The sequence below is a fragment of the Desulfovibrio sp. 6_1_46AFAA genome, from assembly GCF_000224635.1.
GTDB classification, from domain to species: domain Bacteria; phylum Desulfobacterota; class Desulfovibrionia; order Desulfovibrionales; family Desulfovibrionaceae; genus Desulfovibrio; species Desulfovibrio fairfieldensis.
The window spans coordinates 288,137-341,750 of record NZ_JH114303.1 but is presented as its reverse complement, the minus strand read 5'-3'; the positions used below and the strand labels follow the sequence as shown (position 1 = coordinate 341,750).

Sequence of the window (53,614 nt, the reverse complement as noted above, 5' to 3'; positions counted from 1 at the left end):
GGAGGGGGTTATCCCAGACCGGACTTGAGCATGCTTTTGGGCTTGGCCTGCTTTTGCCCCTTGTCCGCCGTGCCGCCGGTACGGGCGGCGTTTTTGTGTCTGTTGCGGGGCGGAACGCTGGCGGTCCGCGTGCGCACGATAATGACTTCTCGGCATGAGGCCGTGACTACCAGCGCTTTTTCCGTGGTCGCGTCCGTGGTGCAGCTCACGCTTTCCAGCAGCATGTTGTCGTAGAGCCGCTTGCCGGTGACGATGGAAAACGGCTCGCGCTTGCGCATGAGTTCCAGCAGCCTGTCGTACATCTCCCGCGCCGCGCCGTCGCCGTCCGCGTCCGAGACGCCGGCGCGGACGGTCAGGGCGGCGGGCATGACATAGGCATGGTCGTTGATGTTGGCCCCCTGTTCCACGGGGTGCTCGGTGATGGTCAGCTTGTCCTCGTGCTGTTCCTCTACCACGACCGCGAATTGCAGACCGCCCAGATTCCGCCCGGTGATGACCGTGCCGCCCTCGCTCATCGCACCGCCCCCTGAGTGTGTCGCGCCAGATCGGCGGCGGTGCGGTCCTGAGTGCCGGCCACCCTGTTTGCCACCTGTTCCGGGCTTTGCGCGCCGTTGACCGTAATTTCCGTTTTTGACTCCACATTGACCTCGCTGCTTTTATGGCTGGCCGCCATAGCCGGCATGGGCCGGGGCGTCAGCGCCGGGCCGCCGGGTATTTCCATGTTCATGCCGCCCATGCCCATTTTGTCTTTCAGCCAGTCCGGCATCCAGTCGGTAAGTCCGCGCAGCTTTTGTTTGAGCCAGTCCACGGCCGGGGCAAAAAACGTCTTGATGCCAGCCACGGCCTCTTCCGCCCAGGCCGCGAAATCAGGAAAGGCCTCGGCCACGCCGTCCCATAGGTGCGCAAAGAAATCCTTGATGGGTTCCCAGTATTCAATGACCAGCGCGGCAAAAGTCAGGAGAACGCCCAGGGGGTTGGCCCGCAGGATGCCCCAGAGCACTTTAAAGGCCGTGGCCACGCCGCCGACAATGCCGGTCAGGGCCAGCAGCACGGATTTGACGGCCATGCTTATGCCTACGCCCCAGGCAATTGCCGCGAACAGTTTTTCATTTTCCCGGCAGAATGCGGCCACCTTGTCCATGGCGGCGCTCACGGCCTTGCGCACGCCCTCAATGCCTGCCGCCCACGGCCCCCAGTCAAAATAGCTTTCGCCGCCCTCCATATAGGTGAGATAGTCGTCCACCAGGGCAACGATGGCGGTCAACCCGGCCACGACCATGCCCAGGGGCGTGGCCAGAAAACCCGCGTTGAGCAGCTTCCAGGCGGCCAGGAAAAGCGCCAGCCCCTGCACTACCTTCTTCTGGCCGTCGTCCAGCTTGTCGTACCAGGCTACCAGAGCGGCGGCCCAGGTGACCACGCGGCGTACGAAAGCCCCCACAACACCGGCCACGCGCAGTACGACGTCAATAACCACTTCGAAAATCCGCTTGATTTTGGCGAAATTTTCCATGACTACCCGGCGCAAATGCTCAATATCGCCGCGCAGCCTGCCCAGAAACGCGCCGCTCACGGCTTTGGCCAGCAGGTCGCTCATGGTTTTCAGCTTGCCCAGCTCGGCCAGGAAGGCTTTGCTGTTTTCGACCGCGGCCTGTGCGTCGCGTCCGGCCACATCATACATGGCCGAGAACTCATCCTTGAGGGCGGTGACGTCTCGCGTCAGCATGGGCACCAGCGCGGGGTCGATGCCCATGCGTCTGGCATAGAGCCGGGCGGCCTGGTCGTTCATGCCGCGCATGCGCTCGCCCACGCGCTCAAGCAATACGCTGGTGTCCTTGATATACGGGTACTTGTCTTTCAGGCTGCCCAGCGCGGCGGCCACGGCCTCGGAGCTGGCCCCGGTCTGTTCCGCCACGTAGCCCAGTTCTTCCAGCTTCCGGATGGGCACGCCCAGGCTTTCCGCCTGCCTGGCCAGGATCACTTCGCTTTCGGCGACGCGCATGATGCCGGCAAAAGCCGCGCCGGCGGCCAGGGAGACGGCCGCGCCGAAACCGGCCACCTTGGCCAGTGCGCTTTTCAGGCTGCCTTCGTCAGCCTTGAAGCCCACGGAAGCCAGAAATTCGGCGATAGTGACGGCCATCAGGCATCCTTGTTTTTGAGCGCGTCCAGATAGCGGCGCTCATTTTCATCCTGCACGTCGCAGGCGTCGTTCATCAGGGCGACGTCCGCCAGATCCAGCGTGCCGTCCTTCAGGCTTTCGTAGCGGCACATGCCCCGCAGCACGGGGCGCAGCAGCCAGTCCTCGCCACCGGACAGGCTCACCCAGTCAACGCTTACGTCGTCTTTTCCGCTTCCCCCCCAGTCGTACCGGCAAACGCCGGGAGGGCGCGAAAAAAACCGGACAGACTGTCGCCGAGTACCTGCGCCGTCAGGGACAGCATAGTCAGCAGATCCAGATCCGCGAACATCAGCCGCCCGTTATTGCGCACCGGAGCCCAGCCCCCGCCGGGCTGGCGCATATCCACCACGTCCAGGGCGGCGTTGCAGACGTATTCCAGGCTTTCGTCCGGCAATTCGCCGATGGCCGCGCACAGCGGCTCCAGCAGCGTTTCCGGGCGGGCGGCGTCGTAGCCGTCAAACAGACTTTTCAGCCTGCCCAGCACGGGCGCGGCGCGCTTGAGCACATACATCTGGGCAAAAGCGTTGAGCCTGCCGATCTTGTAAACAACGCCCTGAATCTCGACTTCTTTCATGTCTCACCTCATTCCAGTTCCGGAGTGCCGGAGCCGATCTGCACCTCGATCTTGCCCGCGTGGAATGTCCACTGGAGCGTGCCGCCTTCTTTGGCGAAAACCTTGTCCGGGGCCTTGGCAAAGGCCACCTCCTGGCAGGTGGCGGTATCCCCGCGCGCCACGTCGCGCACGGTAATGGTGTTGCGCCCCCAGTTGACGCTGGACTGCGCCTGATAATTGTACAGATTCTGCAACAGGCGGTTCACCGGGCTGTTGCGCAGGAGATTGACCGTAATGGAGCCGGAAGCGTCGGCGGACAGGCTGTGCATGACGGCCCCGTCCGCGCCCACAAGCATGACGTTTTTGTCGCCCGTGGGGGCAATGGTCAGGCCTTCCTGGGCAATGCCCGCCCGGTCGCCGGAAAGGGGAAAGTTGCCGCCGGGGCCGCTGATGGCCGCATGAACGTCAAGAAAAGAATATGCGTATCCCATGCCGCTACCTGTTTACCTGTTGACATTAATGGCTACATCCACCGAATGGATGGCCCCGGCCAGCTTGACGGCGCACTGGACAGGCGGGGCCTTGCGTTGTTCCCGCTCGCTCTGGGCCTGCAATTCAACGGGCTCGGAGTAGACGTAATAGCCTTTGGGCAGATAGTCCCCGCGCTCCAGCTGGCCGAAGCCGTCGCCGTTCCAGGTGCCGGGAGCCACCAGGGCGTTGTTGACAGCCTGCTCCAGTACGTTCTCAATGCAGGTGATGAGCTGATGCACGCCGCTGTTGGTCTGGGGAATCTTGGTCTTGCTCTGATAGAGCAGATTCCACAGTTCGGTCTGGACGGCGTTTTGCAGCCAGTCCGTACCGTGGATCTCGTCAAACCAAGTGTCCCCGCTCATGACGCCCTCTTGTAAAATTGCCGTGTCGTTGTTGTAGGCCGCGAAGACATTGCAGCGCTTGGCGGCCAGGGTGTTGGCCTGGCTTTCGGTGAGCCCCTCGGCCTCCACGCTGGGCAACTGTTTGAACTTGAGTGTGATGGTGCTGCGGTTGGCCGAAAAGTTGACCGTAAACGCCCGTCCGATGGCGCTGATGGCCGCATACTTGTTGGCGCTGTAGCAGCAGAACAGGCGAGAGAGCTTGAGCGCCTTGCCCCGGCTGGCCAGATCGTCGGCATAGGCGGCGTCCATCACACGGGTGTCCGTAATGGTGGCCGCGTATATGCGGCTTTTGGACGCGGCCTGAATGTACTGGGCCACAACCAGATGGTCGTCCACGCCCAGGCCGTCGTCGGCCACGGCTAAGCCGTACCAGTCGCCCCGGTCGGCCAGTTCCACCACGCATTCCTTGATGGTTTCGGCGGGCAGGCCGTCTTGGGGGGCCAGGGCCGTGGCCGAGGTCAGCTTGAGCATGTCGGCAATGGCCGTGCCTTCGGCGGCGCCCGTGCAATAGGTCAGGCTGGCGCCCGGACCGGCGTCAAGCGTGGTCAGGGTGAAGCGCTCGCCGTCCCAGGCGCAGGCCACGCCGCTGGAGGCAACTTTGCCGCTGATGGCGGCAGCCACGGCATTGAGATTGGTGACCTCGGAAAAGTCCAGGCCGGTCACGGCGTGCGTCTCCCCGGACACATGCAGGGTCAGGCTGCCGTCGGCAATGGCGGTCCAGCGCGCGCGAGCCGCTTCCTCGGCGGTCAGGATGCCGCCGCGCAGCATGGCCGGGCAGGGCGTTTTGACCCAGCGCCCGATCTGGAGGATGGCCGGGCGCGGCGACTGGCTGAAAAACAGCTCGGCCGCCAGATATTCCGGGGCGTCAAGGCCGAAGTCGGACGCCACCCCGTCAATGCCCGTATAACTGCGGATGCGCTCGGCGGGAGGAATCACGTCAGACGCCCCGGCAATGAGCAGCACGCCGAAGTTGCGGCGGCTGGCGGCCAGAGGCTGCAAGTTGATGGTCACGTTGACCACGCGGTCAACCGAGAGGGCTTTTGTCGCCATGTCTGTCTCCTTTTACATTATCCGGTAAGGTTGTATTTTCGCGTCAGGCAAGGAAGACAAGTTCTTGCTGACGGGAGTGGACTCTTCTGGTCCTCGACCGGAAGCAAAAACGCGGTCTGACGCGGCATCACGCGAAAAGACGGCCTTACCGTGACCGGCCGCACAGGCCGCAGGCCCGCACGCTCCGCAAATCCCTGATGTCCGCACGGCCTTCGCCGCTTTCCAGCCTCGGCCCGCGCGTCAGCGTGACCTGAATGTCCTGGCGGCGTATCCAGCGGAAATTGACAAGTTCCGGAGCGGGAATAATGTCCCCGGCTTCCACAAAGGCCAGATTGGCGCTTTCGCGCAGCACGGCCCGGTTCTGTTCGATAAACAGCCCGTCCCGCAAGGCTCTGGCCAGGGCGCTGGCGCGCGGGCCGTAAAAACTGCACAGGACAATCAGGCGTTCATGCACTTCCAGTCGGGTTTCACCGCCCTCATGCCATGCCGTACCACCGGGCGCGCCCTGATTGATGACGCCGACCGCGCACCAGTCCCGTTCCGCCCCCGGCGTTTTGGGCGGTTCCGGCTGCCAGCGGGGACGGACGTCCTTTCCGGGCAGGCCGGTCAGGCCGCAGACCGCGTCGTGCAGGGCATCCTCCAGCCATGCCTCATCAGGCCCGGCCTGCGGGATAATCCAGCCCGCGCGGGTGCTGTCAGCCAAGGGGTCGCTCCCGTTGCGCCAGAGCGCGGGTGTAGCCCGGCCAGGTTTCCACGGCGGACACCGTGTAACGCCCGCCGCCGTATACAACGATATCGGCGGCAGTGCCTGCGTCCACGTTGCCCACGCGCAGAGGGGTGCGCGTGTAGATGCTCAGTGTTTCCCTGTCTCGCTCGCCCTCGGGCAGGCGCTCAAGCTCGCGCGGGCCGGCCGGTTGCACTACGCCGGTCATGGATTGCGCCTCTTCGGAATGCCCCGCCCGCCCCTTGTCGTCGACGGTTTCAGCCCGGCGAAGAACGGTAAAGGAGACGCAAAAGTCCGGACCATCCAATAAAAAAGATATATCCATCATGAAGCGCTCCCCGGCGTTACCAACGACTTGCCTTTTTTGCGGACAACGTAGGTATGACTTTTCATAAGCTGCGCCGTATCCAGCAGGGGGTTGAGTTTGCCCTTTTCCCTGCGGCTCTTGCCGCGCACGGCTTCGCCCCCCTTGTCCCTGATCACGTTGCCCTCGTCGTCTTTTTTCAGGGGAGAGGCATCCAGGGTGGCGTCCTTGAGAGGTGGCCAGTCGTTATTCTGGAACCGCGCCCGCACGGCGTTCTGCCCCAGCAGGCCGATTCGGTTCAGCGCCGCGTCCACGGCGGCTTCGTTGCCCTTCAGGGCCTGTTCGGCCGCCCCTTTGAGAAGGCCGGCAGCCTCGCCCTTGATATCCCCCACGCCCGGCAGAAGATGCGGCCGGGCCGGGATGCCCGCCGCCGGCGCGCCGTATTCATGCAGGTACGACAGCTCCGCGTTGTTGAGCCCGCCCTGGCGAGGGGCGGCGTTCTCCGCCGGAACTCCGATGAACACGTCCTTTTCGGTCAGGGCCTCCACCGCTTTGCGGATGGCTCCGCTCATGTCGGCCACCTGTCTGACGCTGAGAGTGGGCTTCATACGACACATCCTCCCGCGCCGATGATCCGCACGAGTTGCCAGAACTGCTGTCCGTACACGGTGCTGTTGTACTGCCCGGCATCGGTCAGGGCGCTGCCCTGGGCGGCGGCCCCGGCCCGCGTCACGGCATGGGACATGCCGCCCACGGTTTTGGTCTCCGCCGTCACCGGCCCGGCTGCGGCGTCAATGCCGCCGGTGCCGTCCCCGGCCTTGCCCGCTTCCAGCTCCAGCGTGAGCTGGTGGGCGGCGTACAGCCCCATGCCCTCGTCCAGCAGCTCGCCCCAGCGCGCGGCGGGCAGCAGTTTGCCCGCCACGGTCAGGTGAAAGCGCACGCGCGCGTCCGGCGCAAGCTCCGGCGTGAACTGCGGAAAGGCGGCGCGGAACGCGACGATATCCATGCTAGACGCCGTCCGCGTAGGCCACGGTTTCAGGGTATACAAACTCCATCTCGCCCAGGGCCGCGTAGTAGGTGGTGACCTGATAAAGCCCGCGGTACTCCACCGGCGTATGCTGGAGGGGCACCAGGGGATAGCGGACGTACTGGCGGTTTTTGGTGTAGGCCACCATCCGGTCCTTGCCGGACGCGCCCGCCCCTGTTAGGTGCTTGACCGGGGCGATTTCAAGCAGCCGCCCGTTGACGGTATTGCACAGGCACTGTTCGCGCACGTACTGCAAAATGCTCACGCTGCCGGCGTCGGTAATGGGCCGCGTCAGCTTGCTCATGGCCGCGGGCGGCACCAGCAGCCGGTCGGGCAATACGGCATAGCCGCTTTGCAGCCAGGCTTGTTCAAGGATAGCGTTGATGCTGTCAAGGATCTGCGTGGGCGTGGATGTGGCCCAGGTCTTGCCGACGGCCGCGGGCGTGATGTCCGGATTGTTGATGAGGCCCGTGGCCCCCACCATGCTGTCCCCCAGATAGACCATCTGGTCGATATCCATCTGGTTTTTGAGCGTCAGGCCGTCAAACTTCTGCTGGTCTATGGGGCGGCCCGTGCGCTGGGCGGCGGCCAGCTCCTGTACCGTGAAGCCGATCTCCTGGCCCCAGAGACGCAGGGGCTTGCTGGTCTTGTCGATGCTTACGGCCATGCCGGCAATGGCGGTGCTGTCCTTGCCCACCCAGTTGATGCCGTTGGCGTAGATGCCGCCGGCGGCGGCAAAGCTGCTGTTGGTAAAGCTGCTCATTTCGTCGCCCAGGGTCACGTCTTCACGCAGGTCCACATCCCGGCCCCAGGTGACCACGGCCAGGGGCGCGTGCAGTTCGGGGTCGAGGCGCTCAAGCTCCCCGACCAGGAAGGCCCCGGCGTCGCGAATGGTTTTGCTGTCAAGAATGAACATTGCCGCTCCTACAGATTAAAAGAGATTTCGACGTTGCCGCCGGCATCGGCCTCGCCCATGAAAAGGCAGCCGGCCACGGCCAGGGTTTTGCCTTCCACGGCGGCGGCCTCGATGTCGCCCACGGCCTTGCCCGCCTCGGCCGTATGGCGCGCATACACATGGCCGCCCTTGGCGGAAGTGCCCCGGGCCAGTTTGACGGTCATATAACCGCGCCGCAGCACATCCTGAATGTCGCCGGAGGCGGCGGCTTGAGACTGCGTGGGATACGGCCGCGCGATGAAGCCGTAAACAACGTCGTCAGCGGCTGCGAGCGGGGCCAGCTTGCCGGCGGCATCCAGCTTGACCGGCGAGCCGAAGGCCACTTCTGCGGCCATCAGGCCCGCCTCAAGGGTGGATTCGGCCTTGCGGCTGACATCGCCGGGAAAACCGGCGGGCATACGGGTCAGATAGGCGTTGCCCATCACTTGCCTCCTTTGTAGAATTCGGTGTTCAGCCTGTTGATGTCCGCCGGTGTAAAGGGTTTGCGCGCGCCGTTGCCGGGCCGGGAAAGGCTGTCGGTGGTGCGGCGGTTGTTGTTGGCGGCGGTCAGGGCCGACACGGCCATGAAGGCCGCCCGGATTTCGGCCGTACCGGCGCGGGCCAGAGTCTTGTTGCCCAGTATGCCGTCCACAACGCGCCGGGCGTCCGCGTCGCGGCAGGCCAGAGCCAGGGCGCTGCGCCGCACGGCGTCGGCGCTGTCGCCCCGGCGGCAGCCCAACAGGCCCATGCGCCGGGCGTCACGCACTGTATCCGCGTCGGCCAGGCGGCGCGGCCTGCGGTCCGTGGTTCTGTTCGGGGGTTCGTCCTCGTCATGCGCGGATTCTTCATCACGGGAAGGCGCATCCTCATCCTGCGCGGGTTCTTCATCGCAGGTCGGGCCGTCTTCATCCCGCGCCGGATCTTCGTCCGCATTCTGCCGGGGCTTGAGCGCCTCGACCAGGGTGCGCAGCATGAGCTTGATTTCCTCAAGGCTGGCGGCCAGATCGTCGTCCGTGGCCGTTACAGGCTGGCCTTCCCCCTCCTGCGCCGGAGGATTGTCCCCATCCCGCGCGCCCGCGGATTCTTCAGCCTCGGCGTCCTTCAGCAGGCGGCGCAGCCTGTCCGCCCAGCCCGGTTTTCCGTTCTTTTTCTCAGCCATAGGATTCTCCCTGTCCTTGATTTTACAGCGCGCCCCGGCCCGGCCGTGGTCCACCAGGGCGACATGGTTGCCCAGAATGTTGATCTGCCGCCCCACGCCGGGGCGGATGACCTCGAAATCCGCGTCATAGCCGCAGGAAAGCTCGCGCAGCCCGTCGTTCACGGCCTCAATGGCCTCGGCGTCCGTGATAAGGATGTCCGCCAGCATGAGGTCATCCGCCTCACTCCGCCCCGGGTCACCCCGGCGCACGTTAAACAGCAGGCCGCGCGCCAGTTCCGACCAGTTTTCCGGGCTGACGTCCTCGTCCGGGTGATCCAGAGTCAGCGGTTTGCCCTCAAAACTTGCCAGAGTGCGCGGGCAAAACACCTCGGACGCATCGCGGCGGATGAATACCCAGTCGCCGTCAAAGCCCTCGCAAATCTCGGGCGCGACTTCTTCCGGCAGGTAGCGCATGACACCCGTGCGGGCCACGGCCACGCCGGGGCAGAACAGATAGCCTTCGGGCGTCCGCTCGATATGTTCGGAGAGTTTGGCGGTGGTATGGATGCGCATGGACAGACCATGCGCGAAGGGGGCAAAAAAAAGTACCCTGAAATTGTTCAGGGTACTCTTTTTGAGTTGTGGAAGGCGGTACAGGGAAAGGAGGGCGGCCGCTGAATCAAATTTAAGGCGTTTACGGCCCGTTTACGGGGCGCGAAAACAGTTTTTCCGGGCGTGCGTGCGGGCCGGAAAAAATCGGGGCTCAGGCGGCGTTTTTGGAATATTTGCGAACCAGTTCCAGTTGGTCCTCCGGCAGACCGGCAAGCAAAATATCAGCGCCGCCGTCCGGCTTGTCCCAATAAAACTCCAGGGTATGAGGATCACCCTCCACAACGATCGTCGCTTCCGTGCCCACGGGAAAAGAAACTTTTTCGCCCCCCTCCGATATGCCGGAAACAGGGGCAAGAATCCTTACCACGTCAGGTTCATGAATTTCGGGCATTTCCCCTCTCTTGCTGTCAATCGTCGATATAGGCCGTGATCAGCTGCGGCCTGGTACTGCTTGCCATATTTTTTCTAACATACTGCCAAACGCTTTTGACCTCAATCGTTTTGCCGTTGGGGCCGGTTATGGGGACAAGGGCCACAAATTTTTCCGCGCCCTGGGGGGTAAATCCGTCACGCTTCGCCTTGACGGCGGGCAGACCGGCCAGCAGCTTTTCTTCCAGCTCGCACGCGTGCTCAGGCGTAAAGCCCAGAGCCGCCCTGAATTTGCGCGCCTTGTGCTTCCCCGAAGAGTGCTCGGGGTTCAGGGAATATCCGGAGATCTTGCCCACAGGAACAAAAGCCCGCTCCACATTATACAGCGGCGCGCCCGGCACATGCCGGACAACTTCGGCCCCGGCGCTCTTCTCCCATTGCGTGAGTAGGCGTTGTGTGCCGCCCGTCTTTTCCTGCGCCTGCGTGGGCAGGCTGACGGCAAAGGTTTTGCGGTTGCCGTCACCCCTGGGAATAACCGGCTCCGGGTAGCAGCGGCAATACGGGAACTCCCCGGCATGCCCGGTCATGCCGTCCAGAACGGGCGGCTCGGCCCAAGGCACGTACTTGCCCTCCTGCGCGCGGTGGCTGGGGCGGGTGGCCCCGTCGCGCACGCTGCGCCAGATATAGCCCTCGCTGCCTACGGCCCCGGCGCGCGCCCGGGTTGACGCCGTGGACGCCTTGCTGACTTCGGTGAGGGCGATGCAGCGGGCGCGGCTCATGGTCACGCTGCCGATGCCGACCAGTTCCCTGGCCATGTCCTCGGCGCGCATGCCGGTTATCAGCGCCTTGTGGGCCAGTTCTCCGGCGCGCTGGGCGGCCTCCAGCGGAAGTGTCCTGATCAGGCGTGTGTTTTCCTCAATCCTTGCGGCCACAACCTGCCCGATAGGGTCGCCCTCCAAAAACATGCGCATGTCCAGGCCCATGCGGGAGGAGATACGGCGAAACTGCTCAAGATTTCCGCGCGCCACGCCGTCGAGCATGTTGGCCGCGCTCTGGCGCGCCCAGGGCGTAATGGTTTCGGCGTAGGCCCGCAGAATGTCTTCCGCGTCTCGAGGGCGATGGCTGGTCAATACATGACTGACCCGCCCGGCCAGACTGCGCAACGTGCGTTCGTACACCCGTTCCGCCGCCCGGCTCGGCATAAACGCTCCGGCCTTGGTCGCGTCGCCCCAGGTCCAGGCGAGATCCGGCCAGGGGGCGGAAATCACATCTGTTCCCCCGCCTGCTCAGGCGGGATGCTGAAGCCCTTGCCGACGTCGCCCATGATTTTTTCCGCCTGCTCTTCGGTAAGGGGGAAGGCAGCCAGGAGCATCTGCACGGCGCTGCTGCGGGGCAAAAGCCCGGCGGCCACCTGGGAAACTATCTGCACCATTGAGGTGACCTGCGCGCCGTTGAGACTGATTTCCTGCGGCGTCGGCGTGTCCGCGCCCTCATGCGTCGGCATGCCCCCCCCGAGTTCCGGAATCTCCGGGGCCTGTTCCGCCTTTTGCGCCGCGTCGATATCCGCGTCGCTGATATTGGCAAAGCGTCCGGTCAGGCGCGCGCCGTCACGCAGGGCCGCGAGGGCCTGCGCGGGAGCGATGATGCCGCCCTGCGTCAGAGCCGCCACGGCCTGGGCGTCCGCCGTGGCGATTTGCGCCTTGTCCATCTCCGACGGCTGTAACAGGTTCTCGAACTCAAAGCTGAAGCCTTCCGGCAGCGGCTCACCCCACAGGCTGCGCGCCAGCACGGCAAAGATCACGTCCAGGGCCGGGCGCAAATCGTCATCCTGCAAGGTGGCGATGGTGTCGTAATAGGTGCGCAGATCGCTTTCGCCCGTGGAAAACCCCTTGGGGCTCTGCCCCAGCAGGCGCACCAGCGGAATGCCCGTGGCCCCGGCAATCTGTTCAGCAAAAGCCAGCATGGCGTCGTAAATGCCCGCGAACGTAAAACCGGCCGTTGTGAAAGAATCGTTTCTGTCCAGCAGGGTGATGCCTTCATTGCTTTGCATCCGCCGGATCATTTCAAACTGCCGCATAAGCGCCTGTTCGGCCTTGCCGCCCTGCGCCAGTATGGCCCGCAGGCCTTCCACGCTGATAACGCGCAGGAAAGATTTATAGAGCAGATTGGCGCTGCCCTGGGTGGCGCTGTCATAGGCCAGCATGCGGTCATAGGCCTGTTCCACCACGCTGGCCCCCCAGTAGTTTTCCGACAGGCGCTGCTGGTACGGCAGCTCCACGCCGACGAACCGCAAGGCCCGGCTGTGATGCACCAGCTGCCCCGAGAGGCCGCCCCGGCTGTTGATGGTGTAGTAGGCGGGATAACCCAGCATCGGGCCGATATCCTCAATCATTTCCGTGCCGGGCGTCACCTGCCAGCGGTCCAGCACATACAGCCCCCTGAAACTCCCCCGGGCGATGCCGTCCACGTCCAGAGGCTCGGCCAGATCGTCACCGTCGATCAGCAGCACGGCCAGCGCCCCGCCATACAGCCGTGCCCACTTGACGGCATCGGACAGGCGGCCGGGACAGCCCGTGCGCCGGTGCTCGCGCAGCAGCTCATCCGCCTTTCCGGCATCCTCCGCGCCCCATTGAGCGCGGATGTCTATGCCGCCGCGCACCATGTCTTCGGCCACCACGTTGACCATGCGGCCCACCAGCCAGCTTGTGCGGTACATATCCTCAAGCTGCCGCTGGTCGCGCGAAAGGTATTGCCCCTGCACATAGGCGCTTTGGGCCAGCATATTCTCCTGAACAAGCCCGAGCCGGGCGGAAAAATTCTGGAAACCATCCTTCCAGGACGCGCGCCCCCGCGCGTCCTGGAAGGGATGCGCCGTCGCTTGCCGCAAACGTGGTTGCGGCTTCGCTCCCGCGGCGCGGCCCGTCGCCATCCTGGCGGCGGCAATGGCCGTAGCGTGTCTACCCATCGGCTAATTTCTCCCATAGACTGAGGCCGTGGCTTTTGAGATAGCGCAGGGCCTGGGTTGTGGCGTCCACCTGGACTTTCCGGAATCGCCGCGCCGCAAGCGTGGTTGCGGCTTGCTCCGCTTCGCACTTCGCCGGTGCGGCGAAGGCGATCAGGCGAACGCTCTCAATCATCGGCCAACCTCTCCCAGATACTGAGGCCGTGGCTTTTGAGATAGCGCAGGGCCTGGGTTGTGGCGTCCACCTGATCGTCATGCGCCCCGGCCGGAAAAGCCGTCAGCTCTTCCTTGTAGTCCGCGAGCCAGGGCGCGCGCTCGGGCAGGCAGACGTTGCCCGCGCTGAACAGGGCCGTGACCGCATAGGCGCGGGCGGTCTTGGAGCCGTCCGGCTCCACCGGCACCAGGCCGGGCACATCATCGCGCAGGGCATCCATGACCGCCGGGCCGTTGGCCTTGTCTTCGATCAGCACCGCCGCGGTTTCCGGGTGCCGGGCGCACATGGACAACACGGCGGCCTTGCTGGCTGTAAAACCCATACGGGCGCGCGTCTGCTCCAGCAAATAGTAATTGACGCCCGCTCGACCCCAGAGCTGGCCCACCACAAAGTCGCTGCCGTCCGTGTCCTTGAAAGTCATGTCCCAGGACTGGATGACCTCGTCAAAGCGCTCCGGCAGCATGGCGGGCGTCCAGGTCTTGAACCATGCCTCGTCAAAGATGTTGCCGCCGTCGGCCACCGGGCTTTGCTGGTACAGGGCGCTCCACTGGGTGGGCGAGAGTGTCTCCTTGGTTTCCAGCAGCTTTTCCAGGGGATGCAGTTCGGGTACCAGAGCCCGGCCCAGATCATCAACGGCCGGAAATTTGAGATGCAGCGCGCGGGAATTCTTTTTGGTCACCACGCCGACCAGATCATCTGTGGCCCAGCTGGTGGCCATGATGATATGCCCGCTCCGTTTGGACAGACGCGTCAGGAAAACCGTATTGTACCAGCCCTCAATGCCGCGCTTGACCGCGGATGAACGGGCTTCTTCCTCGTTCTTGATAGGGTCGTCGATAATGCCGATATCCACGCTCTTGCCGGTCAGCGGTCCACCCACGCCCGCGCAGATATAGTAGCCGCGCCGCCCCACGATATCGAAGCGGTCGGAATTGCGCAGGGCAAGTCCCTCCATCGTCACGACGCGCTTGGGATTCAGGGAGGATTCCGGAAACAGCGTCGCGTACTCCTCGCCCAGCATAATGCGTTGCACGTCCCGGTTCATGTCCCGTGCCAGGTCTGCGGCATAGGAGCAGGCGGCGATGCGCAGGTCGGGATTGCGCCCCAAGGCGAAGGGCGGAAACATGCGGGACACCAGCTGGCTTTTGCCGTGCTGGGGCGGGGCCTGAAAAAGATTCACGGGGCGACGGCCCGAGAGCACGCCCTCCAGAAAGATATCCAGCGCCGCGCAGACGGCGCGTGAAAAGTCACTGTGAATATAGTCCGGCATGATGTAGGACACGAAATCCGCCATGTGCCGCCGGGCCTGCTCCGCCCGCAGTACGCGGCGTTGCTGCTCCCGTTTCAGGCGGGCCGCCAGATCATCGACCGGCTGTTTACGCATGAGGGCCGTCCGCCGTCAGCTCGGCCAGCTTTTGGGCCAGCTCCTCGTCGGAAAGTTCCTTCAGTTCCGCCGCGCTGCCCAGTTCCCTGATCCGCGTCCGGATCTGTTCCTGCATTTCCAGCCGGGCGGACGCGCGGATTTTCGCGGAAAAATCCTGCTCAAGCCGCATTGCCTGGGAAAGATCGCGCAGGGAGCGGGCCGTCTTCTGGACCTCGCCCAAGTCCACCTTGGCACCGGGGTTAACCGTCTGCATCACCACAAAACGGTTGATCAGGCCGCGCAGCATCTCAATGAGCTGGCGGCCCTGGTCGCCTTCCACACTTTCCGGACCGAGTTCCTGGGCCAGCATCCGGGCCATTTCGCGGTTCTCGCGCATGGCCCGCGCCACTTCCTTGAAATTGTTGGAGTAGCGCCAGATGGCCGCCCTGGACGGCGCTTCGCCGTCGCCACAATGGGAGGATATGAAGGCATGCAGCTCGTCCAAGGTCATGCGCCCGTCCATGAGCGCCTGATCCAGCTTTTTGCGTGTATCCGGCGGCAGGCGCAGCACCGTGCTTTTGCGGCCCATAGCGAGCTACTCCCCGCGCCGGGGCCGCTTGACGCCCGGAGCCGTGGCCAGCCCCCTGGCGGTTTCCTCACCCCTGGCCGTCAGCCGCAACAGCGGCACATCGCCCATGTATTCGATTTTGAGCAGGCCCAGCCTTTCAAGGTACGCCGCGTCCTCCAGCACCCGCGCGCGGGACACCCGGTGGGCCATCATGGCCAGAGCGTCCTGCATGAGGCTGACGCTCATCAGGCCGTCGTCTTCCTCGTCCAGGAAACGCAGAATAACCAGGCGGCGGTCCTCGGCGGCCTTTCTCTGGAATTCCTCGTTGTGGCTCATCAATTTTTCTCCATGTGATATTCTGTAAACATATCCACAGCCCGCTCCAGCCGGGCCGTGGCGTGGGAAAGGCCCTCCACCTGCGCCCGGATGCCCTTGAGATCGCCCTCCATTTCCTTGAGGGAGATGGCAAGGCCCCGCACCTCATCGGACGTGGGCAGAGCGTCCAGTTTGAAGTCGATCTGCTGCAAGGCTGTTGTCCGGCTGTACTGGCGGTCTTCAATGGCGTCCAGGCGGGCGCTGACGGCGGCCTGGCGTGTCTCGAAGTCCGACCTGGTCACAAAAACGCGCTTCAGGCTCCACCAGCCCCAAAGCACAAGACCGGTGGTGATAGCCTGCAAAATGCCGGGCAGATGATCCCAGACCAGCGCGGAAACAGATTCCGTCATGGCCTGGACTCCGGAGCCGGTTGCGCTTCATAACAATCCAGCGCGTCTTCCAGCCCGGCCAGATAGGCCCGCAGGCGCGTGTCACGCAGTTTGAGGCGGGCGTACCCCTCACGCGACTCCAGAAACTCCAGGCCGGAGAGCCTGGGCAAATCAGGCTTGGCGGGCCGGGCGCAGCGCGCGGGCCGGATCATGACCGGGACAGGTTCCGGCGTGGGCTCGGCTCGCCCGGCGCAGCCGACCAGAGCCGTTGCCACGCAGAAGGCTATGGCTATGGACAGCAGCACCCTATAGAGGCCGGTCAAGATCAGTAAGCAAAGCGCGGCGCGTCGCATCGTCCGGCACTCCTGTTTTTTCCGCGTCGCTGAGGTCACGGGTTCGCATTTCGGTCAGGATGGCCTGCCATTGGTCCGCGTCAGCCTGGGCCGCGCTTTCCCGGTCAAGGCAGGCCTGGGCCTGTCCGGCCAAGGCCGTCTGCCCGGCGCGGGCCTGGTCCGCCGTCAGTTTCCAGGCGGCGGCCTCCTTGCGGGCGGCGGCCAGATCCTTTTCCAGCAGAGCAATGCTGGATTTGGCCCGCTGGAGGCGCATGTGTTGCACGGCGAAAGCGCCGCCGATGACCAGTACGCCGATCAGCACCAGGACAAATACCCTCATCGCAACCCCTCCCCCTCGGAAGGATCATAGGAGGCCAGACCGCCGCGCCCCAGCTCAAAGCGCAGTTGCGCGGCCTTGGCTCCCTGGGAGCCCGCCACCAGCGTCACCATTTCCCAGCTGATGGGCACAAAGCGGCCCTCGATGAAGCAGAAGGCCACCCACATGCCCAGCACCACCACGCAGACCAGCAGGGTGGTAATCCGCATGCAGGACCAGCCCCCGTCCTGGCATTGCAGGGCGTCAGCCAGGGCCGCGCGGGCGCTCATAAATATGCCCCGGTGCGCATCTGGCGGGCCAGCTCATCGGCGCGTCGGCCGACCTGGTTGGCCCACAGGGAATTGAGCATGCCGTCGGCCACGCGGGCATAGGAGGCGTGATCCTCGCGGCAGCCGTTTGCCGCGTCAGCGGCATTACGGATGGCGACAGCATCGCTAATGGCCGCGCGCAGCATGGCCAGGGTGTTCTTGAAGCGGAGCAAACCGTCCACGCCCATGTTGAAGGCCATGTTCAGCAGGACCTCGGCGCGGGGGACTTCCCCGATCTCGGCCAGGCGCACGAATTCCGGGCAGCGGGCCGCCAGCTGCCGCTTGCAGGCGTTCACTTCCTCATGCAGGGCGGTCGCGGCCTCTTCTTCGTTCCAGCGCATGCCGCGCGCCCGCAGGGCGTTGCGCAAGAGCAGGCCCTTCAGGCGGCCGGAACGGGCGGCACATTCCAGATCGGGATACGGGATGTATTGCGGATGGGCCTGAAGGTTGGTGCCGTAGCCGATGGTGCAGGCCCTGGCCGTACAGAGATAAGGCACGGCTCGGAAGCCTTCCTGGCGCTTGAGCTGGGCAATCAGGGGCGTTGTGGGGATGCTGAAAAGAGCGGACATGAAAAACCCTCCTGCGGCTGGTATGCCGTGGGAGGGTCTGAAGAAATACCCTGAACAATTTCAGGGGAAAGTTTTTTAGAAAAGAGAAAGCTGTCGCGCCCTGGGCCTGGCTGTGGCGGCAAGATGCCGCACATAACGTTCCGTCAGGCCCAGTTGCAGGGCAATATCCCCCGGCGAACAGCCCATGTCAAGTAAGGCAAGCGCGTCCGTCTTTTTGGGGGCTTCCCTGCGTCCGTTGGGCACGGTGATGCTTGTGCCGCCGTAGGCCGCGCACAGGGAACGCAGGGCGGGCAGGCCGATGATGGGGGCTAATTCGGCTTCCGGAGCGGCGCGCACGGGAATGTAGAGTGAGACGCCGCCGCGCAGGCGCGTCAGCACGGAGGCCGCGTCAAAGCCGACAATATCGGCCAACTCCCCGTAGCTGATCCAGGTGGTGGACATCAGTAGGCCCTCCGTCCGTTTCTCCGGGCGTCGCGGGTCAGGGCGGCAATGACCCCGCGCAACTGCTCGGGCGTGGCGTGCTCAAAGCAGCGCGTGACGCCGCCGGACTGGCGTTTGAGGATGGCCACGGCATAGCCCCAGGGCACGTCCGTGCCCTCCGCGCGGCCCTTTTCGGTAAGCTGCGCCTCAATCTTTTTCATCAGGGGTTCCCGGCCCAGATTATCGTTATCATTGGTCAAGGTAGCCGGGGTCTCTCTTTTCCGGCTGACGCCCCGCCGGGCGTGGCCTTTGGAGGGTTTGAAGCCGTAGCCGACCAGGACCAGCACCAGGCGCTTGAGATCGGTCAGCCCCAGGTCGGCGGCGCTGGCCGCGCCGAAATGGCCGTCCAGCAGGGCGCGGTATTCCTCTTCCGTCAGGCCGAGCTGCTTCTTGGCCACATGGATTTTCGCCAGCAGGACTTTCCGCTGTTCGGCAGCCTCCGTGCCGCGTTTTCTTCCGGCCGGAGCGGGCTTGCGGCAGCCGTCAGCGGGCCGGGCCTGCTTGTCTGAGCCGTTCACGGCGAAAGCCGTGTTACGGAACAGGACAGCATCAATGGCCAGAGGCGGGTCAGGCTTCTGTTCCGGGGCAGGGCGCTCCAGATCTCTGCCGGTTGCGAAATTGATAACGCGGGCGGCCATCAGCGCCCCCGGGACCGGCGCACGCGGCCCGGCTGGGCGGCGGGCGGCAGCAGGCGCACATCCGCGCAGTTGGCGAAGAAGCGGCGCCCCTGCGCGCTGACCAAGACATACCACTGGCCGTCATCGGCCCGGATGGGCATTGAGTACGTCCAGCCCTCGGCCGTTTCGTAAACATCCTCTCCCCGCCGGATGTTTACGCATATGCGCGCATCGCAGGGCAGGTCCGGCGAGGGTGCGTCCAGCAGCGGCACGCCGCACAGGGCGTCGGCCAGCAGAGCGGACAGGGCCGCCCGGTCCACAAAGAGGGGATTGCCGTCATAGCCGTTGCGCCAGATCCGGTTGACGCGCACCCGGTACGCGCCTTCCGGTCCGCCGTAGATGGCGGCCGGGGAAAGCTGCACGCGCACGGCGCGGCCATGAATTTTCAATAGGCAGGAGGCGGTGATTTTGCGCTTGTCCATAGCTAACTCCCTATGGCGCTTATTGACTTTTGTGTGGACGTATTGAAAATTATATATAAATAGGGAGGGAGGGCATGGTCACGCGTCTTAAACGGATTATGGCCTGGATATTTATAGTACTTGGAGTATTGCTGGGGCTGATAAGTATCTTCCCGGCGGCAGGAACGCAGACAGGGGAAGGCGCTAAAGCTGTTCTGATCATCGGCATTCTGATGGTGGTGGCGGGTATTGCACTGTTGTGCGGGAAGGGAAAAAATGAATACTTCCCGGTAGCTGGGGTGAAAAAAGGTAAGCCCGCGCCATATTCCACGAAGAATTGTCCAGAATGTGATGCACGTTTGCCGTTGAAAGTTAATGTCTGCCCTGAATGCGGACAGAAACAGAAAGATAATAATTCCACCTGTTCCGGGGGTGTGAGCACCGCAGCCGAAGCCCGTTCTGTTTTTGCCCAAGAAAAGCGCAACGCCAAAAGCGTCGACAGCCCCGGCTACATTTGGCGGTCTATCGTTGATGGCACGGTATGCGAACGCTGCGCCAACAATAATGGGCATCGCTTTTCTTGGGACGAAGAGCCGCCAGGCGGCCATGCCGGGGCCAAAGCCCGTTGCCGTTGCTACCCGGAAACCATCATCCCTAAATAGTTTTTTTGCGCCCCGCCCTGTGCGGGGCTTTTTTTCATTGGCGACGTTTAGTTTGAAAATTTTTCTTGACGAAACATAAAAACATGTTTTTATGTTTTCCGAAGGAGGTGTGATGCAGAGAAAAAATGTGGCGTTCCCTGTCACAGAGGAAGAGCATGCGAAAATCAAGCAGCTGGCCGCGAAACAGCGCCGAACCATCAAGCAACTAATTCTTGATGCGCTTGATAAATTGTATCCGAACTGGAACAGGGAAGAAAAAGAAAACGGCTCCAAGTAGTACTGCGAATACCACTTGAAGCCTAACCGAAACACTACATCGGAGGTAGTGAAATGGCTGTAAACACAGTATCTGATCTTACGGTCTTTGACAAGGGAAAAGAGCTTAATTTCATTGAAGAAAACGGCGAAATCCTGTTCACCGCCGAAGAGGTGGGCAGGCATCTGGGCTATGGCAATCCTGCCGATTCCATCAATCTGCTTTTCCGTAAGAATCAAAGTGAATTGAAGCATTACGCAGTTGCGATCAAAACAATCGCAACTGACGGTAAGTCCTATGAAACACGCGCCTTTTCCGAAGAAGGCGTCTATATCCTCTCCATGCTGGCCCGCACCAATGAGGCCAAGAAATTCCGCGCCCGCGTGGCCCTGCTGCTGCGCCGTCTGCGGCGTGAACGGGCCGCGCAGGCTCTGGAACTGGCCCGACAGGCGGGCTATGCCCAAGGCCGGGACGAGGCCCTGGCCCTGCCCGCCGCCAAGCTGGAGCGGCAGGCGGCTTACCTCTCCGGCATGAAGGAGGGCAAGCGGCTGGCCGAACGGCGCGACGGCCTGCGCCTCGTCACCCGCGCCAAGGGGTATCTTGAAAAAGGCCTGACCAAGGCCGACGCGGCCCGCTGCCTGGGCATCAGCCGTCAGTACCTGCGCAAGCTCCTGCTCCGCGCCACGGCCCTGGGGGTGTAGCATGCGGTTCAGAGATAAAAACGACCACCCAGGAGATCGGATATCTGACGTCAGAAACACACTGATGTTTTTGTGCGATCTTCTTAACGCGCTGCCGCGCGACGAAACGCTGGAGCTTCCGCTTGACAGCCGTGAAGGCTTGGGAGCGATATTGTTCGCCTGCGCGGTGACATTGGATGACATAGAATAATCCTTCATCTAGGGGGCTTCGGCCCCCCTTTTTTATTGGCTGCTCGTCGCGGTAGCCGTTGGGCGGCAAAGCCCCCTTACGGATACCGACAGCAGAGATAGGCCGGAACCGCCACGCTCCGGCGACGCCCCTATTCCACGGGCGGACGGTTTCGCATTATGCCTCCTCCGGCAGTTTTTCCTTTGCGGTATCGATGAAAAACGCATCACGCTGCTGGCGCTTCACACCCACCAAGGCAAGACGCTCGTCCGGCCAGCCCAGCAGCACGTCCCTGGCCAGCTCCTCCTTGAGACGGATGCCGTCGGTCAGCCCCAGCTCGCGCAGTTTGTCCAGGCTCATGGCCTCAGTGACGCCGCGCTCCAGCACAATGGAGGGCGTGGAGAGCCGAAAGCCGATCTTGCCATAGCCCAGATCCAGGGTCCGGGCCTCACGGAAGAGCGTGCCCTTGTTCAGCTTGGCGAACACGCCCACGGCGTCGGCCAGCTCCTTGCGGCGCATCCGCAAGCCCTCCGCCCGCGCTTTGGCCGCAGCCTTTGCCGCGTCGATTTCCGCCTGCATGTCGGCCTCAATGGCCTGCACCTTGCGGTCCAGGGCGGCGATCTCGCCCACGGCCGCCGTGGCCTCCTCCAGACTGGCCACAATCAGGGGATCAGGTTTATGCCGCGCCATTACGCGCACCCGCCAGAGGCCTGCTCCGCGCTCAGCGGCGGGCGGTCCATCAGCCGGACCGCGCTGTCCGGGATCAGCCGTTTTTCCAGCTCCCTGGCTTGATCCGCCGCGGCGTCCAGATTCCGGCGACACCGGCGCACCAGGTCCGCGTTGTCCGGGTCCAGTCTGCCCATCACCTCGCCGAGAGCCGAGCGGATGCTTTGCAATTCCTCATGCAGCATGGTTTTTCTCCTTTGACAGATAGTGGCGGCAGCCGTTGCGGCAGGCCCGGTAAACAGCCACGGCCAGAGGGTTCACGGATGTAAACGGTTTCCGCTGTTCCTCGCGGCACTGCGCCGCGCTGATCAGCCCCAGGGCCGGACATTCCAGAATTTCGGCCATGAGCATGGCGCGCGTGCGCTGCTCCACAAAGCCGTAACTGGAATGGTGTTTATGATTGATGGCAAGACTCAGCAGGGCCGGGCTTGTCCTGAGCTTGGCCGCCGTTCCGCGCACGCCGTGCGCGTCGCAGGTTTCGGCCAGGCGCAGCACCCATTCGGGCAAATCCGCGCCCCAGGCCGCGCGGGCCTTGTCCACATTGCCTTGCCTCAGCATGACGCGCCTTCCGCGTCGTCCAGGGCGCTCTGGATGTCCTGCCCGACCACGATTTCGCCGGTATTGGCGTCAAAGAGTTGTTTGACGCTCAGGATCTGCGGGGCTTTGGCCCCGGTGTCGCGGATGAAGCGATAACGGGCCACATCGCCTTTTTCGCGGGGCAGAGGCGTGAGATAGCCGCCGCGCGCAAGCCACTGGCAGTATCTGAGCGCCGCGCCGGGCGCTATGGGCGCTTCCGGCAGGGCCGCATGCACCACCAGATCCCGCACGCTGAACACGCGCAGAATTTTCATGGACTTCCACATGCGGCTCTGCGCGCTTTCCCGCGGTATGCTACCGTCCCGGCGCACACGGGGCGCGTCCACGCCCAGATCGCGCTGCAGGCGGTATACCGTGAAGCAACCGGGCGAGGCGGGAGGCTTCGCGAAAAGGATGTCCGCACGGACCAGTCCCAGAAGATAATCCCTGATGTTGTAGGCATGGCGGTCCACTCCGGCGGCGCGTGCCAGTTCCGGCACAGTGAAGTGTTTCAGCTCGCGCATGGCCGCCCAGAGTTTTTCCCTGGTGGTCAGCCTGCCCGCAGGGACAAGACGGGCTTTCCGTCGGGCGCTCATCAGCGTGTCCTCACCGGGGCATCGCCCGTGTACAGGTCACGCTTGCCCCAGGCGGCCAGGCCGATTTCCTTGCGGCCCAGTTCCAGACCGGCCTGCTGCGCCCGCTCCAGATTGACGCAGATGCGCCGGGCCACGCCCTTGCTGCCCCCGTGGATATGTGCCAGCAGATCGTCCGCCACGGCCACGCGGTCGCAATAGAGGTCGCGCAGGGCGCGGGCGTCATCCATGTCAGCGTATTGCGCGGGCACCCATTCCAGTACTCGATTGTGGATGCGCTCCCAGCGGGACAGACTGGCGGGCAGATGTTCCTCGCCGATCAGCAGGATGGCCGCGCCGCTGGCCTCGTAAATATCCCGCACAATCTCAATGCTGCCCTTGGCCACCAGGTGATCGCATTCATCCACGATCAGCGGGCGGCGGCTGGCGGCGAGCTGCCCGGCAACCTGTTCTTCCATCTCGTAGATGGTTTTGGCGGGTACAATGCCCATGACCTTGAGAATGGACTGATACACGGCCTTGCGCGTCCATGAGGACTTGGCCTGCACGTAGTAGGCTTGCAGCTGCACGGTGGCGACGGTGGCCGCCGTGCTTTTGCCCAGGCCGGAAGGCCCGTACAGCACCACAATGCCGGGCAGATGCGCCGGGCGTTTCATGGCCCCGCTCAGCGCGCCCAGGGTCAGCCCCACGTTGGCCAGCGGCGCTTTGCCGGACAGATTGACATTCGTGGGTGTTGCAACCATTATAAAAACCTCCTTTGTACAGGGCGTGTCCGATGACGTGTGCGGGCGCGTCCTGTTTTATTATTCGTTGACGGCCTGGCGCAGAGGCTCCAGCATGGCGAAGCCCTTGCAGATGTTGCTGCCTGAAAAAATTTCCATCCATTCCCGCTGCCTGGGCGGGAGCTCCTCACCACGTTGCGCCCTTTCCCGCAGCTCGCAATAAAGTTCGTATTTCTTCTGTCGAGTGGCGGGCAGCCAGTCCGTAATTCTGTCTTCCTGGGCTATCGCCTCCTGCGCCAGGGCGCGCGCGGCATCGGCCGTGGCCCCGCCATGCACGGGCGCGACCCTGTTCACAATACTTGCGGCTTCGGCCGCCGAGGCGAGCGCCGGGCTCTCATGCGCCACAACCTCATGCCCGGCGGGCTCCGTATTGGCCTCAATGACTGCCGCGCGATCCCGGAACATATCCATAATGTCCTGATGCGCGTTTTTGGCGTTTGCGGCTTCGGCGGCCTTGTCCAGCCTGCGCTTTTCACCGAGCACATAGGCCCGCTGGCTGCGCCGCATGTCTCTGGCGAGCCCGGCACGCTCCTCGGCGGCCAGGCCGGTGATTTCCACGGCCTGACAAGCAAACTGAAGCACGTCGTTTTCGTCCTCTCTGAATATCCAGGCGCGCGTCCGGTCAGCGGGGTCAACGCGCACCTGTGCGCGCTGCCCGATATACGGGCCGAGGGCCGCGTGGGCGTAGCGCATGCGGTCCATACGGACGCCCTCCTTGGTAATCTTCCGCCAGCCGCAGTCCATGAGCAGCACGTCCAGAGCGCGCTCCTGCTCCGGCGTGATGCGCCGCACTTCGCCGTCCCACGCCTGGCGGACCTCCCAGGGGGTCATGCCCTTGAGCTTGCCCTTGAGGCCGCCGTGCGGCTTGTGGCGGTACACGTTGTCCGTCCACTCGTCGCAGAACTTTTGCAGATCTTCAGGACTGGCGGCCATGCTCAGTTCCTGCGGCTTGTTGCGGTTCATCAGGCGCTTGGCGAATGTTTCGCGCTCGCGGATTTCCTGGCGCGTCGCCACATTGTGGCCCAGGTAACAGGGGTAGATCGGCAGAAGGTGATGGGAAAAGGTGTGGAAGACGCGCTCAATGGCGGGTTTAAGCTCCGGCCTGAAAGGCGGCAGAATGGTGGGCATGATGCCCAAGCCAACGAAGACGCCCTGTATGTACGCGCCCACAAATTCCTTGCCGTTGTCTGTCACGGCCTCATCCGGCACACCCCAGTCCAGCAGGCAGCGCCGCGTCAGGTTCGCCACCGTCCGCCCCGTGCTGCGCTCGGCCACTTCCAGCTTGAGCTCGCGGCTGTAAACATTGATGATGCCCACAATGGTGTAGCGTTTGCCGTCGTTGAGCATCAGGTCCGCCGGAGTGCCGTCGTATTCCCAGCGTTGGTTATATTTTGTTATCAGCTCATAAGCGTCGCCCGCGGCCGACTGGAGTCTGCCGCGCCAGCGGTCTGGAGCCGTGATGAAAATCGCTACTGACTCGTTCTGTCGTTTCCATTCAGCCAGCCAGGCCTGGACCCGGCGCAGGGAGGGAATTTCGATCTGCGCGCCCTTGTGCGCCAGGGCCTGCATCTGTTCATGAATGACCCGCGCGCTGGCGTGCGGATTCCTTGCGAACATGCCCAGGATGATGTTTTCCACCATCTCCTGGCTGTCGATCACGCCCTTGCCCTTGCGGTGCCGCCCGTAATTTCCGGCCAGAGAGGCCGCGCCTTCCTTCCGCGCCCGTGAGTCCCAGCGCATCAGCGAGCTGCGGCAAACCTCCGGCAATGCCTCGCGCACCCAGGGCTCCACGCTGATTTCCCCGGCATTGTAGCGTTGCGCAAAGGCGTCCAGCGCCCGGGTATAGGCAAGGCGGGCGTTTACCGTAAACATCCGCGCCGCCAGCACCACCGCCGCGCGGGCCTCGGCGCGCTTTTTGGCCGCTCCGGCAAGAGAGAGTAAAGAGGGGGCCGCCCCTGCACCGCCTTTTTGGGCGTCAGGCGCTCCAGGGCGCTCGGCGGCTCGTGGCGATGCGGGGGTGGCTAAGCCGGAGGCCGTGGAGAGGCGGCACGGTTCCGGCTGATGTCGAGATGTGCAGACGTGCGCCGCCAGGGCCAGGCGCGTCGCCTCCGGCATGGAGGACACCAGCCACTCATGCCCGCCGCCGCGTCCCGCGCGCGGGCGCGACTGCCAGTCTTCGCGGTGGGCTTGGATTTGCACAGCCCTCTCAGTCATGCCACGTATTTCAGCAATTTCTCTGGCGGTATAAGCATTCTTCATGCCTTCATCTCCAAATTTTCCCCGGCTTCATGTGCCGCGCCGGGGTGCGTCCCGCCCGAGGTGTGAAGGGCGGAATTCGCTGTTGCTCTGCGCCCGACTAAGTGGCTGCGTCGGGGTCTACACGGGCGCGGTAGCCGTTGCCGCGCAGCGGCTTGCTTGAGCCGTTCACGGTGAAGCCGTGTTACGGATCAAGACAGCATCGCTACGGATAGCGACAGCCTGCTGCGGTAGCCATGCGGGATTGGCCCGCTTTAATGTTTCCGGCCCCTCTGGTAGGGTTGTGGGAGCCTTCGTACACACTCCGTCCCGGAGCCGCTCCGGGAAAGCCAAGGGAGCCGGAAATATGAGCATTGATATGGTGCTGACTGTAAAAATACTTGAGTATCTTTCCTCCATGTCGCCTTGTACGCTTTCTTCGAGCGATTTTTCGGCTCTACAAAAACTGGCTGATGGTGATGAACTGAAATTGGCCCGTCATCTTCGCTACCTTGAGGGCCACGGCTTTATTGAAAAAGGGAGTGTTGTCTTTTCCGCGAGTTTTCCCATGATTAACGTGGCAAGCCTTTGTATTACCCAGTCCGGCGAAGATTATTTGATGTCAGAAGGTGGATTGACCGCATATAAAAATACCATCACGGTACGTTTTCATGCTGAGGCCATAGCGCTCATTGAGAGGGCAATCCTCAACTCTGATCTAGCCCCTCAAGAAAAGACATCGTATTTATCACGCATTCGAGAGCTTCCTTTTTCCGCCACAGAACATTTGCTGAAACGATTACTGGACTTGGGGCTGAGGCATGTGCCGGACGTAGTTCAACTGGTACAAAAGTTTCTTCTATAGTGTTGCGGGGCTTGGACGCCCGCTCTGCGAACTCGACCCTTTGCTCTTCCGTCAGCCCTTTTATGGGGATCAGTTCTTCCTCATGGGGCAGCCGGCTCCTATTGGTGAAGCGACACCAACCGAGCCCCTCTCCGAGCTGTATCCAAAAGTCGGGACGGTCATGGTTCAGGTAGATGATCATCCCCCTTTCTTTGATGATGGCCGCACGAATAGACACTTCTTCAACCTTCATGCTACGCCGCCTCCTTCCCGGCCATCCGCCGGGGGTCGAAAAGATACTTCTCCGGCACGCCCATATCCCGCAGGGCGTCCAGAATGCGCGGGCTGTGGCTCTTTCCCGTAATCGTCCGGCTCATGGCCGCGGTGGATATGCCCAGCTCCCGCGCCAATCCTGCGGAACTGGTCCCGCGCCGGGCCAGGGCCTCATGGATGCGCCAGCTGTAAAAGCAGCGGCGCTCGCCGCATGTGGCGCGGGTAATGGTGCTTCCGGCAACGTTATTCATTACAGACTGGCCTCCAATGCCTTCTTGCGCTTGCGCGCGGCTCGCATCTCCGCGTCCAGCTTGCCCAGATCCCTGAAACGCCGATCTTCCTCGGTCATCAGATCCAGCCCCACGCTTCTGAGCATGGCCCTCAACGGGGCCGGGTCCTCCGTGGCCAGATAAAAGGCCAGTACGGCCAGGATGGACGGAGGGTGGCTTTCATCCGAGGGCGACAACCACTTGTCCAGGGTGTCTTTGCTGATGGACCGGACATTGCCCGCCGTCAGCCGTATCCCGCTGGCTCCGGCCACCGCGTTGAGCCTGTCGGGCAGCGCCTTCCGGCAGCCGTCTCCCTCCGGCGCGCCCGCCACCGCGCGCATGGCCGCCTTGATGGCGGGCATGGCGCCGGCAAGCGGGGCGCAGTGATCAAAGAGGGAGGCTTGACGCATAAGGTTTCCTTTGCCGTGTCCAAATCTGACGTAGGCGTGGACGTTGACCTTGGTGCGGGGCGGCTGGTAGGATTAACTTGCTGAGTGAATTACTAACCGCCCGCAAGAGTGTTTTACGTTTTTAAATGAAAAATTTCAACCGAAAATTTATTTCGGGGTTAAATATTTTCATTTTTAATGTAATTCATTTTATTTATTAGTTTTATTTGCGTCGGGCGTTTCGGAGTTTATTTCGGAGTTCGACGTGGAAAGATCGAAACCGTTTGATGTTATCTACGAGAGGTTGCTCGAAGCATCAGGCGCAAAGACTGATTCAGAGCTTGCGCGCGTCTTGGGGATCAGCCCGCAGTCAGTAAATGGAGCTAGGGAGAGGGGCAACGTGCCACCGGCCTGGATTCAATCTTACGCTGAAATCTCAGGTGTAAGTAGCGACTGGCTGTTTTTTGGGCGCGGCCCCATGCGCCCCAGCGAACCCGTTGCTCAGTCAATACCCTCTGTCCATCCGGCGGTTCCGCCTGCCCCGGAACCCGTGCCACAGGTGGCTTGCCCACGTTGCGCCAAGCTGGAGGCCGAATTGGATATTGAGCGCCAGGAACGGCGCGATCTTGCTGCGGAAAACCGCCAGCTCTGGAAAAAAAACGCAGAACTGCGCGAGCGCCTGGCCCGTTATGAAGAACGCGCCATTAAACCGGACATGGAAGAACCTGATCCGGGTGATCGCCCTCTTGCTTGAACGCAAAAAATAAGCCCCGCCCGTGCCACTTCTGACACAAAGCGGGGCTTTCCCCGTGTTTCAAACTAAACGGCGCAACGCCCGTTTTGATTCAAACTAAGCGTCGCGCGGCACTTTCTCGCCTCTGAGCATTTTTCAGGCTATTGACATCCACAAACCCGCGCCCATCAAGCCTTCCCGTTTCCCTATCTTTCCCTATCTTTCACAAAATTTCGGTATTCCCGTGTTTCAGACTATCTGTCGCCGCACACGCGGACAGGATATTTTTTGTAGACATCCGCGTTTTTCGCGGGGAATCCGCAGGCCCCGCTTCAGCCCTGAAAGAAAGGCGGTCAGCTTACAGAGCTGACCGCCTTGAATTTTGGTGCGCCCGGCGAGATTCGAACTCACGGCCTTTGGCTCCGGAGGCCAACGCTCTATCCAACTGAGCTACGAGCGCACAGGATATTCTTGATATGCTTTGTATCCGGCTCTGTCAAGGCATGCCCGCCGGTCAGGCAGGGCAGACGCATCTAAAAAGCCTTTATTCCCCGATAGATCGGGGAACGAACAAAAAGAGGCGAAGCTACCTTTACTCCGCCGGAGCGAAGCGCAGGCGGATGGCTGGTGCCGGGGGAATCCTAAAAAATAAGATTTTTGCGTGCCGGCAAGGAAAATGGCGCTTTTTGCGCGGAAACCGACCGGAAGGCGGCCCAAAGGGCCGTGCCCGTTGGCGAGCTGGGCGAGCCTTACGGGCATCGAGAGCAGAGCGTACTCAAGTACATGAGCAGCAAAAAGCGCCAGATGACGCAGCCAGCACACAAAAGGCTGGTTTTGACGGATCATCACGGCAAATAAAAGGCCTGCAAAGCCTGGAATTAGATGCGTCTGCCCTGGCCGGTCAGGGCAGCCCACGCCGGACATCGCGGGCCGCATTTGCCAGCCCGCCGCTTTTATGGGAAAAAACGGATTAGAGTAATTCACGGTTGAAAAGAGTGAATTGCTCCGGCGGCCGCGTGAGTGGACTCCGCGTCCGTTAGCCCAAAAGCGTTTACGGGCATCGACAGCCGCGCTAAACCGCGTTTTAGCATTGCTGTCGGTATCCCTACGGCTCCAAGGCCCGCCAACGGCTGCCGCTTCCGCGGCACGCGGGCGGCGTAGAGTTTGCGCTGTAATGAACGGCAAGGAGAACAAAAGCATGCGCGACATTCTGGTGGGCGTCAGCGGGGCCAGCGGCATGCCTCTGGCTTTGTGCGTGTTGCGCGCTCTGGCCGCCATGCCCGGCGTGCGGACCCATTGCGTTGTCTCAGAGGGCGCGCATGCGGTTCTGCGGGCCGAGTGCGGGGCAGGGCCGGAACTGCTGACCGCCTGTGCCGACTATGTTTATGAGCCGGACAATCTGGCCGCCGGTCCGGCCAGCGGTTCCTGGTGGCACGGCGCGGAACCCGCCGCCATGCTCGTCGTGCCCTGTTCCATGGGCACGCTGGGCGCGCTGGCCTCCGGCGCCACCCGCAATCTGCTTCAGCGCGCGGGCGACGTGGCCCTCAAGGAAGGCCTGCGCCTGGTGCTGGTGACGCGTGAAAGTCCGCTTTCCGCCGTGCATCTGCGCAATATGCTGACCCTACGCGAGGCCGGGGCCGTGATCATGCCCTTTTCCCCTGGTTTTTACCTGCGTCCGCAAAGCCTGGAGGATCTGCTTCTTCAGACCAGCGGGCGGATTTTCGATCAACTGGGCCTGGCGCACTCTCTGGGGCGCTGGGCTGACGCATAATATTACGAGGCAAAACTATGAGCGAGATTACCTGGTACGGCCATTCGGCCTTCAAGATCAGCGCCCCGCAGGCGCATGTGGTTATTGATCCCTTTTTTACGCCCGCTTCCGGAGTGAACGCGGAAAGTCTGGGCCCTGTGGACATGGTGCTGGTCACCCACGACCACGGAGACCATGTGGGCGATTCCGTGAACATCTGCCGCAAAACCGGGGCCATGCTCGGGGCCATCGTGGGCACGGCGGACAAGCTGATGGGGGCGGGCGTGCCCCAGGCCCAGATCCTCAACGGCATCGGCTTCAACATGGGCGGCACCATGGAATGCAAGGGCATCAGGGCCACCATGACCCAGGCCTTCCATTCCAGCGATTCCGGAGCCCCCGCGGGCTACATTATTGAGATGCCCGACGGCCTTGTCGTCTACCACGCGGGCGACACCTGCATTTTCAGCGGCATGGAACTCTGGGGACAACTCTACCATATTGATGTGGCCCTGCTGCCCATCGGCGGCGTGTTCACCATGGACGCCCGCCAGGCGGCCATGGCCTGTAAACTGCTGGGTTGCAAGTCCGTCATTCCCATGCACTGGGGGACCTTCCCGGTGCTGGCCCAGAGCGCCGCGGACTTCCAGGCCCGGCTGGCCGAGGTCTGCCCCGCCTGCGACTGTATTGCCATGCGCCCTGGACAGAGCCTCTCGTTTGTGTAGGCGGTGAGTTTGGAACTCATCGGGCGTCAGTTGTGAATGAGAAAAAGCAAAGGACCGACAGATGTCGGTCCTTTGCTTTTTCAGACGCTTAAGGAAGCACTGATTAATGAAAATTTTTGTTCTCTGCCAAGGGCGGCGAACTGCGGGCGGAGGGCAAAAAGATCATTAATCAGCGCTTCCTTAATACACGACGCTGTAGGACATCACCTCGGGCCGGTGGAAAAAAAACTCCACCCGTCGGTTGACGGCCCGGCTTTCCTCGTCGATGCCGGGCTTGAGCGGGCGCGTGTCGCCGTAGGCCACGCCGCGCAGGCGGGTGGGCTTGACGCCGTGGTCGGCCAGATAGTGCAGCACCGCCGCGGCTCGGGCGCCGGAGAGCTCCCAGGCCGAGGCATAGGGCGGCCTGGCCTCGGTACTGTCGGCATGGCCGCGCACCACCAAGTAGAGATTGTATTCCTTCAGAATCTGCAAGACGCTGCCCAGCACTTTTTCGCCTTCAGGCAGAAAATCCACGGAACCGGCCTTGAACATCACGTCGGAATTGACACGCAGCTGCACACCTACGTCGTCGGCGCTGATGCCCGAGGAACTCTGCGGCACGGCATCGGCCATGAGCATCTGTTTGATTTTCTGGGCAATGGCGTAGTGGGATTTTTCCACTTCATTGATCTTGAGATCCCTGGTGTCGATTTTATCGGTGTTCTGGATAAAGGGGTTGTTGGACACCGGCGAGGTGGAGCTGGAATCAAAGTTGCGCTCGCCGCTGAAATAGGCGGCAAGGCCGGCCCTGGTCTCCGGGGGCACCATGTTGAGCACCCAGAGCAGAAGAAAGAAGGCCATCATGGCCGTCACAAAGTCGGCGTACGCGACTTTCCAGGCGCTGCTCATAGTTTTTCCTCACGATAAAAAGCAAAAGCCGGGACGCGCCCGGCTGTGGACTCGGCTCCCGCCGACGGCGAGAAGAGCGGCCGGGCTCGGGGCTAGCCGTTTTTGAGCTTTTCTTCCATTTCCGCGAACGTGGGCCGGAACGGATAGGGAATGGTCCGGCGGCCGTATTCCACGGCGATCAGGGGGGTGGACCCGCGAATGGCGGCGGCCACGGCCTCCTTGATGGAATGATAATAAAAATGTTCCTCGGAGACAAAGTTTTCCAGCTTGGCGCCCATGGGGCCGAACAGGCCGTAACAACAGAGAATGCCGAAAAACGTGCCCACCAGGGCCGCGCCGATGTAGTGGCCCAGCACTTCCGGGGGCTCGTTGATCTTGCCCATGGCCAGCACCACGCCCAGCACGCAGGCCACGATGCCCATGCCCGGCATGGATTCGGCCATGTGGCTCACGGCATGGGCCGGCAGGATGCCTTCCTCGCGCATGGTGGCGATGTCCACGTCCATGAGGCTGTCGATGTCCGCCGGGTCGCCGGTGGTCAGGTAGACGCGCAGGGTGTCGCCGATGAAGTTGACGATCCTGGTGTCCTTGGACACGTTGGGGTATTTGCTGAAAATGGGACTGGCTTCCGGCTTTTCCACGTCGCTTTCAATACTGATGACGCCTTCGCGGTGCATCTTGGAAAACAGCGCGTAAAGCAGGGCCAGGGTTTCCAGATAGCGCGATTTGCTGGAGCCGGGGTCCGCGAACAGATGCTTCAGGCTTTTGACGATCAGGCTGAAAGTGTACTTGGTCTGGGAACCAAAGAACGCGCCCAGACCGCACCCCAGAATAATGATGAATTCCGCAGGCTGGAAAAGTACGCCCCATTCGCCGTGGGCCAGGGTGTAGCCGGTAAACACCGAGGCCGCAACGATGGCAAGACCTATTAATAAGTACATACTTTGCCGCCTGTACGCTCAATCCATGACTGTCGTCCGTCCGCGTCGGCATCCGTCGCCAACGGGACTGGGCCTGCCCTCGGTGGGCCGCTTCTCGTGCCTGATTGCGAAAAAACGTGGTTTTTCGCTGACTCCGGCGGCTATGCCGCCGCAAAACCCTAACGGGTTTTGTGTGTCTAATTTTTCCAATGAGACATTAGCATTCTCAACGGTCGGCTAAAAAAAATCTTTAGCCTCGGGCCGGGAAAAGGCAAACCCGGCTTTCCCGGAGCGGGGCCCGAAGTTCCGCGCTCGCTCCCGCAGGCCGCACGCCGCTATTTGCCGAAAAGCCCGCGCATCAGCCCGCCCGCGCCCTCAAGGCCTTTTTTCATCACGCCGCCCGCACCCTCCGCGCCGTTCCGGGTCGCGCCTCCAGCCGCCTTGCCGCCGTCCAGCAACGCGCCAGGCAGTTTTCTCGCCATATCCAGGGCGAATTTGGGGTCGACGCCGTAGGAAATATTGCCGAAGGGCCCCTTGGCCACCACGGGAATGGTCATGCCCAGGGTTTTGATGTCCGCCGTGGCGTCCAGGTATTCGCGCGGCAGGCTGGCCAGGGCCCGGCCCGAGGCGTTGAGCCCGGCGGAGCTGACCGTGATGGGCTGGGCCGTCATTTCGCCGTTGCGGGCCGTGAAAGGCACGCGCACCAGATCAAAGCGGTCGGGCACCGCGCCTTTTTTGCCGGTCAGGCCCGGCACGTTCTGAGGCAGGGCGGACATGGCCTCGAGATGCATGTTGCGCACTTCCAGCACGCCCCGGCCGTTGAGCCCGGCCAGCATGGCCTTGGTGTCCGCGCCGCGCATGCTCAGGTCCGCGTCCAGCGCTGCGACGCCGTCCACCGGACGGCCCTTGCCCAGAGCTTCCAGCAGGCCGCCCACATTGACGCCCGCGGCCGTAGCCTTGAGACTGTATGCCTTGCTCGGCAGATCGGCAACGGCCGACCCCTTGATGCTGCCGCCGCTGCCCAGGGCGCAGCTCAAGGAGGTGACGGTGTAGCGGCCTTTTTCACCCTTGAGAATAAAGGCGATGTCCGTGACGCTCAGTTTGCCCTGGCGCACTCCGGCCAGAGCCGCGCGCAGATTCACGCCGGGCCGGTTTTGCGCGGATTGCACGGATCGGGCGGACTGCGCGGAACTCCCGGACGACGCTCCGCCCTGGGCCTTGCCTTCAGCCGCTTTGCGGGACGGCGCGGCGGATGTGCCGTTTTGGGGCAGGGGCAGGTACTTGTCCAGATTGATCATACCGGTCTGGATGCCGCCGGATATGGCCAAGGGTGTGCCCAGGGCCAGGCTCAGGTCTCCGCGCACCGGAATATCGTCCAGCTGCATGACGATCTGGCGCAGATGCAGGGTGTCGTCCGCGTATTCCAGAACGCTTTTGAAGCTCAGCACGTCGTTGTCCGAGGGCTTGAGCGTCTGCCCGGTCAGGGCGGCCAGCTTGCGCGGCGAACCTTCCAGGCTCACGGTGCCCTTGAAGGCCTGGGGCGTCAGGGTGGCCTCGCCGCCGAGGGTCAGGCGGGCCTGGGGCGTGCTCAGTCGGGCCGTGGCCAGGCGCAGGCTTTGGGTCTGGAGATTGAGCGCCCCCTCGCAGACCAGTTGCGCGGGCCCGGCCTCCTTGGGCAACAGGCCGCCCAGAGGCGTGACGGTCAGGGAAATCTGGCGGAAGGTCAGATGCGGCGCGTAATAGCGCAGCTTGGCGTCCAGAGCCAGATTGCCGGCCAGGATGGCCTTTTGGTCCTCTTTGAGATCAAAGGAAAAATCGCACTGCATGCCGGCTTCTTCGCGACGGCGCAGATTTTCCACGGAAAGATTGAGGTCCTTGATCTCCAGATGAACGCCCCGGGCGTCCACATAGCGCACTTCGCCCTGGCGCACTACCAAGCGCATCAGTTCCACGGGCAGCTCATCGGAAGGCGCGACGGCTCCGGCCTGGGCGCCGGAAACGGGGGGAGCGGCGGGAGCGGCCGCCGGCGCATCTTGTCCGGACACGGCCTTGCCCTCGCGCACTTCCAGCACGGGATTGTCCAGGCGCACCTCGCGCACCACCAGGTTGCCGGAGAGCAGCGGGGCCAGTTCCAGCTCCACCATGCCGCTTTTGACGGACACGGCAAGGCCCTGGCCGTCCTTGATCTCGCCCCAACCGGCCTGCCCGAATTTCACGCCGGGCGGCAGCAGGGACAGGCTCGGCGCGCTGGCGAAGACCAGAGGTTTGCCGGTGGCCTTGGCCGTGGCGTCGGCGATCTGATTGACCACGAATTGCGTGTCGATGCGGCCGAGCAGGATGGCCCCGGCCACGCCCAGCACGATCACGATGCCCAGAATCCAGAGCAGAACACGTTTCATGCGGCCTCCGTGCAGAGGTTGCGATCTGTTCTTACGACTTTCCTTATATAAAGGATGCGGCAAGAGCCTGCAAGTTTTCTTGCTCCCGCCCGCGCATGCGGGTAAGGAAAGAGGCATGCGACCCTCTTTTTGCGCGCCGGATGCGGCTCCGGCACCCGTCTCGGCCAAAGCCGCCGTGCCGGCCCTGATGTTCCAGGGCACCTGCTCCAACGCGGGCAAAAGCCTGCTCGCCGCCGCCGTCTGCCGCCTGCTGGCCCGCCGTGGGCTGAGAGTGGCGCCCTTCAAGGCCCAGAACATGGCCCTCAATTCCTTTGTGACCGAACAGGGCGAGGAAATGGGCCGGGCCCAGGCCCTGCAGGCCGTGGCCTGCGGCCTGCCCGCCGACGTGCGCATGAATCCGGTGCTGCTCAAACCCACTTCCCATGTGGGTTCCCAGGTCATTGTGCTAGGCCGTCCCGTGGGCCAGATGCGGGTGGGCGCGTATCTGCGTTACAAGCCCGAGGCCTGGAAGGCCGTGCGCCGCGCCTACCGCGAGCTGTCCTCGGGCATGGACGTCATGGTTCTGGAGGGCGCGGGCAGCCCGGCGGAAATCAATCTCAGGGCTCACGACATCGTGAACATGCGCATGGCCCGCCATGCCGAGGCGCGTGTGCTGCTGGTGGCGGACATCGACCGGGGCGGGGCCTTTGCCTCCCTGGTGGGCACCATGAGCCTGCTGGGCCGGGCCGACCGGGCGCGCGTGGCCGGGTATGTGCTGAACAAGTTCCGGGGCGACGCCTCCCTGCTGGACCCGGCCCTGGAGGCGGTGAGCCGCCGGACGCGCCGTCCTTTTCTGGGCGTGGTGCCCATGCTCGAGGATCTGCGCCTGCCGGAGGAGGATTCCGTCAGCTTCAAGCTGGGGATCACGCCGGGCCTGGACGCGGCGGACGGGGACAGGCCCGCTGCGCCGGGCTGCCTGGATATCGCCCTGGTGGACCTGCCCCATATCAGCAACTTCACCGACCTGGACGCCCTGCGGGCCGAGGCGGACGTGCGCCTGCGCATTGTGCGGCACGCCGACGAGCTGGGCGCGCCGGATGCCGTGATTCTGCCGGGCAGCAAGAACAGCATTGCGGACATGCGTTTTCTGCGCCGGGCGGGCTTGGCGGAGGCTCTGCGCGGCTATGCGGAGCCTTGCCGGAGCCGGGGGGCGCTGGTCGGCATTTGCGGCGGCCTGCAGATGCTGGGGCAAAATATTGCCGACCCGCTGGGCCTGGAGGAGGGCGGCCTGGAGCCGGGCCTGAGCCTGTTGCCGCTGAGCACGGAACTGGGCGGCGCGAAACTGTTGCGCCGGACTGCCGGCCGGGCTCTGGCCGCGCTGGCCGGAGAGGAGCTGGTGGTGCGGGGCTATGAAATCCACCACGGGCGCAGCGTCCCGGCGGAAGAGCGTCCCGGCGGAGCGGGCGGGATGCCGCTGACGCCGGTCATGACGGACGAGGCCGGGCGGACGCTGGGCTGGGGCCTGCCCGGCGCCGACGGCACGGTGCGGGTCTGGGGCACCTACCTGCACGGGGTTTTCGATGCGGACGCCTTCCGCCATGCTTTTCTGAACCGGCTGCGCCGGGAGCGGGGCCTTGCGCCGCGCACCGGGGTCGCCTACAGCCTGGGGCCGGAGCTGGACCGCCTGGCCGACGCGGTGGAGGCGAATCTGGATATGGCGGCCATTTACGCCATGCTGGGGCTGTAGCCGCGCACCGCCGTGAGCTCCGGCGGAAGCCCGGCCTGCCGCGGTCCCGGAGCAAATAAACGCTGATGACGCTGACCCGCCGCAAGGATTTGCTTGCAAATCCTTGCGGCGGGGTGCTCTAATGGCGTTCAGCAGGGCGTTCGTGTTTGTCTCAGATACCGGGGGCCTGTAATGGGCGGAGACAGCGTATGAGAATTTCCCCCGGCGGCATGGCCGGTTTGCCCCTGATCGCGGCCGCGGCCTTTTTCATGCAGGCTCTGGATGCCACTATCCTGAACACCGCCTTGCCGGCCATTGCCGAAAGCCTCGGCGAGTCGCCCCTGGCCATGCAGATGACCGTGGTCGGCTACACCCTGACCGTGGCCCTGTTGATCCCCGCGAGCGGCTGGTTCGCGGACCGCTTCGGCACCCGCAACGTCTTTCTGTTCGCGGTGGCCCTCTTCGTGTTGGGGTCCCTTTCCTGCGCCCTGTCCGGCAGCCTGCGCATGCTGGTGCTTTCGCGCGTGATCCAGGGCATCGGCGGGGCCATGATGATGCCCGTGGCCCGGCTGGCCGTGTTGCGGGCCTTTCCGCGCGAGAAGCTGGTGGCCGTGCTCAACTTCATCAGCATTCCGGGACTGGTGGGGCCGGTGGTCGGACCGCTGCTGGGCGGCGCTCTGGTGACTTATGCCGGGTGGCACTGGATTTTTCTGATCAACATCCCGGTGGGCCTGGCGGGCATGCTTTATGCCTGGCGGATTATGCCCCAGTTCACAGGGCCGCACGGGCCGTTTGATTTCACGGGGTTCGCTTTTTTCGGTCTCGGGCTGGCCCTGTTTTCCGGCGGCCTGGAGCTTTTCGGTGGCCGCGCGGAGTCAAAAGGCCTGGCTCCCTTTCTGCTGCTCGCCGGTGTGGCGCTTCTGACGCTGTACGCCCGGCACGCCAGGCGCAACCAGGCTCCCCTGATCCGCCTGGGCGTTTTTCGCATCCACACCTTCCGCGTGGGCATCGCGGGCAATGTGGTTTCCAGGCTGGGCACGGGCTGCATGCCCTATCTCATGCCGCTCATGCTCCAGGTGGGGCTGGGCCACCCGGCTCTGACCGCCGGTATGATGATGGCCCCCATGGCCCTGGGCTCCCTCACGGCCAAAACGTTTGCCGTGCGCGTGCTGCGCCGCTTCGGCTACCGCAACACCCTGGTGGGGGTCACCGCCTGCATCGGCCTGATGATCGCCCAGTTCTCACTCCAGACCCCCTCGCTGCCCCTCTGGATGCTGATCCTGCCCATGATCCTGCTGGGCATGGCCATGTCCACGCAGTTCACGGCCATGAACAGCATTACCCTGGGGGATCTCGCCCAGGAACATGTCAGTACCGGCAACAGCCTGCTCGCCGTCACCCAGCAGCTTTCGATCAGCTTCGGCGTGGCCAGCAGCACGGCGGTGCTGCGCTTGTTCAACGCCCTTGCGCCGGGGTCGCTGCTGGACCATTTTCATGAAACCTTTCTCACGGTCGGCGGCGTCACCCTGCTGGCCTCCCTGGTTTTTCTGTTCCTGCGCCGCGGCGACGGCGACGCGCTGCTTCCCGGCCGGGGGGAGCGCCGCGCATCCTCCGGGAAGCAGCGTTCTTCGCGGTAAAGGCGGTGCTGATATCGAGAGGTTGAAAAAAGGAGTCCGCAAGTCCGAAGAAGCCGGGAGGCGGCCGGAGCCGGGCAACGCTGAAAAAAAGCCGAATCGCGCAACGGGTCCGCCGCTATTTTTTGCAGGGTTCTTTCGCGTGCGTATTTCCTCGCCACTGGCTGAGCAGCACCCCGGCGATGACCAGGACCGAGGCCAGGTACTGCGAGGGCAGAAAGACCTCGTGCAGCAGGCTCACGCCGAACAGCAGGGTAAAGACCGGGATCAGGTTGGTATAGGCCGCGGCCTGCCCGGCGCAGAGCCGGTTGACCCCGAAATTGTACAACCCGTAGCCGCCGAAGGTCACGCAGCCGCCGAGATAGAGCACGCTGGCCCAGGGAGCCCAGGCGGGCAGTTCCAGGCCCAGGGAAATGGGGCGGCTCGTTTCCGGCAGAAAAAGCAGCAGCAGGCAGAAGAAAAGCATGCCCAGGCCGGATTGCGCGGCGGTGATCTGCATGGGATTGTAGAGCGGGGAAAGCCGCCGGGCGATGACTGTGTAAAAGGCGGCGCAGAGCATGGCCAGAGCTTCCAGGGCATTGCCCAGCATGGGGTCGGCCGCGTTGTCCGCGGGCGCGGCGGCCAGGGAAAGCCAGACCACGCCGCCCACGGCCAGGGCAAAGCCCAGCCAGACCCGTCCGCTTATCCGTTCGCCCAGGGCGACCCAGGCCACGCCGGCCACGATCAGAGGCAGAAGAGAGACCACCATGCCCGCCTGGGAGGCTGTGGTCAGCCGCAGGGCGTGGGTTTCGAACAGAAAATAGCAGCAGGGTTCGCAGAAGCCCATCAGCAGCAGGGCCCCCAGGTGGCCGTGGCGGCGTAGGTCCCGGAACAGGCGGGGCCAGAGGGGGGCGAAGACCAGGCTTGCCACCAGCATGCGTCCGGCCATGGCCTGCAGGGGCGTGAGGCCGGAAAGCGCGATGCGCAGCGCCACGTAGGAAGTGCTCCAGACGCACATGGCCGTGAGCAGGGCCAGGTGGGGGACAAGGCGGGAAAAGGGGCGTGGGGCGGAAGCTGCCATGGCGTCACCGCGCCCGGCGTCGCGCCGGGCTGCCATCGCCGCGTCCGGCAATGGGTTGGAAGATGATTTTTCCGGCAGCCTATGGTACTACGGCAACAACATCAAGAAGGCCGCCGAGGCCGCGCCCCTGAGGTGCGTGGGAGTGAAGGCATGACGATCCGGGCCATTATTAAAACCTCCAACCTGGTGCAACTGGGTCTGGTGCTCCTGCTGGGGGTCTGTTTTTTCTGGCTCGGACGCGACTTGCGGGAAGTCAACGGCCTGCTGCACAATTTCTATCGCATAGACGCGCTGCTCAGCGAGCTGGGGGTCGGCGCGGCCGACAAATACCGTCTGGCCCTGGACTACGTCAGCGCGCCCAATGAGAGTCGGCTGGAGGAATGGCAGACTCTTCTCCTGGCCGAGCGCGGCGCTGTCGGGCGTCCGTCGGGCTCATTTCTCAAAGGGGAGGGCGGGCGTTCCCTGCAGGAGATCGCGAACAGCCTTGATCTGGACAAAGAGGAAAGAAGCCTGCTCCAGTTCTGCCTGGAGCAGAACGAGCTGCTGAATCGCCTGACCGAAATCGCCGTGATGCGGGCGCGCGGCCTGTACCCCGACGCGCAGGGCGGATTTTCCATTCAGGGCGACCGCCAACCCAAACAGGCCCTGCAATGGGTCTACGACACCAAGCTGGCGCGCATTCCGGACAAAATCAGCAATGCCGGGCGGCAGTTGCGCGCCCACCTCTATCAGGATTTTCTGGCGCATATGTCCGCGCAGAAGCGTTCCCTGTGGTGGATGCTCGGCTTGGCTATCGTCGGCCTGGTCCTGCTGGCGGTCAATGTGGCGGTCGGCATGCTTGTTTTCCACAAGCGGGTGGCCCGGCCCCTGGGCCTGGTGGGCCGTTATGCCGAGGACGTGGCCGCGGGCAACGATCCCGCGCCCCTGCGTCTGAAATACGGCGACGAGCTGGCGGGCATGTTCGACTCCCTGCAAAAGATGAAGGGCGCGCTGCTTCTGCGCATCCAGGAGTTGAAGACGGCGGAGGCGGCGGCGCACGCCAGCCGGAAACAGGCCCTGCAGGCCAGGGCCCAGGCGCTTTCCTCCCTGCGGATAGCCCAGAAGGCCTCCGGCGTGCAGGAGGATTTTCTGCGCCGGATCAGCCACGAAGTCCGCACGCCCATGAACGCCATCATCGGCATGAGTTATCTCTGCCTGCAGACCGAGTTGAGTCCCGGCCAGCGCAAGTATCTCTCCCAGATCAACAAATCCGGCAGCGTGCTGCTGGACATGTTCAACCGCATTCTGGACTTCGCCAGCGTGGACGAAGGCAGCCTGCGGCCGGAACTCACGCTTTTTCCCCTGGGCCGTTTTCTGGACCTGCTGCGCCAGAGCGTGGCCGCCCAGGCCGCCGAAAAAAAATTGTCCCTGGCGCTGCATGCGGCGCCGGGCCTGCCCGCGCGCCTGCTCGGCGACGAGCGGCATCTGGAGGAAGTGCTGCGCATCCTCTTGGACAATGCCGTGCAGTACACGGCGGAAGGCGGGGTGGAGCTGAGCGTGGCCCCGCTGCCGGACGCGGCCGCGGGCAAAACGCGCCTGCGTTTCTGCGTGGCGGACAGCGGGCCCGGCATCAGCGGGGAAAACCAGGCCAAATTGTTCGAGCCCTTTGTGCCCGGTGACATGTCCATGACCCGTTCCGGCAGCGGCCTGGGACTGGGCTTGGCGCTGGCCCGCCACCTGGTCAAGCTGATGGGCGGCGAGATCACGGTGGACAGCGCGCCGGGCCGAGGCAGCCGCTTGAGCTTTGACCTGGAGTTCGATCTGCCGCCGGATGTGGGAGAGGATGATCCCCTGCCTGTTCCGGACGGCGGGGAGCGGGACGCGGGAGCCGTGCCGCCGGTGCTGGTGGTGGACGACAACGAGATCAACCGCCAGATCGCCAAGGAATTGCTGGAACAGGCCGGGATTGCGGTGACCGTGGTCGGGAACGGGCGCGAAGCCGTGGAATACGTGCGGCGGCAGCCCGTGTCCCTGGTGCTCATGGACGTGCAGATGCCGGTTATGGACGGCCTTGAAGCCACCTGCCGGATCCGTGAACTGGGCCGCTCCCCGGAGGAACTGCCCATTCTGGCCATGACGGCCCATGCCGACAAGGGCTCGCGCATGGACGGCAAGAGCGTGGGCATGAACGACTATCTGACCAAACCCGTGAATCCGGCGGAACTGTATGCGGCCCTTGAGGAGTGGCTGCCCGGCGGGCTGGCCCGCAATCCCGTGCGGGAGGCCGCCGGGCGCACGTCGGAGGAGGCGGGCGTCGCGGCGACGCCCGCGCCTGTCCCCGACGGGGACAGGCAGGCCGTCAACATCAAGGCGGGCCTGGCCACGGTGGGCGGCAATGAAAAGCTGTACAACGAGCTGCTGCTCCGTTTTGTGGAGCACTACGGCCAAAGCGCCCCGCAGTTGCGCGATCTGCTGGCCCGCTATGACTATCGCGGCGCGGCGCGCCTGGCGCACACGGTCAAGGGCGTGGCCGCCAACCTGGGCGTGGAGCGGGTCACGGAACTGACCAGGCAAATGGAGGCCTCCCTGCCCGGCGTGCCGCCCGACGAAGACCTGCTGCGCCGTTTTGAAGCGGCCATGGACGAGGCCCTGGGGAGCATCCGTTTGCTCCAGAGCCACAGCCGCCTAGCCGCCACGGCGGGCGACCTGCGTCTGGCCGAAGAGCACAAGCGTGCGTTGCTGCGCCTGCTTGAGGAATTGCCGCAGCGCATGGAAACGGACTGGGGCGGCGTGGAAAGCGCGCTGGAAGCCTTCATCCCCCTGGTGGAAGGCACGCCCTACGCCGAAGACCTGGCCGGGGTGCTGGCGGCGGTCAATGATTTCAACCCGGCGGACCTGGCCGATCGTGTCGAGCGGCTGCGCCGACACCTACGCGGAGAGGAAGATGAAAGTCGTCTTCTGCATTGACGACAATCCGCGCTATCTGCTGCTGCTCAAGGTGGCCGTGCGTTCCCTGCGCGCCCTGCACGGGCCCGACGCGCCTTGTCTCTGCGTCTATGCCGGGGACAAGCCGGAGGTGCTTGAAGGCGTGACCCGCGAGGGCATCCCGCTGGCGCGCTACCAGCCCCGCCTCAGCCGCGACCTGTTGCCGCCGGAAACCCATGCCAACATCGGCTGCTTTCTGAAACTGGAGCTGGCCCTGGTGCCGGAACTGGCCGGGGATGAAGCCGTGCTGTACTGCGACGCGGACATGCTGTTCCAGCGTCCCCTGGACGCGCTTTTCAACGGCCCGCTGCCGTTGTACATGGGCATGGCCCGCGAAAAAACGGCCCCGTTTTACCATGAGTATGAAAGCCTTGCCTATGAGTTCCGGGAACAGCGCTATACCGTGCCCATGCCTTTTCCCATCTGGACGTTTTCCAGCGGCGTGGTGCTGTTCAACCTGGCGCGTCTGCGGCGGCGCGACCTGATCGGGCATTTTCTGGCTTTTTCCCTTCAGAATGTGGGCCGCATCGGCAACCTGGACCAGTCCCTGCTGAACTATTTTTTCGGCAAGCGCGTCACCCGCCTGGAGGACCGCTGGAATTGCCCGCCCTATCAGGCCGACTGCCTGGACGCGGGGCATATCGTGCATTTCCACGGCCCCAAGCCCTGGGATGTCCGCAGCGCCTGGGCCGAGGATCTGCGCGTCAACCATTTTGAAGCCATGCGCCGCGTCTGGCTGGGCTATCTCAGCGAGGCGGAGCGCGCGCAGGCCGAAGCCTGGGGTTAAAGCAGCAGGCCTCAAGTATTTTTCACAGCAGCCGATAAGGATTGTCGGCGAGTCAGCTCAAGCAAGAGCACCGGGGCGGACAAACGGACAAGGTGAGGGCGGCCATGCCGCCGCGATCCGGACCGCTCCGCTGTACCGCACATGACAGGCGGCGTGTCCCGGACAGCCCCTGAGGAGGTTTTGCCATGAGTCAGATTATAGAAGATATGAAAAGCCAGGGACACGACGAGCACGACGGCGACCTGATCCAGCTGGTCACTTTCCGCATCGGCGAAGAGGAATTCGGCGTGGATATCCTGGCCGTGCAGGAAATCATCCGCCTGATGCAGATTACCATGGTGCCGCGCGCTCCGGCCTTCATCGAGGGCGTCATCAACCTGCGCGGCAAGGTCATCCCGGTCATCAGCATGCGCACGCGCTTCAACATGCCCGTCCTTGAGCACGACAGCAACACCCGCATCGTGGTCATGGAACTGGGGCAGAAGATCGTGGGCTTCCTGGTGGACGGTGTTTCCGAGGTGCTGCGCATTCCGGCGGGCACGGTCGAGGACCCGCCGCCGGTGGTGGCGGGCATCGGTTCCGAATATATCCGGGGCATCGGCAAGCTGGACGACCGCCTGCTCATTCTGCTGGATCTGGACAATCTGCTCAGCGATATTGATCTCAGCGCGACGTAGGGCGGGTTCGGGGCGGGGCGTGTGACGCGCCTCCGGTGATGGATTTTTTTGGGGGGCTTGCTGCCCAAGCGGTATGCATAGTGCCCTTCGGACACGGCTTTTTTCGCCTGAACGGCGGTGGGCCGCCTGCGCGGTCCCCTGCCGCGCGCCGCGCAGGCGGCCCAAACGCCGGGAGGCGTAAGGCCTCTGTGCCCGCAGGGCAGCGAGAAACGTCATCTGTGCGACAAGCCCCCCCAAAAAAAATCCCCACCCGCATCCTAGTGTCTGATTGCAAAAATTGAGAGCATAACTATGCCCACAATTTTCGCAGGATCGTCCACGAAAAAACATGGTTTTTCGCGGGCTCATGGCGGCTTCACCGCCGTAAAACCCTACGGGTTTTATGTGTCTAATTTTTTAAATTAGACACCAGGCGGGGAATCCTTGACTGCCGCCCTGAAATATGTTGCCCTCCCCACAGGTGCCTAAGAACACCTTCCGTAGACGGTTTCCCACCCCGACAGCTTGTGGGTTTTCTTGCGTCTTGCCTCCGGCAGGGCGTGCCTTCCCGCATTATCGTTCCGGGTGTGGGCGAAATACAAGACCGGCTTGCCGGGAAATAGTCCGCTGCTCTACGGCAGTTCTTAGCACCCGGAGCTTTTCATTCTGAAGGCTCCAATAAGAAAGCCGTAGAGGTGCCTGATGTCCGATCCTTCTCTGAACGCTCAGCGTTCACAGCCCCGACCCATCCCGCCCGCCGCTTCTCCAGATTTTTCCCATTGCGCCGCATTGGCCGAAACGCTGCAACAGACGGCGCGGGCCTTGCTGGCCTTCGCGGCCGGAAAAGAGCCGGAACCGGGGGAATGCGCCGTGCCGGATGCTTCTCCCGTCAATCCCGGCGCCCCGGCCAAAGAGGTGCCGCATGAATTGCGCTGCTACCGCGTGCCGTCGTATATGCTGAAATATGAAGAGGAGATGCTTGACGCGCACAGGGCAAAGGATCTGTCCGGGCTGCTCGGCAAGGTGTATGACAATCTCTATGTCACGGCATATCTCATGGAACATTTCGGCGAAGCGGAAGATCTCGACGGCTTCACCATCCACTTGATCGGCAGCAGCCTGCAATCTTCGCTGCATGTGCTGAGCAAGGTTTGCTCCGTGTTCGCGGATTTCAGGCCTGCGAATCCGCCGGAAACAGCCCCGGCGCTGTAAGAGGGAAAATGGACCGGGGCGGTGGCCTTTGCCGCCGCCGTCCCGCTCCGGCGCTTGCTCCGGGCGGCGATAGGGGCTATTATAAAAATTCTCCGGGCGCATGCCGCGTCCGGAGAATTTTTGCAATCCGCGGAGGGGCCCATGGCCTTGCGTCTTTCGCGTTCCATTGTGGGTGAAGCCGAGGCCCGCGCCGTCAGCCGGGTCATTCTGGAAGACGGCTATCTGGGCATAGGCAATGAGACCCGTTTGTTTGAAGAGGAGCTCGCCGCGTATCTCGGCGTGACCCCGCAACAGGTCATCACCACGAATACGGGCACGGCGGCCCTGCACCTGGCCGTGGATGCCGTGGCTTCCCAGTGCCGCGTCACGGGCGGCAAGGCTGAAGTGCTGGTGCCCTCGTTGACCTTTGTGGCCTCCTTCCAGGCCGTCACGGCGGCGGGCTGCGTGCCCGTGGCCTGCGACGTGCTGCCCGAAACCGGCACCCTGGATCTTAACGACGCGGAAAAGCGCCTCACCCCCCGCACCATCGCCGTCATGCCCGTGGACTACGCCAGCAACCCCTGGCATCTGGACGAGGTCTACGACTTTGCCCGGCGCAAGGGTCTGCGCGTGGTGGAGGACGCGGCCCACGCCTTCGGCTGCCGCCATCACGGGCGCAGGATCGGCTCGTTCGGGGACATGGTCTGCTTCAGCTTTGACGGCATCAAAAATATCACCTCCGGCGAGGGCGGCTGCCTGGTGGCCTTTGACGCCGAGGCCGCGCGCCTGGCTTCGGACGCGCGCCTGCTTTCGGTGGAAAATGACGCCCAGAAGCGCTTTGCCGGTATCCGTTCCTGGGACCCGGACGTCAAACGCCAGGGTTGGCGCTACCACATGAGCAATCTCATGGCCGCCATCGGCAGGGTGCAGCTTTCCCGCCTGGACGGCGAATTCATTCCGGTCCGGCGGGCATTGGCCGCCATCTATGCCGAGCGCCTGGCGGACCTGCCCGGCCTGGCCCTGCTGCGCACCGACCCGGAAGATTTCATCGTGCCGCACATTATGCCCGCGCGCATCCTGAACGGCCGCAAGGACGCGGTCAAGGACGCCCTGGCCCGGGAGGGCATTCCCACTGGCGTGCATTACAAGCCCAACCATCTGCTGAGCTTTTTCGGCGCCGGGGCCGTGCGCCTGCCGGTCACCGAGCAATTGTACGCGGAACTGGTGACCCTGCCCCTGCATCCGGGCCTGAGCCGGGAGGATGTGGAAAAAGTCTGCGCGGCCCTGTCCCGCGCCGTGGCGGCCTAGAGCGTTTTGATATTGAAAATATCTCAACGCCCTAGGCGGATTTTCATGGAAAATCCGCACCGCGAAAGTATCGCAAGGCGAATTTACTTCGCCGTTAAGCGATAATTTCAAGCGCAAAATACTCTAAGGGCGCGCCGCCGTCTCACAGGAGTTTGCCATGCTGTCCCGTCCCGCGCCCCTGCTGGCCCTGGTGGTTCCCTGCTATAATGAGGAAGAAACCCTGCCGCGCACGCTGAACGCCCTGGCGGAGTTGCTGGAGCGCTGCAAGGCCGAGGGCCTGATCCGGCCGGAAAGCTACGCCCTGTATGTGGACGACGGCAGCCGCGACCGCACCTGGCAACTGCTGGAAGAACGCCACCGGCACGATTCCTTCTGCCGGGGCATCAGCTTCGCGGCCAACGCCGGGCACCAGAACGCGGTCTGGGCCGGTATGGACACGGCCCGCCAGTGGGGCGCGGACTGCATCATCAGCCTGGACGCCGATCTGCAGGACGACATCGGGGTCATCCCGGAAATGCTGGCCCGCTATGCCGAAGGCTGCGACATTGTGTACGGCGTGCGCAAAGACCGCAGTTCCGACACCTCCTTCAAGCGAGGCACCGCGCACTTTTTCTACCGCTTCATGAACTGGCTGAACGTGCGCCTGATCCCGGACCACGCGGATTACCGCCTGGTGGCCCGGCCCGTGCTGGAAGTTCTGCCGTGCTACGGGGAGCAGACCCTGTTTCTGCGCGGGCTTTTTCCCGGTCTGGGCTTCAAGAGCGGCAAGGTCTACTACGCGCGCCTGTCGCGCCAGGCCGGAGAGAGCAAGTACCCTCTGCTGAAAATGCTTTCCTTCGCCTGGAAGGGCATCACCTCCTGCAGCGCCGCGCCCTTGCGCCTGGCGGGCTTCATGAGCCTGCTCTGCATGCTGGCGGCCCTGGCCTACAGTTTGGTTTCGCTGTTCCGGTACATGGAAGGCACGGTCATTCCGGGCTGGACCTCGCTGATCATCGTGGTTCTGCTGCTGGGCTCGGTGCAGTTGTTCTGCCTCTCCGTCATGGGCGAGTATATCGCCAAGATTTTCACGGAAGTGCGGCGGCGGCCCCGCTATATTGTGGAGAAAACCTTGTGACCGGCTTTGTGCCCACCTGGGAGGACCTGCGGCGCTTCGTGCAAAGCCTGTTGGCCCGGCGCTGGGTACGCTTCGGCCTGATGGGCGGCCTGGCGACCCTCTGCTATGCCCTGCTGGGGCTGCTGTTCGTGAACGTCTGGGCTTTGCCCCTGCTGGTGGGCAACGGTCTGGCCTATCTGATCAGCTTTTTTGTCTCCTACCTGGGCCAGAGCCTCTGGACATTCCAGGCCAGGGGCGGCCACCGGGCCATGCTGCCGCGCTTTGCCGCCACCCAGGCCGTGGGCCTGGGGCTCAACTCCTGCATTGTCTGGCTGCTCGTCCGCCTGGGCCTGGCCTACGAGTTTGCCATGCCCGTGGCCGTGGTGCTGGTTCCGGTCTTTGTCTATCTGCTCTGCAAATACTGGGTCTTCCGCCGGGCGCGGGAGCTGGCCGAACCTGACGCAACAACTCCGGAGGCAAAGAAGCCGTGAGCGCTCCCGCCGTATCCGTGATCATGAACTGCCTGAACAGCGCCCGCGATCTGCGCGCGGCTCTGGGCAGCCTTATGGCCCAGACCTTTGGGGATTTTGAAGTCATCTTCTGGGACAACGGCTCCACGGACGACAGCCCGGCCATTGCCCAAAGCTACGGCCCCAAGCTGCGTTATTTTCGCGGCAAAACCACCGTGCCCCTGGGCGCGGCGCGCAACCTGGCCCTGATGCGGGCGCGCGGCCGCTACCTGGCTTTTCTGGATTGCGACGATCTCTGGCGGCCGCGCAAGCTGGAAACGCAGGTGGCCCTGTTCGAGGCCGATCCCCGGGTGGGCCTGGTCTGCACGGATACGGAAATTTTTGACGGCAAGCGCGTGCTCAAGCGCCTTTTCGCCGAGGCCCGGCCCGCGCGCGGCATGGTTTTCGGCGAGCTTATGGAGCGGCAGTGGATTTCCATGTCCTCGGCCGTGATCCGGCGTGAAGCCCTGGCCGGGCTGGCCGCGGACCCCGGCGCGTGGGACGGCGGCTGGTTTGACGAAAGCCTCAATGTCTGCGAGGAGGCCGACGTCTTTTATCGCATCGCCCATGACTGGGAGCTGGATTTCGTGGACGAGCCCCTGACCCTCTGGCGGGTGCACGGGGCCAACACCACCTTCCGCAAGTTCGGCCAATTCGCGGACGAAACCCTGCGCATTCTGGATAAACACCGCCGCCTCTATCCCGGCTATGACGCGGAGCACGCCGATCTGGCGGCCCTGCTGACCCGGCGGGCGGCCTTTCAGAAGGCCGTGGCCCTCTGGCGCGAGGGGCGCAATGCCGAGGCCCGCGCCTGCATCGCGCCCTGGCGGGACAGCTCGCGCAAGCATCGCCTGTTCTGGTGGGCCAGCTTTCTGCCCGGTTCTCTCTTCGACCTGGCGGCGAGGGCCTATTTCGCCCTGCCCTCCGGTCTGCGGCGCTGAAGGCGCTTCGCGCCTTTCCGTGTCCCGCGCGTTTTAGCCATACCTCTTTTTTGTGTAATATCGCTTCCTTATTTGATGCGGCCCCGATAAACCTGTTGATTTATCCCACCGTTAGGATAGGGTTGAAACAGTGGGACGGCTGTACGGTCCCATCGTGCGGCGGCTTGCCTGACAAGCCGGGTTTGACCCCATGCCGCACACGGTTGAGCCTTTCAACGTTGAAAGGCTCCAGAGACAAAAAGAGCGCGGCCATGAACGCCATTCGTCGGTTCTGCCTTTTCTGCGGAATATGCATGGGGATCGTTACGGTCTTCCTGCTGACCTGTGGACGGAACGCTCCGGCCCGGTCCCTGGAGTTCGTAACGTCGCCGTTCATGACCTCCAGCGTTTTTCGAGCTCTTCCCGCCTTTTCCATTTCTTTTTCCTTCCGGCAACCGGAAGGGAAGCAGCGTCACCGCTCCGCATCCGCCGGACCGGAACCGGGATCGCTCGCCCGCGTTACCGCCCGGCTTGTTTTTCCGTCTCGCTTTCTCGCGCGGATCGATTTTCCCCGCACCAATGAACATATTCCCGGTTTTCGTGAAATCCGGGGCATGTTGCCCTTTTCCCTCGCCCCTCCCGCCAGTCTTTCCTGAACCAGCTTTTCCCACACGCCGCGGAACAGTGTGAATTTCGCGTTGATCTGTTCCGGCGGCCACGCACGCAATTGCAGTCTTCAGCCGTGGTTGACGACGTTGTCTTTGCCCGTATGCGCACAAGTTCGCCTGCGGCTGAAGCTCCTGCGTCGCAACGGGTCAAGGCGGCCGATATTGAAATTGGAAGCAATTTCAATGCAAAGCTGACCCGGTGGATATGTTGCGGAAGATGTTCCGGGCCCTTTGCGCAAGGGGCCGGGCCGCCTTTCGCATGGGTTCTGTTCAAACAAGAGATGGGCAACATCTAACCGTTGAAGGAGCAAATATGGCCTGGACGCAAATCTACGACCCCGCCGGGGGCGCGCTTCTTTCCGCGCTGCTGGCCGGTATTCCTCTTTTTGCCCTCTTTTACATGCTGGCGGTGCGTCGCGCCAAAGGGCATTACGCCGCGGCCACGGCCGTGATCCTTTCTTTTTTGCTGGCGGTTCTGGTGTGGGGCATGCCTGTGGGCACGGCATTCAGTTCCCTGATCTACGGCGCGGCTTTCGGCCTCTTCCCCATCATCTGGATAGTGATCACCGCGGTCTGGGTCTACAACATGACCGTGGAATCGGGAGAATTCGAGCATATCAAGCAATCGCTGGCCCGTCTTACCGACGACCGGCGTTTGCAGGCCATTTTCATCGCTTTTGCCTTTGGTTCCTTCATTGAAGGCACGGCGGGCTTCGGCACGCCCGTGGCCATCACCGCCGCCATGCTGGTGGGCCTGGGCTTCCAGCCCCTGTACGCGGCGGGCATCTGCCTTATCGCCAATACCGCGCCCGTGGCCTTCGGCGCCATCGGCGTGCCCGTCATCGTGGCCGGGCAGGTTTCAGGCTTCTCGGATCTGACCATCAGCCAGATCGTCGGCAGGCAGCTGCCCTTCCTTTCCGTCATCGTGCCGCTCTGGCTCTGCGTGGTCATGTGCGGCTTCCGGCGCGCCATGGAAGTGTTGCCCGCCATTGCCGTGGCCGGGATCAGCTTTGCCGCCTCGCAGTTCCTCTTCTCCAACTTCCACGGCCCGACCCTGCCCGACATCATGTCGGCGCTCATCACCATCGTGGCCCTGGTCCTGCTGCTGCGGGTCTGGAAGCCCGCCCGGATCTGGCGTTTCGCGGGCGAATCCGCCTCCGTGCTGGAAGGGGCCCCGCCGTCGGCCGGTATTGTGCTGCGGGCTTGGGGGCCGTACATCATTCTGGCCGTCATGGTCTTTCTGTGGGGCCTGCCGCAGTTCAAGAACCTGCTGAATGCCATCCCCGGCGCGGTGGTCACCTTCGCCTGGCCCGGCCTGGACGGCATGGTGCACAAGGCGGCGCCCATTCTGGCCGCGGGCAAGGACCCCAATTACCCGGCCATGTTCACTTTCAACTGGCTTTCGGCGGGCGGTACGGCCATTCTGCTGGCCGGTTTCTTCTCCGTGCCCTTCATGCCCGGCTACTCCTTCGGCAAGGCCGTGGCCTGCTTCGCGCGCACGGCCGTGCAGCTGCGCTTCCCCATTCTGACCATTGCCATGATTCTCGGCCTGGCCTATCTCATGAACTATTCGGGCATGAGCTCCACCCTGGGCATCGCCTTTACCCTGACCGGCTCGCTCTTCCCGCTCTTCTCGCCGCTTCTGGGCTGGCTGGGCGTGTTCCTGACCGGTTCGGACACCTCCTCCAACGCGCTCTTCTGCGGCATGCAGCGTTCCACGGCCGAAGTGGTGGGCATGGACCCGCATCTGGCCGTGGCGGCCAACTCCTCGGGCGGCGTTACGGGCAAGATGATTTCGCCCCAGTCCATCAGCGTGGCCACGGCGGCCACCAACCTGGTGGGGCAGGAGGGCAACCTCTTCCGTTTCACTCTTGGCCACAGCGTCGCCATGACCCTGTTCATCTGCGTTCTGACGTATTTGCAGTCCGGGGTGCTGCACTGGATGCTGCCCTGAGCCGCCGATACAACATCTATAAAATATAAAAGAAGAGCGCCGCCCATGGGGAGCGGCACTCTTCTTTTGCCATTCGGACGAACCCCCCGCCGCGCGGGCCTCCATCCGCTTAACTGTTCTTCAGTTCCTGGATCAGGCGGGTCAGGCCCTGGGCCTGGCTTGCCAGCTCTTCGACGGCCTTGGCCGCTTCGGTCATGACAACGGCGGTTTCCCTGGCCCTGTCGTTGACCAGGACGATGGACTGGTTGATTTCCTGGCTGGTGGCAGACTGTTCCTCGCTGGCCGCGGCAATGGCGTGGACCTGGTCGGCTGTGGATTCCACGGTGGCCACGATCTCCTGCAGGGCCCTGCCGGAATCATTGGCCAAGCCCGTGGCCTGCCCGATCTGGTTCACGGCGCCGTCCACGGCTTCCATGCTCTTGGCCGTGCTTTCCTGGATGGCCTTGATGGCGCTGCTCACGTCGTTGGTGGAAGCCATGGTTTTTTCGGCCAGCTTGCGCACTTCGTCGGCCACCACGGCGAAACCGCGCCCGGCCTCGCCCGCGCGGGCCGCCTCAATGGCCGCGTTCAGGGCCAGCAGGTTGGTCTGGTCCGCAATGTCCGAGATGACGTTCATGATCTGGGTAATGGCTTGGGCGTGCTCACTGAGCTGGGCCATGTCGTCCTTGATCGTGATGGACATCCGGTGCACTTCCTCAATGCTCTGCACGGCCTTTTCCACAATGCCCGCGCCGGCTTCGGCTTTCTCTCTGGTTTCCCCCGAGGCGGATTCAGCCGCGCCGGCGTTGCGGGCCACATCCTGCACGGTGGCGTCCATTTCATTGATGGCCGCGGCCGCTTCGGAGAGGCGCTGGGCGGACTCCGCCGCGCCCTTGTCGGCCTGCTCGATCTGGGCCGAAAGCTGGGTGGATGCCGAGGAAAGCACATTGCCCATGGCTTCCAGTTTGTCGGCGGCCGCCAGCATGGCCTCGGTCTTGGCCTGGGCGCTTTTGCCGGCGGCCTCGGCCTGCCGCATGGCCGCCTGGGCATTGCGCGACTGTTCCTCGGCTTCGTGCGATTGCCGCTCGGCTTCGCTGATTTTTTCGTTCAGCGCGTCCACCATGCTGTCCAGGGCCACGGAGAGCTGGCCGATTTCATCCTTCCTGCGCAGGCCCAGACGCTGGTCCAGACGACCCTCGGCCACGGCGCGGGCGAAGCGCAGGGCCCGGCCCACCGGGACCGTGATGCCGCGGGTGAGCACAAGGCCGATCAGCAGGCCCGCGAGCAGGGCCGCGCTGCTGACCGTGTAAATCAGGGTAATGGCGCTGCTGACTTCATTGTCCGTGGTGACGATGGCCGTGGTCTGTAACTTGTCGCCGGCTTCGGCGATGCCGCGGGCGGCGTGGATGGCTTCCTCGCAGGCCTGGTTGCACTGCGCGTTGAGCGCGTCGATGCGTTCCCAGATTTGCAGGGTTTTGGCCTGCGCATCGCGGTATTCCTCAACATGCGCGCGCAGGGTCTTCAGGTGTTCCTGCAGCTCGGCATTTCTGATCCGGGGCAAAAGTTCGTCCACCTGCGTGAGCAGCGCGGGAAAGAGCACCGGCAGGTTGTCTTTGGCGTAGTCCCGGTTATTTTCGGCCAGGCTGCGCAGCATGCGGATGCGAAGGTAATTGATGGCGTCCATGACATGCTGGCCGACCTGGACCAGGGGCAGGGCCCTGGCGGCTTCCGCGGTATCCTGATCCGCCACGAACCGGTCGAGCACCGTGTTCATCCGCTGGACGTAATCCCGGGTTTCGTCCAGCAGTTTCGCCCCGGTCTTGTTCATGTCGTTGCGCAGGGCCACCAGGCTCTCTTGGGCCGTATGCGTTTCGAGCAGGGATTTTTTCAGATTTTCAAAGGCCGCGCGACCCGCCGCTGCCTTGCCCGTGTCCGGGATGACGGGATTGGCCTTGAGGTGAGCCGCCAGTCCGGTCAGGCTCTGGTCGGTCTGCTCAAGCAGGCGCCGCACATTATCCCAGGCTTCGGCGTTGCCGTTCTGGAAAGCGAGCATCTGACCGGGAATAGCGGTCACCTGCTGGTCCAGGTTATTAGCGAGTTGTTGCAGGGGCGCGAACGCTATTTTGATATTGGTGGTTTCTTCGTCCACGGTTTTCATCACGTTCAGCGACACAACGCTGATGACCACGGCCAGCAATAGGATGAGGCCGATGCCCATGGTCATTTTTTGCCAGATTTTCAGATTTTCCATACGGTCCGCCCTTTGCCTTCTCCAGAGGCCTCGCAAGTTTCACCACAGAAACGGTGTTGGTCGTCGCGCCCCGGCTGTAGTTTTTCAGTGGCTTTGTCGGTGGCGTAGCGGAAGATGCCTTATGAATGTGGAAGATACTCTCATTTTCGGCTGAAGAAAGAAAAAAATTAGGGGAAAAGGCATTTTTCCAGCCTTGAAGGAAGTAAAAAATGTATTTTGAGATATCAAACGAAATATACTTATATAATTTTTATAGTTATATTTATAATTCATGCATATTACAAAATTTTTTTACATCTCTCTCTCTCTCT

60 protein-coding genes, 1 tRNA gene and 1 pseudogene are annotated in these 53,614 nt (G+C 63.2%); 19 read left to right on the top strand and 43 right to left on the bottom strand.

Annotation, left to right across the window (positions count from 1 at the left end; genetic code table 11):
- Positions 1-8: 8 nt before the first annotated feature.
- The 28 genes from HMPREF1022_RS11335 to HMPREF1022_RS11200 all read right to left on the bottom strand — a co-directional run bounded on the left by HMPREF1022_RS11335 (position 9) and on the right by HMPREF1022_RS11200 (position 18,755).
- Positions 9-515, bottom strand: coding sequence for a phage baseplate protein (locus HMPREF1022_RS11335; RefSeq protein WP_009303209.1), 507 nt, complete (start codon positions 513-515; stop codon positions 9-11).
- Positions 512-2,137 carry a hypothetical protein gene (locus tag HMPREF1022_RS11330; RefSeq protein WP_009303208.1) on the bottom strand — a complete coding sequence of 542 codons (1,626 nt, stop codon included), beginning with the start codon at positions 2,135-2,137 and terminating at the stop codon, positions 512-514. The genes HMPREF1022_RS11335 and HMPREF1022_RS11330 overlap by 4 nt, the downstream gene beginning before the upstream one ends.
- Positions 2,137-2,319 (bottom strand): DUF6889 family protein, encoded by a 183-nt coding sequence (locus tag HMPREF1022_RS11325; protein WP_009303207.1) that lies wholly within the window; start codon positions 2,317-2,319, stop codon positions 2,137-2,139. The genes HMPREF1022_RS11330 and HMPREF1022_RS11325 overlap by 1 nt, the downstream gene beginning before the upstream one ends.
- Positions 2,320-2,330: 11 nt before the next feature.
- Positions 2,331-2,750 (bottom strand): phage tail assembly chaperone, encoded by a 420-nt coding sequence (locus HMPREF1022_RS11320; RefSeq protein WP_009303206.1) that lies wholly within the window; start codon positions 2,748-2,750, stop codon positions 2,331-2,333.
- A gap of 8 nt (positions 2,751-2,758) precedes the next feature.
- Positions 2,759-3,220, bottom strand: a complete 462-nt coding sequence (locus HMPREF1022_RS11315) for a phage protein (protein ID WP_009303205.1) — start codon at positions 3,218-3,220, stop codon at positions 2,759-2,761.
- Between the two features lie 12 nt (positions 3,221-3,232).
- Positions 3,233-4,711, bottom strand: a complete 1,479-nt coding sequence (locus HMPREF1022_RS11310) for a DUF3383 domain-containing protein (protein ID WP_009303204.1) — start codon at positions 4,709-4,711, stop codon at positions 3,233-3,235.
- A gap of 145 nt (positions 4,712-4,856) precedes the next feature.
- Complete coding sequence (locus tag HMPREF1022_RS11305) at positions 4,857-5,414, bottom strand: phage neck terminator protein (RefSeq protein WP_009303203.1); 558 nt, start codon at positions 5,412-5,414, stop codon at positions 4,857-4,859.
- Entirely contained in the window at positions 5,407-5,763 is a 357-nt protein-coding gene (locus HMPREF1022_RS11300) for a hypothetical protein (protein ID WP_009303202.1), read from the bottom strand. Before HMPREF1022_RS11300 ends, HMPREF1022_RS11305 begins: the two co-directional genes overlap by 8 nt.
- The gene (locus tag HMPREF1022_RS11295) at positions 5,760-6,347 is read right to left on the bottom strand and encodes a hypothetical protein (protein WP_009303201.1); all 588 of its coding nucleotides are present in this window, start codon (positions 6,345-6,347) and stop codon (positions 5,760-5,762) included. The genes HMPREF1022_RS11300 and HMPREF1022_RS11295 overlap by 4 nt, the downstream gene beginning before the upstream one ends.
- The gene (locus tag HMPREF1022_RS11290) at positions 6,344-6,745 is read right to left on the bottom strand and encodes a DUF4054 domain-containing protein (protein WP_009303200.1); all 402 of its coding nucleotides are present in this window, start codon (positions 6,743-6,745) and stop codon (positions 6,344-6,346) included. Before HMPREF1022_RS11290 ends, HMPREF1022_RS11295 begins: the two co-directional genes overlap by 4 nt.
- 1 nt (position 6,746) lies before the next feature.
- Positions 6,747-7,682: a DUF2184 domain-containing protein gene (locus HMPREF1022_RS11285; protein ID WP_009303199.1), complete on the bottom strand. Its 936-nt coding sequence runs from the start codon at positions 7,680-7,682 to the stop codon at positions 6,747-6,749.
- An 8-nt stretch (positions 7,683-7,690) separates the two neighbouring features.
- Entirely contained in the window at positions 7,691-8,143 is a 453-nt protein-coding gene (locus tag HMPREF1022_RS11280) for a structural cement protein Gp24 (protein ID WP_009303198.1), read from the bottom strand.
- A complete protein-coding gene (locus HMPREF1022_RS11275; RefSeq protein WP_009303197.1) occupies positions 8,143-9,411 on the bottom strand; it encodes a DUF2213 domain-containing protein in 1,269 nt (422 codons plus the stop codon). Before HMPREF1022_RS11275 ends, HMPREF1022_RS11280 begins: the two co-directional genes overlap by 1 nt.
- 190 nt (positions 9,412-9,601) lie before the next feature.
- On the bottom strand, positions 9,602-9,841 hold the full coding sequence (locus HMPREF1022_RS11270; RefSeq protein ID WP_009303196.1) for a hypothetical protein: 240 nt from the start codon (positions 9,839-9,841) through the stop codon (positions 9,602-9,604).
- A gap of 16 nt (positions 9,842-9,857) precedes the next feature.
- The gene (locus HMPREF1022_RS16650) at positions 9,858-11,087 is read right to left on the bottom strand and encodes a phage head morphogenesis protein (protein ID WP_050801270.1); all 1,230 of its coding nucleotides are present in this window, start codon (positions 11,085-11,087) and stop codon (positions 9,858-9,860) included.
- Positions 11,084-12,748: a phage portal protein gene (locus HMPREF1022_RS11260; RefSeq protein ID WP_156802979.1), complete on the bottom strand. Its 1,665-nt coding sequence runs from the start codon at positions 12,746-12,748 to the stop codon at positions 11,084-11,086. Before HMPREF1022_RS11260 ends, HMPREF1022_RS16650 begins: the two co-directional genes overlap by 4 nt.
- A gap of 28 nt (positions 12,749-12,776) precedes the next feature.
- Positions 12,777-12,956: a hypothetical protein gene (locus tag HMPREF1022_RS18635; protein WP_009303193.1), complete on the bottom strand. Its 180-nt coding sequence runs from the start codon at positions 12,954-12,956 to the stop codon at positions 12,777-12,779.
- Positions 12,949-14,379 carry a phage terminase large subunit gene (gene terL / locus HMPREF1022_RS11250; protein ID WP_009303192.1) on the bottom strand — a complete coding sequence of 477 codons (1,431 nt, stop codon included), beginning with the start codon at positions 14,377-14,379 and terminating at the stop codon, positions 12,949-12,951. The genes HMPREF1022_RS18635 and terL overlap by 8 nt, the downstream gene beginning before the upstream one ends.
- Entirely contained in the window at positions 14,372-14,947 is a 576-nt protein-coding gene (locus HMPREF1022_RS16645) for a phage protein Gp27 family protein (RefSeq protein ID WP_009303191.1), read from the bottom strand. The genes terL and HMPREF1022_RS16645 overlap by 8 nt, the downstream gene beginning before the upstream one ends.
- Positions 14,948-14,953: 6 nt before the next feature.
- Positions 14,954-15,262: a VpaChn25_0724 family phage protein gene (locus HMPREF1022_RS11240; RefSeq protein WP_009303190.1), complete on the bottom strand. Its 309-nt coding sequence runs from the start codon at positions 15,260-15,262 to the stop codon at positions 14,954-14,956.
- Complete coding sequence (locus HMPREF1022_RS11235) at positions 15,262-15,651, bottom strand: DUF2730 family protein (protein ID WP_009303189.1); 390 nt, start codon at positions 15,649-15,651, stop codon at positions 15,262-15,264. Before HMPREF1022_RS11235 ends, HMPREF1022_RS11240 begins: the two co-directional genes overlap by 1 nt.
- Positions 15,648-15,935, bottom strand: a complete 288-nt coding sequence (locus HMPREF1022_RS11230; RefSeq protein WP_050801269.1) for a hypothetical protein — start codon at positions 15,933-15,935, stop codon at positions 15,648-15,650. Before HMPREF1022_RS11230 ends, HMPREF1022_RS11235 begins: the two co-directional genes overlap by 4 nt.
- Position 15,936: 1 nt before the next feature.
- Entirely contained in the window at positions 15,937-16,302 is a 366-nt protein-coding gene (locus HMPREF1022_RS16640; RefSeq protein WP_009303187.1) for a hypothetical protein, read from the bottom strand.
- The gene (locus HMPREF1022_RS11220; protein ID WP_009303186.1) at positions 16,299-16,568 is read right to left on the bottom strand and encodes a hypothetical protein; all 270 of its coding nucleotides are present in this window, start codon (positions 16,566-16,568) and stop codon (positions 16,299-16,301) included. The genes HMPREF1022_RS16640 and HMPREF1022_RS11220 overlap by 4 nt, the downstream gene beginning before the upstream one ends.
- Positions 16,565-17,176: a glycoside hydrolase family protein gene (locus tag HMPREF1022_RS11215; protein WP_009303185.1), complete on the bottom strand. Its 612-nt coding sequence runs from the start codon at positions 17,174-17,176 to the stop codon at positions 16,565-16,567. Before HMPREF1022_RS11215 ends, HMPREF1022_RS11220 begins: the two co-directional genes overlap by 4 nt.
- A gap of 75 nt (positions 17,177-17,251) precedes the next feature.
- Positions 17,252-17,617, bottom strand: a complete 366-nt coding sequence (locus HMPREF1022_RS11210; RefSeq protein WP_009303184.1) for a hypothetical protein — start codon at positions 17,615-17,617, stop codon at positions 17,252-17,254.
- Entirely contained in the window at positions 17,617-18,294 is a 678-nt protein-coding gene (locus HMPREF1022_RS11205) for a regulatory protein GemA (RefSeq protein WP_009303183.1), read from the bottom strand. The genes HMPREF1022_RS11210 and HMPREF1022_RS11205 overlap by 1 nt, the downstream gene beginning before the upstream one ends.
- On the bottom strand, positions 18,294-18,755 hold the full coding sequence (locus tag HMPREF1022_RS11200) for a hypothetical protein (protein WP_009303182.1): 462 nt from the start codon (positions 18,753-18,755) through the stop codon (positions 18,294-18,296). The genes HMPREF1022_RS11205 and HMPREF1022_RS11200 overlap by 1 nt, the downstream gene beginning before the upstream one ends.
- A gap of 74 nt (positions 18,756-18,829) precedes the next feature.
- On the opposite strand from HMPREF1022_RS11200, the gene HMPREF1022_RS17460 reads away from it, so the two are divergent.
- The 3 genes from HMPREF1022_RS17460 (at position 18,830) to HMPREF1022_RS11195 (ending at position 20,353) form a co-directional block, all read left to right on the top strand.
- The gene (locus tag HMPREF1022_RS17460) at positions 18,830-19,396 is read left to right on the top strand and encodes a phage minor head protein (protein ID WP_009303181.1); all 567 of its coding nucleotides are present in this window, start codon (positions 18,830-18,832) and stop codon (positions 19,394-19,396) included.
- A 112-nt stretch (positions 19,397-19,508) separates the two neighbouring features.
- Entirely contained in the window at positions 19,509-19,673 is a 165-nt protein-coding gene (locus tag HMPREF1022_RS18630; protein ID WP_009303180.1) for a hypothetical protein, read from the top strand.
- Positions 19,674-19,726: 53 nt separating this feature from the next.
- Positions 19,727-20,353, top strand: a complete 627-nt coding sequence (locus HMPREF1022_RS11195) for a BRO-N domain-containing protein (protein ID WP_009303179.1) — start codon at positions 19,727-19,729, stop codon at positions 20,351-20,353.
- A gap of 346 nt (positions 20,354-20,699) precedes the next feature.
- On the opposite strand, the gene HMPREF1022_RS11190 is transcribed toward HMPREF1022_RS11195, so the two are convergent.
- The 6 genes from HMPREF1022_RS11190 to HMPREF1022_RS11165 are packed head-to-tail and all read right to left on the bottom strand — an operon-like array spanning position 20,700 to position 25,413.
- Positions 20,700-21,212: a host-nuclease inhibitor Gam family protein gene (locus HMPREF1022_RS11190; RefSeq protein ID WP_009303178.1), complete on the bottom strand. Its 513-nt coding sequence runs from the start codon at positions 21,210-21,212 to the stop codon at positions 20,700-20,702.
- Positions 21,212-21,433: a hypothetical protein gene (locus tag HMPREF1022_RS11185; RefSeq protein WP_009303177.1), complete on the bottom strand. Its 222-nt coding sequence runs from the start codon at positions 21,431-21,433 to the stop codon at positions 21,212-21,214. Before HMPREF1022_RS11185 ends, HMPREF1022_RS11190 begins: the two co-directional genes overlap by 1 nt.
- Positions 21,423-21,806, bottom strand: coding sequence for a hypothetical protein (locus HMPREF1022_RS11180; RefSeq protein ID WP_009303176.1), 384 nt, complete (start codon positions 21,804-21,806; stop codon positions 21,423-21,425). Before HMPREF1022_RS11180 ends, HMPREF1022_RS11185 begins: the two co-directional genes overlap by 11 nt.
- Entirely contained in the window at positions 21,800-22,420 is a 621-nt protein-coding gene (locus HMPREF1022_RS11175) for a hypothetical protein (RefSeq protein WP_009303175.1), read from the bottom strand. The genes HMPREF1022_RS11180 and HMPREF1022_RS11175 overlap by 7 nt, the downstream gene beginning before the upstream one ends.
- Complete coding sequence (locus HMPREF1022_RS11170; RefSeq protein WP_009303174.1) at positions 22,420-23,160, bottom strand: AAA family ATPase; 741 nt, start codon at positions 23,158-23,160, stop codon at positions 22,420-22,422. Before HMPREF1022_RS11170 ends, HMPREF1022_RS11175 begins: the two co-directional genes overlap by 1 nt.
- 60 nt (positions 23,161-23,220) lie before the next feature.
- Positions 23,221-25,413 (bottom strand): Mu transposase C-terminal domain-containing protein, encoded by a 2,193-nt coding sequence (locus tag HMPREF1022_RS11165; RefSeq protein WP_198005370.1) that lies wholly within the window; start codon positions 25,411-25,413, stop codon positions 23,221-23,223.
- 388 nt (positions 25,414-25,801) lie between these two features.
- Between HMPREF1022_RS11165 and HMPREF1022_RS18205 the strand changes: the two genes are divergently transcribed.
- Positions 25,802-26,299, top strand: a complete 498-nt coding sequence (locus HMPREF1022_RS18205) for a hypothetical protein (protein WP_009303172.1) — start codon at positions 25,802-25,804, stop codon at positions 26,297-26,299.
- Positions 26,300-26,532: 233 nt separating this feature from the next.
- Here HMPREF1022_RS18205 and HMPREF1022_RS11155 read toward each other — a convergent pair whose 3' ends face one another.
- Positions 26,533-26,802, bottom strand: a complete 270-nt coding sequence (locus HMPREF1022_RS11155) for a helix-turn-helix domain-containing protein (protein ID WP_009303170.1) — start codon at positions 26,800-26,802, stop codon at positions 26,533-26,535.
- Positions 26,802-27,230 (bottom strand): hypothetical protein, encoded by a 429-nt coding sequence (locus HMPREF1022_RS11150; protein WP_009303169.1) that lies wholly within the window; start codon positions 27,228-27,230, stop codon positions 26,802-26,804. Before HMPREF1022_RS11150 ends, HMPREF1022_RS11155 begins: the two co-directional genes overlap by 1 nt.
- Positions 27,231-27,474: 244 nt before the next feature.
- Here HMPREF1022_RS11150 and HMPREF1022_RS17455 point away from each other — a divergent pair, with 244 nt between their 5' ends.
- Positions 27,475-27,963, top strand: a complete 489-nt coding sequence (locus HMPREF1022_RS17455) for a helix-turn-helix domain-containing protein (protein WP_083823294.1) — start codon at positions 27,475-27,477, stop codon at positions 27,961-27,963.
- Between the two features lie 362 nt (positions 27,964-28,325).
- Here the strand turns inward: HMPREF1022_RS17455 and HMPREF1022_RS11140 are convergent.
- Both HMPREF1022_RS11140 and HMPREF1022_RS18625 read right to left on the bottom strand, forming a co-directional pair.
- Positions 28,326-28,402 (bottom strand) — tRNA-Arg (locus tag HMPREF1022_RS11140).
- Entirely contained in the window at positions 28,393-29,142 is a 750-nt protein-coding gene (locus tag HMPREF1022_RS18625; RefSeq protein WP_198005369.1) for a hypothetical protein, read from the bottom strand. The genes HMPREF1022_RS11140 and HMPREF1022_RS18625 overlap by 10 nt, the downstream gene beginning before the upstream one ends.
- On the opposite strand from HMPREF1022_RS18625, the gene HMPREF1022_RS11130 reads away from it, so the two are divergent.
- The gene (locus tag HMPREF1022_RS11130) at positions 29,141-29,713 is read left to right on the top strand and encodes a UbiX family flavin prenyltransferase (RefSeq protein ID WP_009303167.1); all 573 of its coding nucleotides are present in this window, start codon (positions 29,141-29,143) and stop codon (positions 29,711-29,713) included. The two genes, HMPREF1022_RS18625 and HMPREF1022_RS11130, sit on opposite strands and share 2 nt — an antisense overlap.
- Positions 29,714-29,730: 17 nt before the next feature.
- A complete protein-coding gene (locus tag HMPREF1022_RS11125) occupies positions 29,731-30,417 on the top strand; it encodes a metal-dependent hydrolase (protein ID WP_009303166.1) in 687 nt (228 codons plus the stop codon).
- A 180-nt stretch (positions 30,418-30,597) separates the two neighbouring features.
- Here HMPREF1022_RS11125 and HMPREF1022_RS11120 read toward each other — a convergent pair whose 3' ends face one another.
- The 3 genes from HMPREF1022_RS11120 to HMPREF1022_RS11110 all read right to left on the bottom strand — a co-directional run bounded on the left by HMPREF1022_RS11120 (position 30,598) and on the right by HMPREF1022_RS11110 (position 34,624).
- Complete coding sequence (locus HMPREF1022_RS11120; protein ID WP_008682636.1) at positions 30,598-31,305, bottom strand: OmpA/MotB family protein; 708 nt, start codon at positions 31,303-31,305, stop codon at positions 30,598-30,600.
- A 92-nt stretch (positions 31,306-31,397) separates the two neighbouring features.
- A complete protein-coding gene (gene motA, locus HMPREF1022_RS11115; RefSeq protein ID WP_008682633.1) occupies positions 31,398-32,246 on the bottom strand; it encodes a flagellar motor stator protein MotA in 849 nt (282 codons plus the stop codon).
- Between the two features lie 314 nt (positions 32,247-32,560).
- Complete coding sequence (locus HMPREF1022_RS11110; protein WP_009303165.1) at positions 32,561-34,624, bottom strand: AsmA family protein; 2,064 nt, start codon at positions 34,622-34,624, stop codon at positions 32,561-32,563.
- Between the two features lie 115 nt (positions 34,625-34,739).
- Here HMPREF1022_RS11110 and HMPREF1022_RS11105 point away from each other — a divergent pair, with 115 nt between their 5' ends.
- Both HMPREF1022_RS11105 and HMPREF1022_RS11100 read left to right on the top strand, forming a co-directional pair.
- Positions 34,740-36,350 carry a cobyric acid synthase gene (locus tag HMPREF1022_RS11105; RefSeq protein ID WP_009303164.1) on the top strand — a complete coding sequence of 537 codons (1,611 nt, stop codon included), beginning with the start codon at positions 34,740-34,742 and terminating at the stop codon, positions 36,348-36,350.
- A 188-nt stretch (positions 36,351-36,538) separates the two neighbouring features.
- Positions 36,539-37,966, top strand: a complete 1,428-nt coding sequence (locus HMPREF1022_RS11100; protein WP_009303163.1) for a DHA2 family efflux MFS transporter permease subunit — start codon at positions 36,539-36,541, stop codon at positions 37,964-37,966.
- Between the two features lie 115 nt (positions 37,967-38,081).
- Here HMPREF1022_RS11100 and HMPREF1022_RS11095 read toward each other — a convergent pair whose 3' ends face one another.
- On the bottom strand, positions 38,082-39,023 hold the full coding sequence (locus tag HMPREF1022_RS11095; RefSeq protein ID WP_035061619.1) for a DMT family transporter: 942 nt from the start codon (positions 39,021-39,023) through the stop codon (positions 38,082-38,084).
- A gap of 150 nt (positions 39,024-39,173) precedes the next feature.
- On the opposite strand from HMPREF1022_RS11095, the gene HMPREF1022_RS11090 reads away from it, so the two are divergent.
- The 10 genes from HMPREF1022_RS11090 (at position 39,174) to HMPREF1022_RS11045 (ending at position 51,073) form a co-directional block, all read left to right on the top strand.
- Entirely contained in the window at positions 39,174-41,969 is a 2,796-nt protein-coding gene (locus HMPREF1022_RS11090) for a response regulator (protein WP_009303161.1), read from the top strand.
- Complete coding sequence (locus HMPREF1022_RS11085) at positions 41,947-42,774, top strand: glycosyltransferase family 8 protein (protein ID WP_009303160.1); 828 nt, start codon at positions 41,947-41,949, stop codon at positions 42,772-42,774. Before HMPREF1022_RS11090 ends, HMPREF1022_RS11085 begins: the two co-directional genes overlap by 23 nt.
- 185 nt (positions 42,775-42,959) lie before the next feature.
- Entirely contained in the window at positions 42,960-43,451 is a 492-nt protein-coding gene (locus HMPREF1022_RS11080) for a chemotaxis protein CheW (RefSeq protein ID WP_008682618.1), read from the top strand.
- Between the two features lie 681 nt (positions 43,452-44,132).
- Complete coding sequence (locus HMPREF1022_RS11075; RefSeq protein ID WP_009303159.1) at positions 44,133-44,642, top strand: hypothetical protein; 510 nt, start codon at positions 44,133-44,135, stop codon at positions 44,640-44,642.
- 141 nt (positions 44,643-44,783) lie between these two features.
- On the top strand, positions 44,784-45,929 hold the full coding sequence (locus HMPREF1022_RS11070; protein ID WP_009303158.1) for a DegT/DnrJ/EryC1/StrS family aminotransferase: 1,146 nt from the start codon (positions 44,784-44,786) through the stop codon (positions 45,927-45,929).
- A 157-nt stretch (positions 45,930-46,086) separates the two neighbouring features.
- On the top strand, positions 46,087-47,043 hold the full coding sequence (locus HMPREF1022_RS11065) for a glycosyltransferase family 2 protein (protein WP_009303157.1): 957 nt from the start codon (positions 46,087-46,089) through the stop codon (positions 47,041-47,043).
- A complete protein-coding gene (locus HMPREF1022_RS11060) occupies positions 47,040-47,513 on the top strand; it encodes a GtrA family protein (protein ID WP_009303156.1) in 474 nt (157 codons plus the stop codon). The genes HMPREF1022_RS11065 and HMPREF1022_RS11060 overlap by 4 nt, the downstream gene beginning before the upstream one ends.
- On the top strand, positions 47,510-48,472 hold the full coding sequence (locus HMPREF1022_RS11055) for a glycosyltransferase family 2 protein (RefSeq protein ID WP_009303155.1): 963 nt from the start codon (positions 47,510-47,512) through the stop codon (positions 48,470-48,472). Before HMPREF1022_RS11060 ends, HMPREF1022_RS11055 begins: the two co-directional genes overlap by 4 nt.
- 122 nt (positions 48,473-48,594) lie before the next feature.
- Positions 48,595-49,107, top strand: coding sequence for a hypothetical protein (locus HMPREF1022_RS18620; RefSeq protein ID WP_232221590.1), 513 nt, complete (start codon positions 48,595-48,597; stop codon positions 49,105-49,107).
- A 325-nt stretch (positions 49,108-49,432) separates the two neighbouring features.
- Positions 49,433-51,073: an L-lactate permease gene (locus tag HMPREF1022_RS11045; RefSeq protein WP_008682604.1), complete on the top strand. Its 1,641-nt coding sequence runs from the start codon at positions 49,433-49,435 to the stop codon at positions 51,071-51,073.
- A gap of 109 nt (positions 51,074-51,182) precedes the next feature.
- On the opposite strand, the pseudogene HMPREF1022_RS19180 reads toward HMPREF1022_RS11045, so the two are convergent.
- A pseudogene (locus HMPREF1022_RS19180) lies at positions 51,183-52,340 on the bottom strand (methyl-accepting chemotaxis protein); the annotation flags it as partial.
- Positions 52,341-53,614: the final 1,274 nt, after the last annotated feature.

Coding starts and splice junctions, on each gene's coding strand:
- HMPREF1022_RS11290 (WP_009303200.1), bottom strand. CDS start 6,745: ATGGATATCGTCGCGTTCCGCGCCGCCTTTCCGCAGTTCACGCCGGAG.
- HMPREF1022_RS11170 (WP_009303174.1), bottom strand. CDS start 23,160: ATGGTTGCAACACCCACGAATGTCAATCTGTCCGGCAAAGCGCCGCTG.
- HMPREF1022_RS11285 (WP_009303199.1), bottom strand. CDS start 7,682: ATGTTCATTCTTGACAGCAAAACCATTCGCGACGCCGGGGCCTTCCTG.
- HMPREF1022_RS11200 (WP_009303182.1), bottom strand. CDS start 18,755: ATGGACAAGCGCAAAATCACCGCCTCCTGCCTATTGAAAATTCATGGC.
- HMPREF1022_RS11120 (WP_008682636.1), bottom strand. CDS start 31,305: ATGAGCAGCGCCTGGAAAGTCGCGTACGCCGACTTTGTGACGGCCATG.
- HMPREF1022_RS16645 (WP_009303191.1), bottom strand. CDS start 14,947: ATGGGCCGCAAAAGCACGGTGCTGCGCCTGCCGCCGGATACACGCAAA.
- HMPREF1022_RS11075 (WP_009303159.1), top strand. CDS start 44,133: ATGTCCGATCCTTCTCTGAACGCTCAGCGTTCACAGCCCCGACCCATC.
- HMPREF1022_RS11080 (WP_008682618.1), top strand. CDS start 42,960: ATGAGTCAGATTATAGAAGATATGAAAAGCCAGGGACACGACGAGCAC.
- HMPREF1022_RS11315 (WP_009303205.1), bottom strand. CDS start 3,220: ATGGGATACGCATATTCTTTTCTTGACGTTCATGCGGCCATCAGCGGC.
- HMPREF1022_RS11065 (WP_009303157.1), top strand. CDS start 46,087: ATGCTGTCCCGTCCCGCGCCCCTGCTGGCCCTGGTGGTTCCCTGCTAT.
- HMPREF1022_RS11210 (WP_009303184.1), bottom strand. CDS start 17,617: ATGTCCACCACCTGGATCAGCTACGGGGAGTTGGCCGATATTGTCGGC.
- HMPREF1022_RS11130 (WP_009303167.1), top strand. CDS start 29,141: ATGCGCGACATTCTGGTGGGCGTCAGCGGGGCCAGCGGCATGCCTCTG.
- HMPREF1022_RS11205 (WP_009303183.1), bottom strand. CDS start 18,294: ATGGCCGCCCGCGTTATCAATTTCGCAACCGGCAGAGATCTGGAGCGC.
- HMPREF1022_RS11195 (WP_009303179.1), top strand. CDS start 19,727: ATGGCTGTAAACACAGTATCTGATCTTACGGTCTTTGACAAGGGAAAA.
- HMPREF1022_RS11100 (WP_009303163.1), top strand. CDS start 36,539: ATGAGAATTTCCCCCGGCGGCATGGCCGGTTTGCCCCTGATCGCGGCC.
- HMPREF1022_RS11220 (WP_009303186.1), bottom strand. CDS start 16,568: ATGAGCGCCCGCGCGGCCCTGGCTGACGCCCTGCAATGCCAGGACGGG.
- HMPREF1022_RS11240 (WP_009303190.1), bottom strand. CDS start 15,262: ATGAGCCACAACGAGGAATTCCAGAGAAAGGCCGCCGAGGACCGCCGC.
- HMPREF1022_RS11280 (WP_009303198.1), bottom strand. CDS start 8,143: ATGGGCAACGCCTATCTGACCCGTATGCCCGCCGGTTTTCCCGGCGAT.
- HMPREF1022_RS11300 (WP_009303202.1), bottom strand. CDS start 5,763: ATGATGGATATATCTTTTTTATTGGATGGTCCGGACTTTTGCGTCTCC.
- terL (WP_009303192.1), bottom strand. CDS start 14,379: ATGCGTAAACAGCCGGTCGATGATCTGGCGGCCCGCCTGAAACGGGAG.
- HMPREF1022_RS18630 (WP_009303180.1), top strand. CDS start 19,509: ATGCAGAGAAAAAATGTGGCGTTCCCTGTCACAGAGGAAGAGCATGCG.
- HMPREF1022_RS11295 (WP_009303201.1), bottom strand. CDS start 6,347: ATGAAGCCCACTCTCAGCGTCAGACAGGTGGCCGACATGAGCGGAGCC.
- HMPREF1022_RS11275 (WP_009303197.1), bottom strand. CDS start 9,411: ATGCGCATCCATACCACCGCCAAACTCTCCGAACATATCGAGCGGACG.
- HMPREF1022_RS11260 (WP_156802979.1), bottom strand. CDS start 12,748: ATGGCGACGGGCCGCGCCGCGGGAGCGAAGCCGCAACCACGTTTGCGG.
- HMPREF1022_RS11180 (WP_009303176.1), bottom strand. CDS start 21,806: ATGCTGAGGCAAGGCAATGTGGACAAGGCCCGCGCGGCCTGGGGCGCG.
- HMPREF1022_RS11150 (WP_009303169.1), bottom strand. CDS start 27,230: ATGCGTCAAGCCTCCCTCTTTGATCACTGCGCCCCGCTTGCCGGCGCC.
- HMPREF1022_RS11330 (WP_009303208.1), bottom strand. CDS start 2,137: ATGGCCGTCACTATCGCCGAATTTCTGGCTTCCGTGGGCTTCAAGGCT.
- HMPREF1022_RS11110 (WP_009303165.1), bottom strand. CDS start 34,624: ATGAAACGTGTTCTGCTCTGGATTCTGGGCATCGTGATCGTGCTGGGC.
- HMPREF1022_RS11215 (WP_009303185.1), bottom strand. CDS start 17,176: ATGTCCGCTCTTTTCAGCATCCCCACAACGCCCCTGATTGCCCAGCTC.
- HMPREF1022_RS11045 (WP_008682604.1), top strand. CDS start 49,433: ATGGCCTGGACGCAAATCTACGACCCCGCCGGGGGCGCGCTTCTTTCC.
- HMPREF1022_RS11125 (WP_009303166.1), top strand. CDS start 29,731: ATGAGCGAGATTACCTGGTACGGCCATTCGGCCTTCAAGATCAGCGCC.
- HMPREF1022_RS17460 (WP_009303181.1), top strand. CDS start 18,830: ATGGTCACGCGTCTTAAACGGATTATGGCCTGGATATTTATAGTACTT.
- HMPREF1022_RS18635 (WP_009303193.1), bottom strand. CDS start 12,956: ATGATTGAGAGCGTTCGCCTGATCGCCTTCGCCGCACCGGCGAAGTGC.
- HMPREF1022_RS11270 (WP_009303196.1), bottom strand. CDS start 9,841: ATGCCCGAAATTCATGAACCTGACGTGGTAAGGATTCTTGCCCCTGTT.
- HMPREF1022_RS11085 (WP_009303160.1), top strand. CDS start 41,947: ATGAAAGTCGTCTTCTGCATTGACGACAATCCGCGCTATCTGCTGCTG.
- HMPREF1022_RS11185 (WP_009303177.1), bottom strand. CDS start 21,433: ATGCTGCATGAGGAATTGCAAAGCATCCGCTCGGCTCTCGGCGAGGTG.
- HMPREF1022_RS18205 (WP_009303172.1), top strand. CDS start 25,802: ATGAGCATTGATATGGTGCTGACTGTAAAAATACTTGAGTATCTTTCC.
- HMPREF1022_RS11105 (WP_009303164.1), top strand. CDS start 34,740: ATGCGACCCTCTTTTTGCGCGCCGGATGCGGCTCCGGCACCCGTCTCG.
- HMPREF1022_RS11335 (WP_009303209.1), bottom strand. CDS start 515: ATGAGCGAGGGCGGCACGGTCATCACCGGGCGGAATCTGGGCGGTCTG.
- HMPREF1022_RS11070 (WP_009303158.1), top strand. CDS start 44,784: ATGGCCTTGCGTCTTTCGCGTTCCATTGTGGGTGAAGCCGAGGCCCGC.
- HMPREF1022_RS11320 (WP_009303206.1), bottom strand. CDS start 2,750: ATGAAAGAAGTCGAGATTCAGGGCGTTGTTTACAAGATCGGCAGGCTC.
- HMPREF1022_RS18625 (WP_198005369.1), bottom strand. CDS start 29,142: ATGCTTTTGTTCTCCTTGCCGTTCATTACAGCGCAAACTCTACGCCGC.
- HMPREF1022_RS16640 (WP_009303187.1), bottom strand. CDS start 16,302: ATGAGGGTATTTGTCCTGGTGCTGATCGGCGTACTGGTCATCGGCGGC.
- motA (WP_008682633.1), bottom strand. CDS start 32,246: ATGTACTTATTAATAGGTCTTGCCATCGTTGCGGCCTCGGTGTTTACC.
- HMPREF1022_RS11165 (WP_198005370.1), bottom strand. CDS start 25,413: ATGACTGAGAGGGCTGTGCAAATCCAAGCCCACCGCGAAGACTGGCAG.
- HMPREF1022_RS11090 (WP_009303161.1), top strand. CDS start 39,174: ATGACGATCCGGGCCATTATTAAAACCTCCAACCTGGTGCAACTGGGT.
- HMPREF1022_RS11190 (WP_009303178.1), bottom strand. CDS start 21,212: ATGGCGCGGCATAAACCTGATCCCCTGATTGTGGCCAGTCTGGAGGAG.
- HMPREF1022_RS11235 (WP_009303189.1), bottom strand. CDS start 15,651: ATGACGGAATCTGTTTCCGCGCTGGTCTGGGATCATCTGCCCGGCATT.
- HMPREF1022_RS11310 (WP_009303204.1), bottom strand. CDS start 4,711: ATGGCGACAAAAGCCCTCTCGGTTGACCGCGTGGTCAACGTGACCATC.
- HMPREF1022_RS11095 (WP_035061619.1), bottom strand. CDS start 39,023: ATGGCAGCTTCCGCCCCACGCCCCTTTTCCCGCCTTGTCCCCCACCTG.
- HMPREF1022_RS11175 (WP_009303175.1), bottom strand. CDS start 22,420: ATGAGCGCCCGACGGAAAGCCCGTCTTGTCCCTGCGGGCAGGCTGACC.
- HMPREF1022_RS11155 (WP_009303170.1), bottom strand. CDS start 26,802: ATGAATAACGTTGCCGGAAGCACCATTACCCGCGCCACATGCGGCGAG.